Below are 57,671 nucleotides of genomic sequence, written 5' to 3'. Positions count from 1 at the left end.
TGGTCCCGTCCATGCAGTAGTAGTCGGGCGAGATGCGACCGACCGCCGGGAACGCCGCCTTGCGGCCGGCCCAGAACAAGAGCCGCTCCTCCTCGGAGGCCGACACCCGCACCGTGACGGCGCCGCAATCGCGGGCGATGCCCGACACGGTCTCGACCAGGTGGTCGCACTCGGCCCGCGGCCCGTCGAGCTCGACGATCAGGATCGCCTCGACGTCGAGCGGGTAGCCGGCGTGGACGAACTCCTCGACGGCCGCGGTGGCGAGCCGGTCCATCATCTCCATGCCGCCCGGGATGATGCCGGCCGCGATGATCTTGCCGACGCAGTCGCCGGCCGCCTCCGGGGTCTCGAAGCCGATCAGCAGGGCGCGCGCCGTCTCCGGCTTCTGCAGGATGCGCACCGTGACCTCCGTCACCACGCCCAAGAGTCCTTCGGAGCCGGTCACGACTCCCAAGAGGTCGTAGCCGCCGGCGTCGAGATGGGCGCCGCCGAGCCGCACCACCTCGCCGGTCATCAGCACCATCTCGCAGCCGAGCACGTTGTTGGTGGTCAGCCCGTATTTGAGGCAGTGCACGCCGCCCGAGTTCTCGGCGACGTTGCCGCCGATCGTGCAGGCGATCTGCGAGGACGGGTCGGGCGCGTAGTAGAAGCCGGCGTGCTCGACCGCGCGCGTGATGGCGAGGTTGGTGACGCCCGGCTCGACCACGGCGACGCGGTCGGCGAAATCGATGCGGCGCACCTTGTTGAACTTGCCCATGCCGAGCAGCACGCCGTCGCCGAGCGGCAGCGCCCCGCCCGACAGCGAGGTGCCGGCGCCGCGTGGCACCACCTTGACGCCGTTGTCGAAGCAGAAGCGCAGCACCTGCGACACCTGCTCCGTGGTGCTGGGCAGCACGACGACCAGGGGGAGCTGGCGATAGGCGGTGAGCCCGTCCGATTCGTAGGGCCGCATCTCGCGCTCGGTCGCGATCACGCCCTCGCCCGGCACGATGCGCCGCAACGCCGCGACGATGTCGTCGCGTCGCGCCAAGACGGCGGCGTCGGGCGCCGGCATCCGCACGCTCATGGACGGTTCTCCCGGGGGTCGTTGTTCTCGTTGCCTCCACTCTACAGCCAATTGACCGGCGGCGAACAGGACCGGCATGATCGCACCGGCCGCGCTTTGGCGCCGGCCGCGCAGTCTTCCGCTCTCGTGTCTGGCCCGGCACCGGACCTTACCGGCAGTCCCGGGCGACCCGTTCATTCAGGAGTAGACCTTTGGAAATTCGTTCGATCATGGCGGCGATCGCCGCGTCCGCGGCCCTCGTCGCGGCGACCACGGCGGCGCCCGCCCAGGAGGCCCCGAAGGCCTTCGCCCAGTGCAAGGCGTGCCACAAGGTGGAGGCCGGCAAGAACGGCGTCGGTCCGTCGCTGTTCGGCATCTACGGCAGCAAGCTCGGCCAGGTGGCGGGCTTCAAGTATTCCGACGCCCACCTCAAGTTCGCCCAGCAGACGGTCGACGAGGCGTTCCTGACCAAGTATCTGGCCGACCCGAAGGGCACGATCCCGGGCAACAAGATGGTGTTCGCGGGCCTGAAGAACCCCGACGACGTCAAGGCGGTGATCGCCTATCTCAAGACCGTGAAGTAAGCCGACCCGGCGGCCGCGGCCGGTGCCTCCGGGGCCGGCCGTGCCCCTCGCGTCGACCGGCACCGCCGCGGCCGGCGGCGGCGCCGCCCCCCCTGATCGCTGGTCACGGCGGGCCGTCCTGGGCTCGCGGCCCTTCGGGCTTTGACCCCCATCAACACCGACGCCGGCCCGCCTTCTAGCATCGACCCCTGCAACGAGAGGACGCCGGCCGGCCGGGACCGGTCCGCGCGTCACGGGAGTGAAGCATGATCAAGGACATCGTCGTGAACCTCGCGCTCGTCGCCGACCACGATCCGGCGGCGGCCTTCGCGATCTCGATCGCGCGCACCTTCGGGGCGCATGTCACCGGGGTGGTGTTCGTCTACGATCCGGTGATCTCGCCGAGCATCATGGACGGGGTGTCGGCCGAGTGGATCGACGCCCAGCGCGACGAGAGCCTGACGATGGCGCAGACCGCGATCGCGCGGTTCGACCGGGCGGCCGAGCTCGCCGGCGTGCAGGCCGGCCACCGCATCATCGAGGCGACGCTCGGCGGCGCCACCGACATGTTCGGCCGCATCGCCCGGCGCTTCGATCTCGCCGTGGTCGGCCAGCGCGAGCCGGACCGGATGTCGCCGGCCGACCTGTTCGCCGAGGGTGCCCTGTTCGAGTCCGGCCGGCCGGTCGTGATGGTGCCCTACATCCAGAAGGACGGCCTCGCGCTCGATCGCGTGCTGATGTGCTGGGACGGCAGCCGCACGGCGGCCCGCGCGATGGGCGACGCCCTGCCGTTCCTGGCCCGCGCCGCCCAGGTCGACGTGGTGATCGTCGCCACCGGCCGCTCGAAGAGCGACGAGATCCCCGGCGCCGATGTCGGCCACCACCTCGCCCGCCACGGCATCAAGGTCGACGTCAAGCGCATCGTCGCCGAGGACGTCGACGTGCCGAACACGATTCTGTCCTACGCGGCCGACGTCTCGGCCGATTTCATGGTGATGGGCGGCTACGGCCACTCGCGGCTGCGCGAGTTCGTGCTCGGCGGCGCGACCCGCGGCATCCTCGGCTCGATGACGGTGCCGGTGCTGATGTCGCATTGAGCGTCCGAGCGACGCGACGACGATCGCGAGCCGCGGGGATGCGAGAGATTTCAGTTTCACCTCTCCCCGGCGCGGAGAGGTCGGATCTCGCGCCATCGCGTGAGATCCGGGGGAGGGAGGCCGAGCCATCCCACGGACGCCGTAAACCCTCACCCCGACGCGCCATGCGCGTCGCCCTCTCCCTGAGCGAGAGGGTGACAGGGGCCGCGACCATCCCGTTTCAAAAACGAATGCCCGGCGCGAGGCCGGGCATGTCGTCGGCGCGGGGACTCGCGCTCAGTGCACCGTGTGACGGCGCGGCGGCAGGACGGCCTGATCGAGGGCCAGGCCGTCGAGGCGCTCGGCATAGGGGCAGAAGGCGGGCGCGCGGCTGACGGCGACGGGTGCGCGAGCCAGCCAGTCGCTGCACAGCTCGGCCGAGCGGCAGGCTTGGCAGGAGCGGATGACGCTGCCCAGCGTGCGGCCGAAGTAGCTGTCGACCTCCTCGTCGCACTCGATTCCCAGCCGTTCCATCATCTCACCGATGTTGGCGGAAAATCGGTCGAATCTGTCGAAATCACGCATCGTCGTCTCCGCGGCGTGGCATCGTTCGGCCGCCACCGTGGACATCCTGGATAATCCGGATTCGACCGTCCTTGATCTTAGGCAACCGGGTTCTTGATCTGCAGCAAACGCCGGCCGTCACCCGCCATGACCGTCTCAGAGAGGGATAATGATTCGGCTTTCGTGATTTTCAGATCAAGTCAAGTCAAGGGCTTGGCTCGGCCTGACTCTCGAAAGCCGGGAACCATTTTCAGCCTCTCAGGCGGCGTCCTCGGCCGGCCATGGCGCTTGCACGACGAGGCCGCGGGCGCGCGCGTCGACCACGCCGAGCGCCCGCAGCACCAGGAGCACCACGGCCTGGACGGCGTCACGCTGCTTCGCCGGATCCGCGTCGACCGAGGCGGCCGGGCCGATCAGCGCCTCGACGAGGGCGCCGAGAATCGCGTCGGCGGCGATCCGCACGTCCTGCTCGGGCAGCCGGCCGGTGGCGATCGCGGTCGTGATGCAGCCCTCGATCACGCCCGTGATGGCGCGCCGGCAGGCGAGCCGCTGCGCCTCGATCTCCGACTCGACCGGCTCCGCCAGCACCGCGAAGACGAGGCGGCGCTGGCGCAGCGCCCGGCCGGCGAAGCTCGTCACCGCGGCGGCGAGCCCGGAGAGCGGCCCCGGTGCAGCGCCGGCTGCCTTGGCCATCGCGGCGACCTCCTGCTCGCTGACCTGCTCCAGCAGGGCCGCGACGAGATCGGCCTTGGCCGGGAAGTAGCGGTAGACCGTGCCGGCCGCGATGCCGGCGCGCTCGGCGACCGGCACGATCTGCACGCCGGCGAGCCCCTGGGCGCTGGCGACGGCCCGGGCCGCGGCGAGAATATCGTCGCGGCGGGCGGCGAGGCGCTCGATGACCCGTTCGGTGCGGCGGTAGGGCATGGGTCGGGTCTCGGCGATGATTTTTTCGCAAACAAGATATGAGTCGAGATTCAGACCCTGCCGCGCCCGGCCCGGTCATGCAAGCAAAACCGCACCGGCGCCCCGTCTCCGAGATGCCACCGAGACGAGGGCGGGTCGGGTCCGTGCCCGCGGCTACGCGCCCTGCGCGGCCAGCGCCTTCGCGCGGATGCCCTGGAGCGTCGCGGTCGGCGTGATCGCCTCCGGGTCGATCTTCAGATGCAGGATCGCCGGCAGCCCGGACTCCTGCGCGGCCCGGAAGGCCGGGGCGAACGCCGCCGTCGTCGCGACCGTCGCGCCGAACCCGCCGAACGCCCGCGCATAGGCGGCGAAGTCGGGATTCGTCAGCGTGGTCGCCGAGACGCGGCCCGGATACTCGCGTTCCTGATGCATCCGGATCGTGCCGTAGAGGCCGTTGTCGCAGACCAGGACGATGATCGGCAGCCCGTATTGGACGGCGGTCGCGAGCTCCTGCCCGTTCATCAGGAAGTCGCCGTCGCCGTTGACCGAGACGACGGTACGGTCGGGATGGAGCCGCTTCATCGCCACGGCGGCGGGCACGGCGTAGCCCATCGAGCCCGAGATCGGCGCCACCTGTGTGGCGAAGCGGCGGAACCGGTAGAAGCGGTGAATCCAGCCCGCGTAATTGCCGGCCCCGTTGGTGACGAACGCGTCCGGCGGCAGGTTGTCCCGCAGCCACAGCATGACGTGACCGAGGTTCACCCCGCCCGGCACCGCGGTCGGTGTCTCGGACCAGGCGAGATAATCGGCGTGGGCCGCCGCCGCTGCGCCGGCCCACGGCACGCGCTCGAGCGGCGCGAGGCTCGCCGCGGCCGCCGCGAAGGCGGCCGGCGTCGCATTGATGGCGAGATGCGGGCGATAGACCTTGCCGAGCTCGTGCACGCCCGGATGGACGTGCACGAAGGTCATCTGCGGCCCCGGAATATCGATCAGCTCGTAGCCCTGCGACGGCAGCTCGCCGAGCCGCCCGCCGACCAGCAGCACCAGGTCGGCGGTCTTCACCCGGTCGAGCAGCTTCGGGTTCGGCCCGATGCCGAGATCGCCGGCGTAGCAGGGATGCAGCGCGTCGACGAGATGGGCGCGGCGAAACGTGGTGGCGACCGGCAGGTCGAAGCGCGTGGCGAAGGCGGCGATCGCCCGGCAGCCCTCCGCGGTCCATCGGCTGCCGCCGAGCAGCAGCACGGGGCGCTGCGCGCCGGCCAGCATGTCGCGCAGCCGCGCGAGATCGGCGGCGCCGGCCGCGATGTCGACGGGCACGAAGGGCGGCGCCGGCGGCGCCTCGATGCGCTCGACCAGCACGTCCTGCGGCAGCGCCACGACCACGGGGCCGGGCCGCCCCGCCGTCGCCTCGTAGAAGGCGCGCGAGACCAGCTCCGGCATGCGGGCCGGATCGGTGATCTCCACCACCCATTTCGCCATGCCGCCGAACATCGCCCGGTAGTCGACCTCCTGGAACGCCTCGCGCTCCTTCTGGTCGCGCCCGACCTGGCCGATGAACAGGATCATCGGGCTCGAATCCTGCTGGGCGATGTGCACGCCGGGCGAGGCGTTGGTGGCGCCGGGGCCGCGCGTCACGAAGCAGACGCCGGGCCGCCCCGTCGCCTTGCCGACCGCCTCGGCCATCATGGCGGCGCCGCCTTCCTGGCGGCACACCGTGACGGCGATGTCGCGATCATGGAAGGCGTCGAGCACGGCGAGATAGCTCTCGCCGGGGACACAGAACACGTGCTGCACGTCGTTGACGACGAGCTGGTCGACCAGCGCTTCGGCGGCCGTGCGCAGATTGCCTTGCGGACGCATGTGAGAACTTTCCCGGGATGGGGGCGACGGAGGCCCGGCACGCCCCGCGGGCGCGCGAGGCGATCTTCGCGGCCGGCGCGGAGCTGTCAACGGGCCGTGTAAGCCGGGTGTAAGTCGCTGCACCTAATACGTCTTTTCAATGCGGCAATCCGGTCACGCCGGTGTGGATTCGTGGCGCGATGCGCCGCCGCCCTGACGACCGAGCGGTTAATTCGTAGTAAAGACCCGACGACGGCATGCGGCACGGGAAGAACACATCGCATCGCACAGGTGCGCGGCTGCACGCCGGGGGTGTCGAACGAGAGTGCAGGACGAGATGGTTGCAACGACGAGGCGGCGCGCCGCGGGCGCGGACGAGCGACCGATCTGCCGGGGGCGGCTCGGATCGATGCTCGGTCTCACGGCGCTCGCGCTGGTGCTGACGGCGGCGAGCCCGGCGTTCGCCGACACGCTGCAGGCCGCGCTGGTGCGCGCCTATCAGACCAATCCGGTGCTCAATGCCGAGCGGGCGCGTCAGCGCGGCACCGACGAGGACGTGTCGATCGCGCTGTCCGGCTATCGGCCGCAGATCGCCGCGGCGCTGAGCCCGAGCCTGATCGCGCTGCGCGACCTCTTGCCCGGCGGCGACACCCAGCGCGCGACGCTGCGCGGCTACACGGCGCAGGTCACCATCACCCAGGTGCTGTTCAACGGCTTCCGCACCGGCAACCAAGTGCGGCAGGCCGAATCGCAGGTGCTGTCCGGCCGCGAGGCGCTGCGCGGGGTGGAGCAGTCGGTGCTGCTCGATGCCGTGACGGCCTACATGAACGTGGTCGCCAACCAGTCGCTGGTCGAGGCGCAGCGCGCCAACGTGACGTTCCTGCGCGAGACGCTCGCCACCACCCGCAAGCGGCTCGACGCCGGCGACGTGACGCCGACCGACGTCGCCCAGGCGGAGGCGCGGCTCGCCCGTGGCAATGCCGACCTCAACGCCGCCGAGGTCGCGCTGGCGATCGCCCAGGCGACCTACGAGCAGGTGATCGGCGCTCCGCCCGGCCGTCTCGCCGCGGCCGAGCCGATCGACCGGCTGCTGCCGCGCGGCCGCGACGAGGCGGTCTCCCTCGCCCGCCGCGACAACCCCGCCGTCAAGGGGGCCCAGTTCGACATCGACGTCTCGCAATACGCCATCAAGATCGCGGAAGGGGCGCTCTACCCGACCCTCATGGCGCAAGCCGGCCTGCAGCGCGACCGCAACACCGATACGACGCTCGGCTCGAAGGGGACCGACCAGGCCTTCCTGACCGGCAGCCTGAACATCCCGATCTACGACGGCGGTCAGGCGGCCGCGCAGGTGCGCCAGTCGAAGGAGGTGCTGACCCAGGCCCGCATCGTGCTCGACCGGGTGCGCACCCAGACCAACACGGCGACGATCGCGGCCTGGGTGACGCACGAGGGTGCCAAGGTGGCGCTGGCGGCGGCCGAAGCCGAGGTGCGGGCCGGCACCATCGCGCTCCAGGGCGTGCAGCGCGAGGCGCAGGCCGGCCAGCGCACCACGCTCGAGGTGCTGAACTCGCAGCAGGATCTGACCCAGGCGCGCTCCCGCCTGATCCTGGCGCAGCGCGACCGCGTCGTGGCCTCCTACACGCTCCTGTCGACCATCGGCCGGCTCGACCACAAGACGCTGGCGCTGGCGACGCCGAGCTACGAGCCGCAGGTGCATTATCAGCAGGTCCGCGACGCCTGGCACGGCCTGCGGACGCCCGACGGGAAGTGAGACGCCGTCGTTCGGGGGCGCGTCGACCCGAGTGCGCCACCCCGGAAGGGTTGCCGAAAGGATCAGGCGGATGTCACGTCGTGCCAGCGTCCTTCGATCCTGAGACTCACCGTCACCCTGAAGTGCTCGGGCAAGGCCCGGGCACCCCAGGATGACGGGTCGAGGTTCAGAACCGCCGATCTCAGGCGTCCGCCTCTCGGATCAGATAGCCGACGCCGCGCACCGTGTGGATCGTCACCCGGGCACCGAGCTCGCCGAGGTGCTTGCGCAGGCGGTGGACATAGACCTCGACCGCGTTGGCCGACAGCTCGCCGTCGGATCCGGCCAGCTCGTCCTCCAGCACGCGCTTGGTGGCGACGCGGCCCTTGCGGCGCATCAACGCTTCGAGCAGCACCAGCTCGCGTGACGAGAAGACGTGCGGCGCGTCGTCGACCTGCACCTGCCGGGTCGCCGGATCGAACGTCACGTTGCCGACCACGAGGGCGGGGCCGTGCAGTTCGCGCGGCCGCCGGGCGAGCGCCTCCAGGCGGGCGATCAGCTCCTCGAACGCGAACGGTTTGATCAGATAATCGTCGGCGCCGCAGCGCAGCGCCTCGACGCGATCGTCGATGCCGGAGCGGGCGGTGAGGACCAGCACGGCGGTCGGATCGTTACGGGCGCGCAGGCCGCGCAGCACCGACAGCCCGTCGGCGTCCGGCAGGCCGAGATCGAGAATCACGACGGCGAAGCGGTGCGTCGCGAGGATGTCCCGCGCGTCTCCGCCGGTCGGCACGTGATCGACCAGATGGCCGGACTTTCTCAGGCCACCGACCACGAGACCGGCAAGCTCCTCGTTGTCCTCGACGACCAGCACGCGCATGCGACGACGAGCCTCCCGCAGCGAACCGAGGTTCCTGTCCGCAGATGTAACGGACCGGCGCGGCTCCCGGAAGAGACCGTCGGCCACGGCGCCGCGCGAATGAAGATCCTCGTCAGGATGGCGTAAGCGGGGTGTAAGGGCACCCCCGTATGTCTCGGTCGTCCGGCCCGCAGTCGCGCCCGTCGGCGAGAGCTTGTCCCCCTGGCCGCCGCGCCGCGACTGCGGGCCTTTCTGTTTCTGCGGAAGGTCCGACATGGTTCGTTTCGAGTCTCGCATGTGGATGTCCGTCGCGGCGGGTCTCGCTGTCGCCATCGCGGCCGCGGCGGGGACGCTGATCGTGACCGAGACGTCCGGTGCACAAGCGCCCGCAGGCGCGGTGCCGATCGCGGCCACCGATGCGAAGGCGGACCCGCGTGCGTTCGCCGTGAGCGAGCGGCAGTTCGAGGATCTCGGCGTCGCCGCCGTCGAGAGCCGCACCTTCGTGTCCCGCCTGGTCACCGACGGTCGCGTCGCCATCGACGAGAGCCGTGCGACGCCGATCTACTCGCCCTATGCGGGCCGCGTGACCCGGCTGTTCGCCAAGCCGGGCGACACGGTCGCGCGCGGACAGCTTCTGTTCACGCTCGAGTCGCCCGACATGGTGCAGGGGCAGAACGACTTCATCACCGCGGCCGCGGCCTTCGACAAGGCGACGTCGCAGCACGAACTCGCCCGGACGGTCGAGAAGCGCAACGCCGATCTCTACGCCGCCAAGGCGGTGCCGCTGAAGGATTGGCAGCAGGCGCAAGCCGATCTCGTCGCCGCGGAGAGCGACCTGCGCTCCGCTCGCATCGGGCTCGAGGCCGCCACCAATAGGCTGCGGATTCTCGGGCGCAGCGACGCCGAGATCGAGGCCTTTCGGGCCACCGGCCGGATCAGCCCGGAGGTGCCGATCAATGCGCCGATCGCCGGCACGGTCGTGCAGCGCAAGGTCGGGCCGGGCCAATACGTGACGGCCGGTTCGAACGACCCGGTCTTCATGGTCGGCGATCTCTCGACCGTCTGGCTGATCGCCAATGTGCGCGAGACCGATGCCGGTCGCGTCGCGGCCGGCCAGACGGTGGAGTTCAAGGTGCTGGCGCATCCCGGTCGGCGCTTCCGCGCGACGATCGACTACGTCGCTGCGACCGTCGACCCGTCGACGCGACGGCTCGCGGTGCGCTGCGTGATCGACAATGCGGACGGTGCGCTGAAGCCGGAGATGTTCGCCAACGTGACCGTCCTGGCGGGCGACACGGCGCGCTCGACCGTGGTGCCGCGGCCGGCGCTGATCTACGAGGGCGACACGGCGCGCGTCTGGGTGGTCGGCAGCGACCGTCGGCTGGCGTTGCGCGACGTGACGCTCGGACGCGCCGACGGGGACGTCGTCGAGGTGGTGTCCGGCCTGACGCCGGGCGAAAAGGTCGTCACCCGCGGCAACCTGTTCATCGATCGCGCCGCGAAGGCGCGGGCCTCGTGACGGTGTACGCCTCCTGAAGGTCCATCGCTCTCCTGACGAAGAACATCGACAATGAACAGTGTCGTCGCGTTCGCGCTGCGCCAGCGGGTGCTGGTCGTGGTGATGTTCCTGGCCTCGATCGTCGGCGGCCTCGTCGGTTTCCGGTATCTCAACATCGAGGCCTATCCGGATCCGGTCCCGCCGATGGTCAACGTCGTCGCCCAGAGCGAGGGCATGTCGGCCGAGGAGATCGAGCGCTACATCACGATCCCGATCGAGACGCAGCTCTCGGGCATCCGCAATCTCACGACGATGCGGACCATCTCGCTCTACGGTCTCGCCGACATCAAGTTGCAGTTCAGCTTCGACTACAGCTACGAGGAGGCGCTGCAGCAGGTTCTCAATCGGCTCGCCCAGCTTCCGGCGCTGCCCAACAACGTCCAGCCGGCGATCAGCCCGGTGAGCCCGATCGGCGAGATCTATCGTTACAAGCTCGTCGGACCGCCCGGCTACAGCGTTCTCGACCTGAAGACCCTGCAGGATTGGGTGTTGGAGCGACGCTTCCGCGCCGTGCCGGGCGTCGTCGACGTGATCGGCTGGGGCGGCAAGAGCAAGACCTACGAGGTGCAGGTCGACTTCGACCGGCTCGTCGCCTACGGCGTCACGCTGCCGCAGCTCGTGCAGACGATCCAGAACAGCAACGTCAATGTCGGCGGCAACACGGTCAATATCGGTCCGCAGGCTGCCGTGGTGCGCGGCGTCGGCTCGATCCGCACGCTCGACGACCTCGGCAGCACCATGCTGGCGCAGAGCAACGGCTCGCCCGTGCTGGTCCGCGACGTCGCGGTCCCCAAGGTGAGCCACGCGCCACGCCTCGGCATCGCCGGCAAGGACGACGACGACGACATCGTCCAGGGCATCGTGCTGATGCGGCGCGGCGAGAAGAGCAGTCCGTCGATCGAGAACGTGCAGCGGGCCGTCGAGCAGATCAACAGCTCGGACATCCTGCCGCCAGGTGTGCGGATCGAGCGCATCTACGACCGCAAGGATCTGATCGATCTCACCACCCACACGGTGCTGCACAACATGGTCGCCGGCATCGTGCTGGTGTTCCTGCTGCAGTGGGTGTTTCTCGGCGACTTCCGCAGTGCCGTGATCGTCGCCGCGACGATTCCGTTCGCCCTCTCCTTCGCGATCGGGATCATGGTGCTGCGCGACGAGTCCGCCAATCTGCTCTCGGTCGGCGCGGTCGACTTCGGCCTCGTCGTCGACGCCACCGTGATCATGGTGGAGAACATCTTCCGCCGCCTCGCGCACGGCCCCGGCGAGACGAGCGGCCGACCCGGCCGGCCGACGGCGGGCTTCGACGGCAAGCTCGCCGTGCTATACGAGGCGGCGACCGGGGTGAACCGGGCGATCTTCTTCTCGGGCGCCATCATCATCGCGGCCTTCCTGCCGCTGTTCACGTTGACCGGCGTCGAGGCCCACATCTTCGGCCCGATGGCGCGCACCTACGCCTACGCGCTCGCCGGCGGCCTGATCGCGACCTTCGTGGTGGCGCCGGCGCTCGCCGCGATCCTGATGCCCGAGCACGTGCGCGAGACCGAGACGATCGTGGTGCGGGCGCTCGCCGCGATCCACCGGCCGGCGCTCGCCTTCGCCATGCGGCGGCGCGGCGTGACCCTCGCCGGCGCCGGCGCGCTCGTCGTCGCGGCGGCGTTCGTCGGCCACTCGCTCGGCCTCGAGTTCCTGCCCAAGCTGGAAGAAGGCAATCTGTGGATCCGGGCGGCGCTGCCGTCGACCATCTCGCTCGAGGAGGGCAACGGCTACGTCAACCGGATGCGCCGCCTGATCCGTTCCTCGCCCGAGATCGAGAGTGTCGTTTCGCAGCACGGACGGCCCGACGACGGCACCGACGCGACCGGCTTCTTCAACGCCGAGTTCTTCGCGCCGCTGAAGCCCGCCTCCACGTGGCGTCCGGGCCTGACCAAGGTCGACTTGACCAACGAGATCCTCGGCCGGCTGCAGGCGGAGTTTCCGGGGGTCGACTTCAACGTCTCGCAGTACCTGCAGGATAACGTCGCCGAGGCGGTGTCGGGCGTGAAGGGCGAGAACTCGATCAAGCTCTTCGGCAACGACCTCGAGGACGTCACGGCGACGGCCAAGCGGATCGAGACGGTGTTGGTCGGCGTGCGCGGCATCGCCGACCTCTCGGTGTTCACCTCGCTCGGCCAGCCGACCGTGCAGATCGACGTCGACCGCGCCCGTGCCGCCCGCTACGGGCTCACGCCCGGCGACATCAACGCCGCCGTTCATGCTGCGGTCGGCGGCCAGTCGGCCGGCGATCTCTACGAGCCGGGCAGCGACCGCCACTTCCCGATCGTGATTCGTCTCGCCCCGGAGTTTCGCCGCAGCCCCGAGGCGATCCGCCATCTGACGATCGGCGCGACGGCCCCGGGCGGCGGCATCGTGCAGATCCCGCTCGGCGACGTCGCCTCGGTGTCGCTGGTCTCGGGCGCCGCGTTCATCTATCGCGAGGGCCAGGAGCGCTACATCCCGATCAAGTTCAGCGTCCGCGGCCGCGATCTCGGCTCGACCATCGCGGAGGCGCAGGCGCGGATCGACGCCGAGGTTCGGCTGCCGCCCGGCTCGCGGCTCGAATGGGTGGGCGAGTTCGGCAACCTGCGCGCCGCTCTGGCGCGCCTCCAGATCGTCGTGCCGCTGACGATCCTGCTGATCGCCGTGCTGCTCTACGTCAACTTCGGCTCGATCGTCGACACGCTGCTCGCCGTCAGCGTCATTCCGATGGCGGTGATCGGCGGCATCGTCGCCCTCGCCCTCACCGGCACGCCGTTCAGCGTCTCGGCCGCGATGGGCTTCATCGCCCTGTTCGGCATCGCCACCATGGAGGGCGTGATCCTGCTCACCTGCGCCAACCAGGCGATCGAGCAGGGCGGCCGCGACCGGCTGGCCGCGATCCGCGAGGCCGCCGAGGTGCGCATGCGTCCGGTGATGATGACCTGCGTGGCCGCCTGCGTCGGCCTGCTGCCGGCCGCGATCTCGACCGGCATCGGTGCCCAGGTGCAGCGTCCCCTCGCCATGGTGGTGGTGGGCGGCATCCTGGTCGCGCCGATCCTGATCCTGATCGTGCTGCCGGTGCTCATCGCCGCGCTGTCGCGGCGTCGGCCCCTGTCGGCCGAGACGCCGCTCTCCGACGAGCATCCCGCCGGGGTCGGCGTCGACGGCGAGCAGCCGGCATGACCACTGCTCGCCGTCGTCGATCAGGGCCGCCGCGGCCGGCGGCCCGCTCAGTGGGCCGGCGACGGCGCCGGCGTCGCCCCCGGGGCGACCTCGCGCGGCTTCACCTCCGGCAGCACCAGGCGGGCGAGGCTCGGGATCACCAACAGGCTGCAGATCGGCGAGAACAGCATGCCGCCGACGATGACGGCGGCGAGCGGCTGCTGCACCTGGGCGCCGATGCCGGTCGAGATCGCGGCCGGCACCAGGCCGATGCAGGCCGAGAAGCCGGTCATGAAGATCTGCCGCATGCGGGTCTCGGCGGCGCCGACGATCGCCTGCTCGGTGCCCTCGCCCTGCTCGAGCGCGCGGCGGATGTAGGAGACGAGCAGGATGCCGTCCATGGCCGAGACGCCGAACAACGAGATGAAGCCGACCGCCGCCGACACGCTGGCGTTCAGTCCGGCGACGTAGAGCCCGATGATGCCGCCGGCGACCGCGAACGGGATGCCGGAGAGCGCCAAGAGGCTGTCGCGCACGCTGTTGAACAGGCTGTAGAGCAGCATCAGGATCATCAGAAGGCTGAGCGGGATGATCAGCGCGAGCCGCGCCTTCGCCTCCTGCAGGGCGCCGAACTCGCCCGACCACTCCATCCTGTAGCCGCCCGGCAGCGGCACTTTCTCGGCGATCTTCTCCTGCGCCTCCTCGACCGTGGAGCCGAGATCGCGGCCGCGGACCGAGTATTTGAGCGGCACGAAGCGCTGGCTGTTCTCGCGGTAGATGTAGGCGGCGCCGGTGACGAGCTTGACGTCGCCGAGCTCGCCGAGCGGCACGTAGGAGGTCGGCAGCTTGGGATCGGCGTTCGGCAGCGCCACCGGGATCGACCGGATGGCGTCGACATTGGCCCGATATTCGGGCGCCAGCCGCACCGTGAGGGCGAAGTTCATCTCCCCCTCGTAGACGCGCGCCACCTGCTGGCCGCCGATCGCCGCCTGCACGACGGCGTTGATGTCGGCGATCGAGAAGCCGTAGCGGGCCGCCTTGGCGCGGTCGATCCTGATGATCAGGTTGGGCTGGCCGAGCAGGCTGAAGGCGGCCGGATCGGTGACGCCCGGCACCTTGCCGATCTCCGACTTGACGCCGCGCGACAGCCGTTCGAGCTCGACCAGATCGCGACCGAAGATCTTGATCGAGTTCTCGCCCTTCACGCCCGAGACGGCCTCCTCGATATTGTCCTGGATGTACTGCGAGAAGTTGAAGTCGATGCCGACGAACTCGCGGTTGAGCCGCTCGGAGAGCGCCTTGACCAGATCCTCCTTGGTCATGCCCTTCGGCCATTCCTCGAACGGCTTGAGGGGCACGAAGAACTCGGCCAGGAACGAGCCGTCCGGATCGGTTCCGTCGTCGCCGCGGCCCTGCTCGGAGAACACGGTGCGGACCGGCGGATAGCTCCTGATCACGTCGCGGATGCGCGCCACCGTCTCGATGCCGGCCTCGAGCGTGATGGTCGGCGGCATCATGGCGCGGACCCAGAGATTGCCCTCCTCGAGCTTGGGAAGGAACTCGGTGCCGAGCCGCATGCCGGCGACGCTGCACAAGGCCAGGAACGCGACCGCCGCCGTGACGGCGATGCGATAGTGGCGGACGGCGCGCGGCAGGATCGCCATGTAGACGGTGCGCAGCCCGCGCACCAGGAGCGTCTCGACCTCGGCGACCCGCTCCGGCAGCAGGATCGAGGAGAGCACCGGCGTCACCGTGAAGGTGGCGATCACGGCGCCGAGCAGCGCATAGGCGTAGGTGCGTGCCATCGGGCCGAAGATCTGGCCCTCGACGCCCCGCATGGTGAACAGCGGGATGAAGGCCGCGATGGTGATCAGCACGGAGAACAGGATCGCCTTGTCGACCTCGACGGCGGCGACCAGCACGCGATGCAGCTTGTCGCCGAGCCGCTCGCTGGTTCCGGAGGTGGACGGCACCGCCGGATGGTGGTGGGCGAGATGCCGGTAGATGTTCTCCAGCATGATCACGGTGGCGTCGATGATGATGCCGAGATCGATGGCGCCGACCGACAGGAGGTTGGCCGATTCGCCCTGCAGCACCGTGATGATGACGGCGAGGAACAGCGCCACCGGAATCGTGCCGGCGACGATCAGGGCGCACCGCAGGTTGCCGAGGAACACCCACTGGATCAGGAAGATCAGCGCGATGCCGAACAGCATGTTGTGCAGCACCGTGTTCACGGTCACGGCGACGAGATCGCCGCGGTCGTAGAACGGCACGATCCTGACGCCGGGCGGCAGACTCCCGTCGGTGTTGATCCTCTCCACCGCCTCGCGCACCCGTTTCACCACGTCCATGGTGCGCTCGAACTTCTGCATCAGCACGATGCCGGTGACGACGTCGGTCTTGTCGTCGCGGCCAGCCATGCCGAGTCGTGGCGTGAAGCCGATCTGGACGTTGGCGACGTCCGACAGCATCACGGGTGCGCCGCCCTGCTGGGTCAGCACGATGTTGCGGATGTCGTCGAGCGAGGTGGCGACGCCGATGCCGCGCACGTTCACCTGCTGCTCGCCCATCGCGATGGTGCGGCCGCCGACGTTCGAGTTGCCGGCCGAGATGGCCTGGATGATCTGCGGCATGGTGATGCCGTGCGCCATCATCCGCACCATGTCGATCTCGGCCTGGATCTCCTTCGTCTTGCCGCCCAGCACCAGCACGTCGGAGACGCCGGGCACGATGCGCAGCCGGCGCTCCACCACCCAGTCCTGCAGGGTCTTGAGCTCCATCACGCTCATGCCGGGCGGACCGACCAGCTCGTAGCGGAAGATCTCGCTGATGGTGCCGGCCGGCGAGATCACCGGCTGCACGCCGTCCGGCAGCTCGGCGTCCTTGAGCCGGTTGAGTGCCTGCTGGCGCACGAAGTGATAGTCGCGGCCGTACTCGAACTGCAGGCGGATGAAGGAGAGTGCATAGACCGTGTTGGAGCGGATGAACTTCAGTCCCGGCGTGCTCGCCACGGCCACCTCGATCGGAATGGTGACGTAGCGCTCCATCTCCTCGGGCGACTGGCCGGGCCGCTGCGCGATGATCTCGATGATCGGCGGCGCCGGGTCCGGATAGGCCTCGATGTTGAGGTTGAGGAAGGCGACGAAGCCGATGCCGAGGAACGCCGCATAGGCGATCATCACCAGGGGCCGGCGCGAGAGACAGAACGCGATGAGTTGCCGCAACATGGGAAGGCCGAACCCGTTCAGTGCTGTGAGGACGGAGGCCGTCCTGCATTCCGATCATTGCCGCGCAGGCGGAGATCCAGAGTCCCTGGCCGTATCGTCCCCGGGGCGAAGCCGTCGCGGGGACGAGCGGAGTCGTTGTCCAGATGGGCCACCGACGCCGCTCTCGCCTATTGCTGCCACTCGTTCTCGACGAAGATGGCGCCGACCGTCACCACCCGGTCGCCGATCGCGACGCCGTCCTTGATCTCGAAGCGGCCGTCCTGCTCCATGCCGAGCGTCACGGTGCGGCGCTCGAAGATCATCGGCTCGGTCTCGATCCACACCACGTCGCGGCTGCCCTCGCGGATGACCGAGCGCACCGGCACCGAAGGCGCCATGCGCCCCGCGCCGGTCTCGATCGTGACGGCGGCGAACATCTCGGCCTTCAGGGCGCCGTCCGGATTGGGCAGCACGGCCCGGACCACCACGCGGTGGGTGACGGCGTCCGACACCGCGCCGATGACGGCGACGCGCGCCTTGAAGAGGCGCCCGGGCAGCGCCGAGATCTTCACGTCGACCCGGTCGCCGACCCGCACGGCCGCCAGGTCCGCCTCCGGCACCTGGGCCTTGAGCCACATGGTCGAGAGATCGCTGATCGCGTAGAGCGGCTCGGACAGCTCGCCGCGGACATGCTGGCCGACCGCCACCTTGCGGGCCGTCACGGTGCCGGCGATCGGCGCCTTGATGATCACGCTTCGGCTGGTGACGCGGCGGGCCGCCAGATCGGCGATCTCCTCGTCGCTGCGCCCGATGATGCGCAGCCGCTGGCGCGACGCCTCGACGGCCGTCTCGGCCGCCCGCAGGTCGCTCTCGGCGGCGACGAGCAGCGCCTGTGCCTGCTGCCAGTCCTTCAGGGCGCCGGCCTTCTGCTCGTAGAGGGCGCGGGCGCGGGTCTCGGCCGTGCGGGCGAGATCGAGCTGCGCCTTCGCCTTGGTCAGCGCGCCGACCGCGGCGACGTGGTCGTTCTGGGGCGGCAGCACGTCGACGCTGTCGAGCTCGACGAGGGGCGCGCCGGGCTCGACCCGCTCGCCGAGCTTGGCGATCAGCCGCGCCACGCGCCCGGAGAACGGCGACGAGACCACCGTGGTCGCGTCCTCGTCGTAGGAGACCTGGCCGATCGCCAGCTTGCGCACCCTGAAATCGCGCGGCTCGATCCGCTCGACGACGATCTGGTGCTCCTGATCGGGCGTCACCCGGACCCGGTTGCCCTCTTTGCTCGGCACGAAGGCCGGCGCGACGCCGGGCGCCAGAACGAGGGCACTGGCGACGGCGGCGGCGAGCAGGCAGGAGACGATCCGGGAGCCGCCGGTCGCGCGGCCCGGGATCCCCGCCTTCGCGGGGACGAGCGGAAACGAGGTCTGATCCATCGCGACTGAAAACCGCCCTAGCGTCCGCTCGCGATGCGATCGATCAGCAGGCTGCCGCCGGCGACGATGCGCTCGCCCGGCTTGAGGCCGTCGACGATCTCGACGATACGGCGGTCCGTCATGCCGGTGCCGACGCGGCGCAGCTCGATCCCCTTGTCGTCGCGCACCACCCACACCTTGGCGACGTTGCCCTCGACGACCAGCGCCTCGCGCGGCACGCCGGCCGCCAGCACGGTGCCGTTGGTGTCGATGGTGACGCTCGCCAGCATCTCCGGCTTGAGGTCGCCGTCGGTGTTGTCGACCGTGGCGCGCACCGTCAGGCGGCGGCTGCCGGCGTCGATCTCGGAGGCGACATAGTCGACGACGCCGTGGAACCGGCGGTCCGGCCAGGCCGGCACCGTGAAGGTGAGCGGCTGGCCGACCCGGATGGACGCCGCCTCGGTCTCGCGCACATGGGCGACGAGCCGCACCTTGGAGAGGTCGGCGACCACCAGGACGGGTTCGCCGGAGGCGCCGACATACTGGCCGGGGCCGATCTTGCGCTGCACCACCGTGCCGGCGAGCGGCGCCGGGATCGGCATGTCGGGGTCGATGCGGCCGCCGGCGGCGAGATCCGCGACCGTCGCCTCGGCGGCGCCGAGCCGGCGCAGCCGGTCGCGCGCGACGTCGAACGCGGTCTCGGCCGAGGCGAGGTCGCTCGTCGCGGCGGCGAGGGCCGCCTGCGCCTGCTGCACCTCCTTCAGCGGCACCGCCTTGGCGTCGAAGAGATCGCGGCTGCGCTTGTCGGTGATGCGGGCGAAATCGGCAGCGGCGCGCGCCTTGGCGAGCCCGGTGACGGCGGCGACGAAATCGTTTTGCGCCTGCACCATGTCGGTCGCCTCGACGACGAACAGGGTCTGGCCGCGGACGATCGTGTCGCCCGCCTTCACCAGGATCCGGTTCACCCGGCCCGCATAGGGCGAGACCACCGGCGTCGCGTGGTCCTCGTCGATCTGGATCTTGCCCTCGGTGATGTGCTGGCAGCGGAACGCGTGCTCGGCGACCGGCTCGACCGCCACCGTGCTCCACTCGCTGTCCTTGAGACGATAGAAGCCGCTGCGCTGGGGCTTGGCATGCGGCGCGTCAGCCGCCGCGGTGGCGGCGGTCGCGCCGGGGAGCTTGCCGCGGCCGGCCAGCGTCCAGGTCGCACCGGCGCCGGCCGCCACCACCAGCAACGCCCCGATCGCGACGATGCGCCCGCGCCAGCCGAATCGTCCCGCCATATCAGGATCCTCCGCCGATCCGGTCACGATCCGAGATGCACGGCGATGCCGCGCGGTAGCCGCACTCTGCCGAGGGTCGATGTCATGGCGGAACCGTGCTGTCGGGGGGTGAACGCTTGTCGTCGGTCTTAGGGGTTCGTTGTCGGTCTTCGTTGTCGGTCTTGGGTATCGCGTGTCTTGGTAGCGTGTCTTGGTATCGTAGGTTTTGCGTATGTCGGTATTGGGTGTCGTGCGTTCGTCGGTTCGGTGTCGGATTCGGACCGTGGCGGTCGTGCGGACGCAGCGGCCGACACCGCCCAGCCGGCACCCGGCAATCTCGCATCAGTCGCTTACATCAACCTTACAAGCGCCCCCGGACGGCGCGTCCCAGGAATGTCCGGGCCGCAGTCGCGGCGAGATGACGCGGTCGCTGCTGCGCGCCTGCCGCGATCACTCCTGTCTGCTGCAACGCGCGCGCCACGATGCAGGTCGCAACTCTGAACATACGTTCATGATTCCCGGTGCGAGCACGCAGGCGTGCGCCGCTTCCTCATGCCACTCGGGCGCCACGACGACGCGGACGTGATCAGAACGTCGAGCGCAGGCGTGTTCCGAACACCGAAGCCGGACCACGATCGCGATTATAACCGGGATTGCTGACGAACTGATAATCGAGCGTCATGCGCCAAGTCCCGAAGCCGAGCGGAAACGCATAATAGGTTTCCACGATCTTTTCGCGGCCCGGATTGGGAAGCATCCCGTCGCCCAGGATCGCGGTGAGACCGCCGGCGTTCAGATAGGCGACGTGAGACGGCGAAATCTGGTTGACGATGCCGGCGATGCCGATGGTGTCGTCGGGTCGCGACCACATCCGGCCGGACAGGACGAGCCCGCCCGCGAGGGCACGCGAGATGTCCGTGAAGGCGTTGGTCTCGACGTTCCCGCTGTTGAAGCCGGCGCGCAGGAACGCCCCGACGGTCGGCGTGATCTCCTGCTCGACGTTGACCGACAGCCCGGTCTTGCTGCGATAGCGGCGCACCGCGGCGAGGTCCGGGGTCGTGCCGGTGAGCTGGCCGTAGGCGATGGCGTCGTCGAAGGTGGCGAGCCGGGCGCGGTTGAGAAAGCCGGTGACGGCGACCTTGCCCTTGCGCCCGGCGATCTCGTGACGGCGCTCGACCTCGCCGACCAACTCGAACTGCTGGAAGGTCGGGTCGAGATCGGTGCTGTTCGGCACCTTCGGCAGGTCGAAGGCACCGGCCCGGAACGTCCAGTCGCCGCGATACCATTCGACCGTGGCGCCGTAGGTGAAGGCCCACGCATCGGCGGCGTAGTCGAACGTGCCGGTGTCGGCGAGCGCCCAGTTGAGGAAATCGGTGCGCGGATCGTGGGCGTATTTGTTGGTGTCGAACACGTCGCCGACCGAGAACTTGCCGACCGTGATCACCAGCCGGTCGCTCGTCTGCTTGCCGGAGAACTGGTTGATCCCCCCCTCGACCGTCTCGGTCTCGCCGCCGAGATCGATGGTCTGGCGCAGGAAGGCGCGGGGCAGCCGTGCATACGGATAGTCGGCGCCGGCCTTGTAGGCCTCGCCGCTCGGAAAGCCGGCGACGCCGAAGCTGCGGCTCAGCCCGAAGCCCTGGTCGATCTCGGGATTGACCCACAGCTCGGCGCCGTCCCACAGGCGCATGCCGATGTAGAAGGTGGCGTCGAAGGTCTGCCGGGCCTGGTTCGGATAGAAGCTGTTCTGGCCGGCATAGGGCGAGCGGAACGGCGATGCGTACTGATGCGTGTACGTGGTCTGGCCGTGGAAGGCGAAACGGTCGGTCTCCAGGCCCGACACGCCGGTGGCGAGCGGATCGAAGGGCGAGCGTCCTTCGCCGAGCCGGTAGTCGAGGCCCAGCCGGATGGTGTGGGCGGAGAGGTCGGCGGACAGAGCTCGGCCGCCCGGCAGCGTCACGCCGTCGGTGCCGAACCCGGTGTAGAGATACTCGGCGCGGGCCGACCAGGCCGGCGTCAGCGGAATCTCGAGCCCGCCGCCCGCCGCCCAACCAAACCGCCACAGGCGGGCCGCGACCGTCCCGTCGGCCTGCTCGTCACCGGTCGCGGCGCCCGGGTTCGGCGTCGCGGTCATCCGGTCGAAGGACCAGGCGAAGCCGGCCGTCGCGTAGGCGAGCCAGCTGTCGAAGGCGTAGCCGACCCGGCCGCGCAGCGTGCCCGCCAGGGTGACGGCCTCGCCGAACGCCGTTTGGTCGCCGCCGGGCGAGACGACGGTCCGGGCAGTGCCGATCGTGTTCGGCGTCGTGATGTCGGCCTCGACGCCGACGACCCACCGGGACGGAAGGGCCCAGTTGTAGCCGGCATGCAGGCCGAGGCTGTAGCTGCCGGTGCCTTTCGCCAGATCGTAGGGTTCGAACAGATCCACCCGTACCGGAACGACCGTGCCGGCCGCCTCGCGCGCCATGCCCTCCGCGTGCCCCGTCGTCCAGCCCCCATGAGCCCCGACGAAGGCGCCGCTCCAATAGGCGAGCGGCACCGAGCCGGACGAAGCGCCCGCGCCTGCACCCGCGCGGAGATCCGCCGCCCCGGCCGGACCGGCCACGAGCAGCGCCCCGACAGCGGCGGTCTCGATCAGGATACGGGTTCGCATTTGTCGTCCATAAACCGCATTCTTACGTTCCGCACCGTCACGACGGCGGCAGGCCATGGTTTGTCGCCGGTTGTGTCGAGCCGACAACACCGCCGGATTCCCCGGGGCGTCTCCTTCGGGGATGTCCCCATGGGGATGTCCCCCGAGAATTACGAAAAGTAGATGACAGCCACGCAACGCCGGTCGTCCGGGGGCCGCCCGGCCACCGCGCATCGGGAGCGCGCCCACCGGCCCTCGCGCCGTCAGCCGTCTGTCAGGCGTCCCGACCGAAAGTCGGGCCATGGCGCCGGAGCCTTCCGGGTGCCGACGCCCGAGCCGACATCATGACCAGAACCACGTACCTTCTCTTGTGCGGCCTCCTCGCGGGCTGCACCGCCACCCTGGCGGCGCGCATCGAGCCTGCCCGCGCCGCCGAGGCGTTGCCCATCACGGCCGTGCAGGCCGAACGGGTGGGCATCGAGACCGCCCGCATCGAGGAACGGCCGGCCACGGCGGGCCTGCGCTTCCCGGCCCGGGTGATCGTGCCACCGAATCGCAGCCGCGTCCTGAATGCCCCGCTCGGCGGCCGCATCGAGACCATGACGGCGACCCTCGACCAGGCGGTCCGTGCCGGCGCGGTGCTGGCCGAGCTGCAGAGCCCGGCACTCGCCAAGGCACAGGCCGATTTTCTCGTCGCCCACGGCAAGGAGCAGCTTCTGCGCGAGACCTTCGAGCGCGAGCAGTCGTTGTCGCCCTACGGCGCCGTGCCGCGCAAGCAGGTCGTCCAGACCGGCAGCGAGTACGCGCAGGCGCGCGCCACCACGGCCGAGCACCGGCAGGCGCTGCGCCACTACGGCATGAGCGACGCCGCGATCGACAAGCTCGTCGTCGACCAGACGCTCGACCCCCGCCTCACCGTGACGGCGCCCGTCGACGGCACCGTGATCGAGACCATGGCGGCGCCGGGCCAGACCGTCGAGGCCCTGGCCCCGCTCTATCGTCTCGCGCAACTCGACCCGCTGTGGATCGAGATCCAGGTGCCGGCCGGACGGGCCGAGAAGATCGCGGTCGGCGCCGCGGTGACGATCGAGGGATTCGAGGTCACCGGCCGGGTCGTCTCGGTCGGCACGACCGTCGATCCGACCGCGCAGACGATCGCGGTCCGGGCGGAGTGCAGCCGGGCGTGCGGTCGGTTGCGGCCCGGCCTGGTGGTCGAGGCCGTGATCGTGCCGATCGACGGAAGCGTGGCCGAGTGGCGGGTGCGCAACGGCGCCGTCGTCCGCCGTGGTCCCGATGCCTTCGTGTTCGTGCAGACCGACGACGGCTTCGTCCCGACCCCGGTGACGGTCCACGAGGAGATGCCCGACTTCGCCGTGGTGAGCGGCGCCTTCCAGGGCGGCGAGCGTGTCGTCGTGCGCGGCATGGCCGCGCTCAAGGGCGCGTGGCAGGGCCTCGGAGGGGTCGACTGATGCTCGACCGCCTCGTGGAGTTCTCGCTGGCGCACCGCCTGCTCGTGGTGCTCGCCACCGTGCTGCTGGTCGGCGCCGGCACCTGGGCGTTCACCCAGCTGCCGATCGACGCCTTTCCGGACGTCTCGCCCGTGCAGGTGAAGATCATCGCCAAGGCGCCGGGCATGACGCCCGAGGAGGTGGAGACGCGCGTCACCGCACCGCTCGAGCTCGAGCTGCTCGGCATCCCCAACAAGAAGATTCTCCGCTCCGTCACCAAATACGCGCTGGCCGACGTGACGATCGACTTCGAGGACGGCGTCGACATCTACTGGGCCCGCAACCAGGTCGCCGAGCGCCTCGCCGGCGTCGTCAAGGACATGCCGCCCGGCGTCACGGCCGGGCTCGCCCCGATCACCACGCCGCTCGGCGAGATGTTCATGTTCACGATCGAGGGCGGCACGCTGTCGCTCGCCGAGCGCCGCACCCTGCTCGACTGGACGATCCGCCCGGCGCTGCGCACCCTGCCGGGTGTCGCCGACGTCAACTCGCTCGGCGGCTACGTGCGCTCCTTCGAGGTCGTGCCCGACAATCTCGCGATGGCGGCGCGCGGCGTCTCGATCGAGATGCTGCAGAAGGCGATCGAGACCAACAACCGCAGCGGCGGGGCCGGCCGCCTCGCCGACGGCGAGGAGGTGCTGCTCGTGCGGGTCGACGGCGGCGTCAAGGCGCTCGACGACCTGCGCACCATCGTGGTGACGGTGCGGGACGGCAAGCCGGTGCGGATCGGCGACCTCGCCGAGGTGCGGATCGGCAGCATCACGCGTTACGGCGCCGTCACCCGCGACGGCGCCGACGAGGCCGTGCAGGGGCTCGTGCTCGGGCTCCGCGGCGCCAATGCCCGGGACGTCGTCGACGGCGTGAGGAAGAAGCTCGCCGAGCTCGCCCCGACGCTGCCGCCGGGCGTGAACATCCGGATCTTCTACGACCGCGGCGACCTCGTCTCGCGCGCCGTGTGGACGGTATCGCGCTCGCTGATCGAGGCGATCGCGCTCGTCGTCGTGCTGCTGGTGCTGTTCCTCGGCGACTGGCGCGCCGCCCTGGTGGTCTCGGTGACGCTGCCGCTCTCCGCGCTCGCCACCTTCGTCCTGATGCGGCAGGTCGGCATGTCGGCCAACCTGATGAGTCTCGGCGGGCTGGCGATCGCCATCGGCATGCTGATCGACGCCTCGGTCGTCGTGGTCGAGAACATCGTCGCGCATCTGGCGAACGACCGGCACCATGGCCGCGTGCCGTTCCTGCACCGCATCTTCCACGCCATGCAGGAGGTCGCCGTGCCGGTGACGTCCGGCATCGCCGTGATCGTCATCGTGTTCCTGCCGCTCCTGTCGCTCCAGGGCCTGGAGGGCAAGCTGTTCATCCCGGTGGCGCTCGCCATCGTGTTCGCGCTGACGAGCTCGCTGCTGATCGCACTGACCGCCATTCCCGTGCTCGCCTCGCTGCTGCTGAAACCCGGCGGCCACGGCGACACCTGGCTGGTGCGCCGCATCGGCGCCGCCTACGACCCGGTGCTCGCCTTCGCGCTCCGCCGCGAGAAGACCGTGCTGGCGGTCGCGGTCGTCGCCTTCGTCGCCACCGGCTTCGCCTACGCCCAGCTCGGCAAGACCTTCATGCCGGTGATGGAGGAAGGCTCGCCGATCCTCAGCGTCGAGAAGCTGCCGTCGATCGGCCTGGAGCAGAGCCTCGCGCTCGACCTCCGCATCCAGAAGACCATCATGACCGACGTGCCGGAGGTGACCGGCATCGTCGCCCGCACCGGGTCGGACGAGCTCGGCCTCGATCCGATGGGCCTCAACCAGACCGACACCTATCTGTTGTTGAAGCCGCCGGAGGACTGGCGCCGGCCCGGCGACAAGGCGTGGCTGATCGGCGAGCTGCGCAAGGCACTCGCCCAGTTGCCCGGCATCGGTTTCAGCTTCACCCAGCCGATCGAGATGCGGGTGCAGGAAATGATCATCGGAGCGCGCGGCGACGTCGTCGTGAAGATCTTCGGTCCCGAGATCGACACCCTCAACCGTCTCGCCGAGGAGATCACCGGCGTGCTGCGCGGCATCGCGGGAAGCGAAGACGTGCGCACCACGCTCAACACCGGCAGTCAGTATCTGGGCGCCCGCATCGATCGGCTGCGGGCCGGACGGCTCGGCCTCGACGTCGACGGCCTGACCGAGGCGCTGCGCACCCAGATCGAGGGCAAGACGCTCGGCGTCGTCGTCGAGGACGGCCGGCGCACCCCGGTGCTGTTGCGCGGCACCGACTCGCTGCGCGAGCAGCCCGCCCGCTTCGCCGATCTCAGCCTCGTCCTCGACGACGGCAAGGCGGTGCCGCTCACCAGTGTGGCGAAGCTCGAGCGGGTCGACGGACCCGTGAAGATCGACCGCGAGAACGGCCGCCGCCTCGCGCTGGTGCAGAGCAATGTCGGCGGCCGCGATCTCGTCGGCTTCGTCGACGAGGCGAAGCGGACCGTCGCCGACAAGGTGCCGCTGCCGGACGGCTACACGCTCGTCTGGGGCGGACAGTTCGAGAACCAGCAGCGGGCCGCCGCTCGGCTCGCCGTCGTGGTGCCGCTCGCCCTGGTGTTGATCTTCCTGTTGCTGTTCGTCACCTTCGTGTCGGTGCGCCAGGCGCTGCTCGTGTTCGTCAACATTCCGTTCGCGCTGATCGGCGGCGTGTTCAGCCTGCTCGGCTCGGGCGAGTACCTGTCGGTGCCGGCGTCCATCGGCTTCATCGCGCTGCTCGGCATCGCGGTTCTCAACGGGCTCGTGCTGGTGTCGTGCTTCAATCAGCTCCGCGACGAAGGATTGCCCGTGGAGGATATCGTCGTCACCGGCGCGCGCCGCCGGCTGCGGCCGATCCTGCTGACCGCCAGCATCACGGCCTTCGGGCTGGTGCCGCTCCTGTTCGCCCAGGGGCCGGGCTCCGACGTGCAGCGGCCTCTCGCCGTCGTGGTGATCGGCGGCCTGGTCAGCTCGACCGCGCTGACGCTTCTGATCCTGCCGATCCTCTACCGCCGCTTCGGCCTACCGAAGGTGTCGCCGGCATGACCCCGACGGCCCTCGTCCTCCGGTCCCTCGTCCTCCAGATCCCGGCCGCGCTCGAGGAGACCGTGATCGACGTGATGCTCGACAACGAGGTCGCGGCACGCGCCGGCTTCGTGTCCCGCGACGTGCGGTTCCACGGTGACGCCGCGATCTATAACAGTGTCATCGAGCAGATTCGCGGCCATACGAAGGTGGTGGAGATCACCGTGACGCTCCCCGAGGCGGCCATCCGCGAGGTCTTGGCGACGCTCGCGGCGGAGCTGCCGGGACGCGGGCTCACGTGGAAGATCGTGCCGATCGTCGAGACCGGCACGATCTGATCAGAAATGCGCGGTCAGGCGCAGCAGAACCTGGTTCTTCTCGTAATTGGTGAGATCGAGCGATCGCGGATCGCCGACCGCCTTGCCGGCGACCTGGTGGTTCCAGGTGCCCGACAGGCCGATCACCTTCGACAGCATCATGTGGAAGGTCGGACCGATATAAAGCGCCTCGCCCCTGAAGTCGGAGAGGCCGAGCGTCCCGTAGGAGCGCAGATACCGGGTTTCGACGCCGATCAGGGTGAGCGGCCGGAACTGGTACGACAGCGCGCCGTGGATCGCCCATTCGGAATCGCGCGCCCAGTCGCGGGTGCCGAGCTCGCGCGAGGTGCCGCCCGACCAGCCGACATTGACGGCGCCGAACAGCTTGTCCTTGAGGATCTCCTTGTCCATCAGGAGCGACAGCACCGTGCCCCAGGCCTCGGTGCGGCGCCCCGAGGTCGGATCGACGCCGGCCCAGCCGGGCTCGAAGTTGACCGTCAGGCCGAACGGATCCCTGTGCCGGTCGAGCACCTTGTAGCGCATCTCGACCGAGGCTTCGTGGAGGTTCGCCTCGCTCAGAGTGTCGAGACCCTCGACGCCGCGGATGCGGTGCGAGCCGAACGTGAAGCCCGGCGCCACCCGGAAGTTGTCCGTCACCGTGTACTTGAAGTGGGTGTGCGTCGCGGTCGAGAAGTAGGTGCCGTAGCGCTTCGCGATGCCCGAGAAGGTCTCGAGCTCCATCTCGAATTCACCCTTCTCGCCGATGTCCGAGCCCATCGTGATGCCGAAGATGTGCTCGGTATCCAGGCCGTCGTCGTGAGACGGCTCGGAGGCGCCGGCCGGACCGCCGAGCACCACGCTCGCTCCGAACAGGGCGGCCGCGAGCAGGCTGCGCCGAGGCGACGAGAAACGCGCGACAGCGCGACGATCCGATGTCATGACAAACCCCCTTTTGGCCGCCCCCGCGGCCACAATGGCCGCACCGTGCAGTTGCAAGTCGTTCGCGTCAAGTAAGTTCGACAACGAATTCAATATGTTAGAATGATTCGAAAGTGCGATTTTCGCTCTCTGGCAGCGCTTTGCGAGACGCTGTTGCCGGACCGCAACGCCGCTGGAATGTTCGGTCGCGACGCATCAGCCCGCTTCGGCTGCGCGTGCCTGGCGCGCCAGAACGCCGTGGCGCGGCGCGATCAGGAAGGCGAGGCCGAACAGGGCGGCTTGCGTGAGCACGATGCAGGCGCCGGGAGCGCCGTCGATGTGGAAGCTCGCCAGCGTGCCGACCACGGCCGAGGTGACGGCGCTCGCGGCGGCGATCGCCAGCATGCGGCCGAACCGGTCGGTGAGCAGATAGGCGGTGGCGCCCGGCGCGATCAGCATGGCGATCACCAGGATGATGCCGACCGCCTTGAGGGCCGCCACGATGGTGAGCGCGAGCAGCACCAAGAGGCCGTAGTGCAGCACACGCACCGGCAGGCCGATGGTGCGGGCATGGCCCGGATCGAAGCAGTAGAGGAGGAGATCGCGGCGGAACGCCAGCACGACGAGGAGCGTGCCGCCGGCGACCACGGCGGTCTCGATCACGTCGCGGGCCGTCACGCCGAGCACGTTGCCGAACAGGATGTGGTCGAGATGCTGGTCGGTGTCGACCCAGGTGAACAGAACCAGGCCGAGGCCGAACATGCCGGAGAACACGATGCCCATCACGGTGTCCTCCTTCACCCGGCTGTTCTCCTTGAGATAGCCCGTGAGGAGCGCGCAGGAGAGCCCGGCCGCGAAGGCGCCGAGCGCCAGCGGCAGGCCGGCCACATGGGCGAGCACGATGCCGGGCAGCACGGCGTGCGAGACCGCGTCGCCCATCAGTGACCAGCCCTTGAGCACCAGGAAGCACGACAGCACCGCGCAGACCGCGCCGACCAGCACGGCGACGAGAAGTGCGCGCTGCATGAACGGATAGGCGAGCGGGCCGGCGATCCAGTCGACGATCAGGCTCACGACACGGCCCCCAGGGTCGCGGCGCGGCGGCGGCGCGCGGCGAGCACGCCGTGCTTCGGCGCGAACACGAAGGCGGCGAGGAAGACGAGCGTCTGCAACGTGACGATCACGCCGCCCGTCGCCCCGTCGAGGAAGTAGCTGAGATAGGCGCCGATCGCGCTGGTCGTCACGCCGAGCGCGACGCTGATCGCGATCAGCCGGCCGAACCGGTCGGTGAGCAGATAGGCGGTGGCGCCCGGCGTCACCACCATGGCGATCACCAGGCAGGCGCCGACCGCCTGGAGGGCCGCCACCGTGCAGGCGCTGAGCAGGGTGAAGAAGACGATCTTCAGGGCGCCGACCCGCAGGCCGATGGAACGGGCGTGCGCCTCGTCGAAGAACGTCACCATCATGTCCTTCCAGACGACGGCCATCACCAGAAGCGACACGGCCGCGATGATCACGATCTGCACCACGTCCTCGTCGGCGATGGCGAGGACGTTGCCGAGCACGATGGTCTGGATGCTCACCGCGGTCGGCCGCAGCGAGGCGATCAGCAGGCCGAGCGCGAACAGCGTGGTGAAGACGAGGCCGATGACGGCGTCCTCGCGCAGTCGCGACTTCTGCCGCACGACGACCATGGCGAGCGAGGCGAGGAGGCCGGCCGCGAAGGCCCCGGCCGCGAAGGGTGCGCCGAAAATCGCCGCGATCGCGACGCCCGGAACGATCGAATGCCCGAGCGCGTCACCCATCAGCGACCAGCCCTTGAGCATCAGATAGCTGGAGAGGACCGCGCAGGTGCCGCCGACGAGCGCGCTGACCCAGATGGCCTTGCGCATGTAGTCGTACCCGAACGGGACGAGCAGCTCGGCGACGAGCGTGTCCATGTCAGCTCCGCCCGGTCGTGTCGTCGGGCGCGCGGTCGGCGCCGTCGCGGCCATCGTCGCCATAGAAGACGAGCGGCCGCTCGTCGTCGGTCAGCACCGTGAGACTGCGGCGGTCGGCGTCCTGGTGCAGGGCGGCACCGCCGAGGCTGAAGTTGCGCAGCGCGCCCCCGAAGGTGCGCTCGAGGTTCGCGCGGGTGAACACCGTCGCGGTCGGTCCGGCCGCGACGACGGTGCGGTCGAGCAGCACGACCTGATCACAATAGTCCGGCACGCTGCCGAGATCGTGGGTGGACACCAGCATCACCTGGCCGGCGGCGCGCAGCTCGCGCAGCAGTGCGACGATCGCCGCCTCGGTGGTCACGTCGACGCCCGTGAACGGCTCGTCGAGCAGGACGATGCGGCCCTCCTGGGCGAGCGCGCGAGCGAGGAACACGCGCTTCTTCTGCCCGCCCGAGAGCTCGCCGATCTGGCGCTTGCGGAACGCCGTCATGCCGACCCGCTCCAGCGCCGCGTCGACCTTGCGGCGGTCCTCGCGCGAGGCGATGCGGAACAGGTTCATGTGGCCGTAACGGCCCATCGTCACCACGTCCTCGACCAGGACGGGGAAGTTCCAGTCGACGTCCTCGCTCTGCGGCACGTAGGCGACGATGTTGCGCTTCAGCGCCGCCGCGACCGGCAGGCCGGCGAGCCGCACCTGCCCGGCGGACGGCCGCACGAAGCCCATGATCGCCTTGAACAGCGTCGACTTGCCCGATCCGTTGACGCCGACCAACGCGCAGATGGTGCCGGGATCGAGCGCGAAGGAGGCGTCGCGCACCGCCGTCAGACCGTTCGGGTAGGTGACGGACACGCGGTCGACCCGGATACCGTCGTGGCCCGCAGCCGTGGTCGGCATCTCGGAAGCCGCCAGGATCGTGCGCGCGGGCGTCATCGGGGCGTGCATGTGAGAACCCCGATCATTGCCCGAAGCCCTTCGCGATGGTCTCGACCGTGACCTTCAGCAGATCCAGATAGGTCGGCACCGGGCCGCCGGCGGCGCTGAGCGAGTCGACATAGAGAACGCCGCCGTAGCGGGCGCCGGTCTCGCGCGCGACCTGCCTGGCCGGCTTGTCCGAGATGGTGCTCTCCGAGAAGACCACCGGGATCTTGCTCTCGCGCACCAGGTCGATGACCTTGCGGACCTGGCGTGGCGTGCCCTGCTCGTCGGCGTTGATGGGCCACAGATAGGCCTCGCGCAGGCGATAGTCGCGCGCCAGATACGAGAACGCCCCCTCGCTGGTGACCAGCCAGCGCTGCGGCTCGGGAATCGCGGCGAGCCGCGCCCGTAGCGGCGCGTCGAGCGCCTTGATCTGCTCCGCATACGCCGCGGCGTTGCGGGCATAGGCCTCGGCGTTCGCCGGGTCGCGCGCGGTGAGCGCCTTGCGGATGTTCTCCACATAGACGAGCCCGTTGGTCGGTGACATCCAGGCGTGCGGATTGGGCTTGCCCGTGTACGGCCCCTCGCGGATGCCGAGCGGCGTGATGCCCTCGGTGACGACGACGCTCGGCACCTCGCGCAGGTTGTCGAGGAACTTCTCGAACCAGCGTTCGAGGTTGAAGCCGTTCCACAGGACGAGGTCGGCGCCCTGTGCCCGCACGATGTCCTGCGGGGTCGGCTGGTAGTCGTGGATCTCGGCGCCCGGCTTGGTGATCGATTCGACCACGGCGCGATCGCCCGCGACGTTCTTGGCGATGTCGGCGATCACCGTGAAGGTGGTGACGACCTTGAGGGGCGCACCGGGCGGCCGGGCCGGGGCGGCGCCTTGCGCGACGGCCGGTCCGGACCGGAGCACTCCGGCGGTCGGAACCAAGAGCGAGAGAACGAGCAGCACGGTGACGGGCAGCCCCAGGCGCCCGCGACACCACACCAGCCGGCGGCCGGTCGTCATCCTGCTTCTCCTCCCGCGGCGGACGCCGCTCGTTCGCAATTGCGAATTATTTGCAAAATAGAATGGGCGCGACGCGCGACCCTGTCAATCATTGTTGCGAACGGTTTGCAGGAGGCGGCAGCGGCGGGTTGTCGCGGACGAACGCGCCGGAGGCTGGCGTTCCGTTGCCCGGCCAGGTACCGGCGCAGTGCTCGATCCGCGTCCAGGCGCCCCGCGCCTGAGCACGTCATGCGCGGGGCTCGACCCGCGCATCCATCGAAGTCTCCGAAAAGCACTCTCTCGCAGAGAAAGGTGAATCTCCGGGTCGGGCCCGGCGATGACACCGGAGGGAGCCCAGACCGGCCGGGATCGTCACTCCCGCACGCAGATCACCCGAACCACGGCGACTTTCGGATCGCCGGCCGGCGAGGTCGCGGGCGTCACGCCGTCCTGCGCGAGCAGCCGCCGGACCGCGTCGGCCGGGATCAGCCCGGCGCCGCCGGCGCCCGGACCCGCTACCTGGGTGGGGGCGACCCGGACCACGCCGGCGAGGCGGCCGCCGGCGTCGATTGCCGCGGCCCCGCCGAAGCCCGGGGGCGGCGCGGTCGCGAGGGCGCCGCCCGGCCCGGTGCGGGCCGTCAGCGTCGAGACGACGCCGGCGCCGTCCTGGCGGTCCGGATCGGCGACGCCGACCAGCGTGACATCGGCGGCCGGCGTGCCGACCGCGCCGACCGTGCCGGCCGGGGCCAGCGGTAGCGCGGCGAGGTTCTGGGCACCGTAGAGGCGCAGCAGCGCGAGGCCGTCGGCGGTCGCCCGCAGCTCGGCATAGCCGCGCCCGGCGACCTGGACGCTGCGGCATTGCTCCAGCGCGCGCGCCTCGGTGACGAGGTCGCCGGTCGGGCTCACCACGACGGCGCTGGCATACTCCACCCGCCGGCGCGGCGCCGGCACGCCGGCCGTGCTCTCCGGGAACGGCACGAAGGCGCTCGACATCGCCACCGCCACCGGATCCAGCGTCCCCTCCAGGCTCTGGTCGTAGAAGAGCGCCATGCCGCGCACCTCGGTGCCGCGGCCGTGCGCCCTCACATAGAACTTCTTCAGTCCCTGGAACCCGGAGACCACGAAGAAGTCGCCCTTCATCACCGCGTAGTCGGGCTTGCGGGTCTTCGGCTCCTTCTTCTGCTGCTCGAAGGCGCGCGAGAGCGACACGTCCGGCCCGACGATGCGGAAGGTGTCGACCTGCACCTCGCCCTTGCCGGACTGCCAATGGGTGCCGTTGCCGCCCGCGGCCGGGCTCGCCTGGGGGGCGAGGCCGGCCGGCAGGCCGAGCCGCACGCCGCTCGCCCGGTCGTCGCGCATCGTCCAGCCGACATGCGCCTGCGCGGCCTGGGCGGCCGCGGCGAGGCGGCTGCGCTCGGCCGGATCGAGCGTGCCGGTCTCCTTGAAGCCGTAGCGCTTCTGGAAGGCCTTCACGGCCGCGAAGGCACGCTCGCCGAACTCCGGGCCGATCACCCCGTTGTAGTCGCCGGTCCAGATCAGGTCCGATTGCACGGCCATGCGCTCCGCCTCGGCGACGCCCGCCCAGGCCGGCACCGTGACGGGCTTCGGAGCGGGTTTCGGGGTCGCCGCCGCCGGGGCCGCGGGCTTGCGGGCCGGCGGAGCCGCCGGGCCGGGGGCTTGCGCTGCCGCCGGCGCGGTGCCGGCGGTCGTGCCGGCGAGCAGGGCGGCGACAAGGAGCGGCGCGACACGGTTCATTCCGGCCTCCCGAACGTGGTAGAGCGCGACGACCCTAGCCAAACCGGGCGAGGCGAGAAAGGTGCCACGATGCTGACCCCCGACGAGCTGGAGCGCTACGCCCGCCACATCGTGCTGCACGAGGTCGGCGGCCCCGGCCAGGCGGCCCTGAAGGCCGCGCGGGTGCTGGTGGTGGGGGCCGGCGGCCTCGGCGCGCCGCTGCTCCTCTATCTCGCCGCCGCCGGCGTCGGCACGCTCGGCATCGTTGACGACGACGTGGTGTCGCTCTCCAACCTGCAGCGCCAGGTGATCCATGCGACGCCCGATCTCGGCCGGCCGAAGGTCGACAGCGCCGCCGAGGTGATCGGCCGGCTCAACCCGCATGTCACGGTCGAGCGGCACCCGACCCGGATCGGGCCGACGAACGCGCTCGATCTGATCGACCGCTACGATCTGGTCGTCGACGGCTCGGACAATTTCACCACCCGCTATCTGGTCTCCGATGCGTGCTGCCTGGCGAAGCGGCCGCTGGTCACCGGGGCGGTCGGCATCTTCGACGGCACCATCACGACGCTGCGGCCGCACGAGCGCGGCCCCGACGGCACGCCGAACCCGACCTATCGGTGCCTGTTTCCGGAGCCGCCGCCGCCCGGCACCGTGCCGGCCTGCGCCGAGGCCGGCATTTTGGGCGCCTTCACGGGCGTGATCGGCTCGCTGATGGCCGTGGAGGTCGCACGCGAGATTGTCGGCTTCGGCGAGGGCCTGGTCGGCCGGCTCTTGATGGTCGACGGCCGCGGCCTGCGCTTCGAGACGTTGCGCTACGCCTGGGATCCCGACAACCCGCTGACCGGCGAGACGCCGACCATCACGGACCTGTCGGCCTACGAGGTGAGGTGAGTGGACGGGGTCAACGAACTGACAAAGGCCCCGCAACTCCGTCGTTCCGGGGCGGCGCGAAGCTAAGAATCCGGAACCGATAGCCCCTGTCTGTCGTAAGCCATGGGCACCGGATTTACGGAATCCGGGCGCGCGAACCCGACGGTCCGCGCCCCGGAACGACGACGCTCCTCACACCGTCCGGGTCTCGCCGCCGTCGAGATCGACGATCGCCCCGACGAGATGACCGAAGCGAGGCGAGGCCATCACGGCAACCAGATCGGCGACCTCCTCGGGCCGGCCGAAGCGGGCGATACGATGCGTGGCGAGCATCCGTTCACGGGCCTCGCTCTCCGACACGCCGGCCGCTTCCATCACGCGCCGCAGGCGTGCGAGAAACCGCTCCGTCTCGACGATGCCGGGATTGATCGTGTTGACGCGCACGCCGTCGGCGATGCCGCGATCGGCCAAGACCTTGGTGAGCAGGCCGAGGGCCGCGTTGACGCTGCCGCCGATCGCGAACGCGGCGTCGCCGGTGCGCCCGCCCGTGCCGGCGATCGTGATCACGGACCCGCCCGCCGCCTGCAACAGCGGCCACGCCGCCCGTGTCATCCGCATCGTGCCGAAGAACTTCGCCGCGAAGCCGTCGGCCCAGTCCGCGTCGGTCAGCGTGAGAAAGTCGCCGCGCTTGGTGGCGCCGGCGCTGTTGACGAGCACGTCCAGCCGGCCGAGCGCCCCGCTGGTCTTGGCGACGATCTCGGTCCCGGCATCCGGGTCGCGAAGATCCGCCGTCCAGGCGACGCACTCGCGGCCGAGCGCGTCGATGTCACGGCGCACCGCGTCGAGCGCGTCGGCGGAGCGCGCGACGAGCGCCACGTCCATGCCCTCGGCGGCGAGCCGCAACGCGACGGCGCGGCCGATGCCGCGACTCGCACCGGTGACGATTGCAACTTTTCCGACGAGTCCGAGGTCCATTCGCCGTCACTTTCACGTTATCACGCAGGAGAACGCGACGCCTTAGGACGGCCGCGATCGCGCATCAACACATTGTTCGAGGAAAGTGTGCACCGCAGCGCGACCGGGCGCGGTATGTCTCGGTTCGGTCGGGCGCGTTCGAGGAGATTTCACGAGTGCCAGGTCTGCAGACGACCATCGCGGCGCTGGAGCGTCAGCGAAAGCAATGGGAAGCGTTCCTGCGCATGATGCCGGGCGCCGTCTCGTCGCGCGAGCGGCCGGACGTGCCGAGCCGGCTCACGGCCGTGCCCGAGTTCGGGCCCGATCCGGGCGGCCTTCGGATGTACAAATACGTGCCGAAGAAGCCGAACATGAGTCTCGTCGTCGTGCTGCACGGCTGCACCCAGACGGCGGCGAGCTACGATCTCGGTGCCGGCTGGTCGACGCTCGCCGACCGCTACGGCTTTCTCCTCGTGTTTCCCGAGCAAACCGAGGCGAACAACCCGAAGACCTGCTTCAATTGGTTCCGCGAGCACGACGCCACGCGCGGCGAAGGCGAGGCCGCGTCGATCCGGCAGATGATCCGCAAGATGACCGAGGATCACGCCGTCGACCCGAAGCGGATCTTCGTGACGGGCCTGTCGGCGGGCGGCGCCATGACGGCCGTGATGCTCGCGACCTATCCGGAGGTGTTCGCCGCCGGCGCCATCGTGGCCGGGCTGCCCTACAAGAGCGCCACCGGCATGCGCCAGGCGCTGGAGAGCATGTTCCGGGTGAAGGTGCGGGAGCCGAAGGAATGGGGCGATCTGGTGCGCGCCGCCTCGCCGCATCGCGGCCCGTGGCCGCGCGTCTCGGTCTGGCACGGCGGCGCCGACACGGTCGTCAAGCCGAAGAACGCCGAGGAGCTGCTCAAGCAATGGACCGACGTGCACGGCCTGTCGACGCGGCCGAACCGCACCGAGACGGTCGACGGCTATCCGCGCCACGTTTGGACCGACGCCAAGGGCCGCGACGTCATCGAAAGCTACATCATCCCGCTGATGGCGCACGGAGCGCCGGTCGCGACCGGCGACGACGACACGAGCTACGGCGTGCCGGGGGAGTATCTGATCGAGGTCGGCATCTCGTCGTCGTATCACATCGCTCGCTTCTTCGGGCTGACGCAGACGCGACGCACGATCGTCGATCCGTTCGCCGGCGAGCGCCCGGCGCCGCGGGTCGAGTCTCCGAAGGTGGCGCCGACGGCGGCTACGACCGCGCCGCCGCATCGCGAGCGCGGCGCGGACCCGCAACCGGCGCAGCCGACGGCGCCCGGGGCGCCGAGGCGCCGGCCGGGTGTCCAGAAGTTCGTCGAGGACACGATCCGGCGTGCCCTCGACGCCGCCGGGCTGAAAAAGCGCCGCTGACGCCCGCGGGCGCGATCGCGGCCGCGATCGCGGGATCCGCGACCGGATCCCGCGATCGACGGAATCACTTGATGTTGCCCTTCGCCCGGTCGAACCAGTCCTCCATGTCGGCGAACAGCATCGCGCCGTTCGGCATCTTGCGGTCCTCGACGACGTAGAGCTTGCCGCCGTTGCGATAGACGATCGCCCCGGCCGGCAGTTCGCGGCCGTGCTTCATGATCATGTCGTGCCCCTTGGCGTTGGCCGTCAGCACGCTCTGGCTGCCGGTCGGCGACACGTAGACGGCCTGGCGGTCCGCCATCGCGGACTGGGCGACGGCCGCGGCCGAGACCAGCACGGCGGCGATCGTCGCGGACGAGACGAGACGAAACTTGCGCATCGGAATCTCCTGACCAATCGTGAAACGCCGGCCGGTATCGGTGCCGACCGGCGTATGCGGGCTCAGCGGATGTAGCCCTTGGCCTGGTCGATGCCGGTCTCGACCGTGCCCATGCCGGTCTCGACGTAGCGGCTGCCCTTGTCGTGGAGCGGGGCGGCCTGCGCGATGCTCTGCACCGACACCAGGGTGGCGATGGCGACGAGGGCGATCTTGATCGGGGTCATCGGGGTCTCCTGCGGTTCTCGGGGGCGGCCCGCCTCGGGGCCGGTGACGCGACTATCGCGGTGGAGACGGCCGGACTGAACTATCGATGTGCTATCGGATCGATAGCGCCCCGCTATGGCCGCGCCGCAGGGTCTGGGCGCTGCGCGAAGGCGCGTCGCCGTGGACGGCGACGTGCGGGCCGGTGGGTGCCGTGTGCGCGCCGTGTCAGTCGCCGACCGGCTCGGGCGCTTCGGCGCCGTGAGCCGCGACCGTCTCGGTCACCGACATGGCTGGTGCGCCGTGCCAGGTGACGCGCATCGCTTCGCGCACGAAGGCTCCGACCGCCGGCGCGTAGGGCCGCCCCCGCACCGTGCAGAGGTTGACGGTGCGGAGGAACTCCGGGTCGATCAGCGGCCGGGCGACGACGTCCGGGTCGGTCACCGACAGCTCCGGCATGAAGCCGAAGCCGAGCCCGGAGCGGACCATCGCCAGCATCCAGTCGTCGCGCTCGCTGGAATAGACGGTGCGGCAGGTGACGTTCTGCTCGCGGAAGAACTGGCCCGCGTAGCCGTTGAACTCGCAGTTCGCGCGGTTGACGTAGCTCAGCCCGTCGAGGTCGCGCACCCGCACGGCGTTGCGGCGCGCCAGCGCGTGGTCGGGCGGGATCACGATCATCATCCGCTCGCGATAGAGCGGCATCACGTGCAGGCGCGCGTCCGGCTCCTGGCCGGGCAGGCAGTAGATCGCGACGTCGAGCTCGCCGTCGAGCAGCATGCCGTCGAGGACGCGCGCGCTGCGGTCGCAGATCTCCAGCGCGACGCCGGGATGGCGGGTCTTCATCGCGCCGATCAGCTCGACCAGCTGGGTCGGCGCGATCGTGCACATCACGCCGAGCCGCAGCGTCGCGGTCGCCAGCGTCGCCGCGTCCCGGGCGACGCGCTTGGCCGCCTGCGATTCGGCATAGACCTGGGCGAGATGCGGGTGGACCATGCGGCCGAGCTCGGACAGATGCGTGTTGCCGCGCTCACGATGGAAGAGCGCCCCGCCCAGCTCCTCCTCCAGCAGCTTGACGGCGCGCGTCAGCGACGGCTGGGCGACGTTGCAGGCCTCGGCGGCGCGGGTGAAGTTGCGATGCTGCGCGACCGCCAGGAAGTATCGGATCTGGTGCATCTCCATGCCGGGCCTCGTCCGCTCGCGCGTCGCGCGGCGGAGGCGCCGCGGTGACGTGTCGGGGTGATAGATGGACCGGCCGCGCCCTCGCGGAAAACAAAACTCGCCGTGATCGGGGTGTTCGCACGCATGCGCGCCGCGCCGGCGGCCGCATGGGGGCCGGGCGTTCGAGGGCGGGACGCCGGCCGTATCGACGCGGTCGGGATCGACGCGGTCGGGCGGTGCCGGCCGGCACGGCGCCGGCGTGGCGATGCCGGTGTCGGGACATATCACCGGGACGGTCACGTCCAGGATCACTTGATATTTCACATGACCGGCTTGCGGCCGACGCGGGACCGCCGAGCGCCGATGCCGCAGTGCAGCGGGCCGGACCGCGTGGCGCGGCGGCATCCGACGGTGCGGGTCGGCGACCGGAAAGCCCTGTCGCGCTGCGGCTTCCGGCATCGGCACGAGACCACGCCGACGGCGGCGATGCGCCCGCCGTGCCGGCGCGCCCCTCGTCGAGCGCAAAGCCGATGTGAGATCTCGGGCGGTTTTTCCGCATTGCGGCACGACGGTGCGGCCCGAACCCTTTGACAATAGTCAGAGCGAGGGGGGAACCCGGGGAGTAGAACGCTTCCAGTCAAGGCGGGAGGGCGCGCCTGAGCACGGCTCGGCGCGTGACCCGGACAAAAGCCAGGGACGGAACGTCGAAAACCGAAGGTTCGAGCGACCACGGTCGCCCCGGCTCCCATGCGAGCGACGGACGCCTGCTCGGCGCGAGATCACGTACCAGACGGACGCAACAGATGAACGCGAAATACTCGGGCATTCCGACTGTCATCAACGGAAACGGTGCCGTCGCCCAGGTGATGGGGCACGTCTGCGGCGGCGTCATCGGCTATCCGATCACGCCGTCCACCGAGATTTCCGAGATCTACGAGGCCTTCCGCTCCGCCGGCGGCTGCAACGTCTGGGGCAAGCATCCGTTCTTCTTCGAGCCGGAGGGCGAGCATTCGGCCCAGTCCGGCGCGCTCGGCGCCGCGCTCACCGGCGGCAAGTTCGTCTCCAACGCCTCGTCCAGCCAGGGCATCCTGTACGGGCTCGAGTCGCACTACGTGACGGTCGGCAAGAAGGTCGGCGGCTTCGTCCTGCAGGTCGCCGCCCGCGTGGTGTCGAAGCACTCGCTCAACGTGATGGCCGGCCACGACGACGTCTACGCGCTCCTGCAGTCCGGCTACACGATCCTGTTCGGCTCCAACCCGCAGGAGGCGGCCGACCTCGCGGTGATCTCCTACAAGGTGTCGGCCACCTCGCTGATCCCGGTCGCCAACGCCATGGACGGCTTCGCCACCTCGCACATGATGAGCGAGGCGCTGATGCCGGAGCCGGAGCTGATCCGCGAGTTCCTCGGCGATCCGGCCGGCCGCATCAAGTGCCCGACCGTGGCGCAGGAGATCCTGTTCGGTGCCAAGGGCCGCGTCCACCAGCTCGAGCTGTGGCTCCTCAAGCACGAGGCCGACTTCGTGCCCGGCGATCTCGCCAAGCTGCGCACCTGGCTGAAGACCGAGGCCGATGGGGTCGAGACCGACAACGCCGCGGCGCTGATCGGCGACACGCTGGCACTGGTGCCGGAGGAGCTGCGCGGCGCCTGGACCCGCCAGTGGATCAACGCCTACGAGAAGGGCACCCGCCAGCTCGTTCCGGCGCTGGTCGACGTGCACAATCCGGGCCTCACCGGCGGCGTGCAGAACCAGCCCGACTTCCAGGCCGGTTCGGTCGATCACCGCACCCATTTCGTGCGTGACGTGCCGCGCTTCGTGCGCGAGGCGATGGCCGAGTACGCGGCGCTGACCGGCCGCGAGTACAAGCCGGTGATGACTTACATGTGCGACGACGCCGAGCACGTGATGGTCGGCCTCGGCTCCGTCACCGACGACGTCGAAGCGGTCGTCGCGCATCTGCGCAGCCAGGGCAAGAAGGTCGGCGTCGTGTCGATCAAGCTCCTGCAGCCGTTCCCGGAGGCCGAGCTGGTCGCCGCCCTGAAGGGCAAGACGGCCGTCACGGTGCTGGAGCGCTCCGACGTCACGGCGCTGACGAGCTTCGTCACCCAGGCGCTGTTCAAGGGCATCGAGAACGCCACCAACGGCACCCGCCATCCGGGTGTCCCGGCGCTCGACCGGTTGCCCAAGATGACGACCGCGATCTTCGGCCTCGGCGCCCACGACCTGCAGCCGCGCCACCTGATCGCCGCGTTCAAGAACATGGAGACCAGGAACGCGCCGTTCGTCTATCTCGGGTCGCAGTTCTTCGCCAAGGATCCGAGCCCGCGGCTCGCCGCCCTGCAGGAGAGGCTGAAGGAGGCCTATCCCGAGACCGAGCTGATGGCGCTCGAGACCGAGGCGAACCCGAACCTGCTGCCGCCCACGGCCTTCCGGGTGCGCTTCCACTCGGTCGGCGGCTACGGCACGATCGCGACCGGCAAGCTCCTCACCGACATCCTGGCCGGCGTGCTCGACATGCACTCCAAGGCCTCGCCGAAATACGGCTCCGAGAAGAGCGGCGCGCCGACGAACTATTACATCACGCTCTCACCCGAGCCGGTGAAGATCACCAACGCCGAGATCGAGGACGTCGAGATCGTCGTCTCGCCGGACCACAAGGTGTTCAGCCACACCAATCCGCTGCGCGGCCTGGTCGAGGGCGGCACCTTCGTGCTGCAGTCGAACCTCTCGCCGCTCGAGGTGTGGAAGGGCTTGCCGAAGCGCGCCCGCAAGACCATCCGCGACAAGAAGATCAAGATGTTCGTGGTCGACGGCTTCGCGGTCGCCAAGCGTCACGCGCCGACGCCCGAGCTCGAGACCCGCATGATGGGCATCGCCTTCATCGGCGCGGTGTGCGGCCATGTCGACCGCATCGTCGCCGACGCGTCGATGGACGTGATCCTCAAGAAGGTGCAGCAGCAGCTCGCCAAGAAGTTCGGCTCCAAGGGCGCCGCCGTCGTCGACGGCAACATGGCGGTGATCAAGGAGGGCCTCGAGGCCACGCAGGCGCTCGACTACACCCGTCCGGAATTCGTCGAGGCCGAGACCGAGGCGGGCGTGCAGCAGCTGCGCACGGTCGCCATCTCGGCGGCGATGTGCAAGGCGGCCGGCGCCGCGCCGGCCGAGGGCATCTTCGACCGCGCCTATTACGAGGAGATGGTCGCCGCGCCGTTCCGCGACGGCACCATCGCCGAGGCGCCGGTGCTGCCCGGCACCGGCATGTTCATGCCGGCCGGCTCGGCCGCCTGGAAGGACAAGGGCCTGTTCCGTCGCGACGTGCCGGAGTTCGAGCCGGCGCTGTGCACGGGCTGCATGGAATGCACGCTGGTCTGCCCGGACGCCGCGATCCCCAACACGGTGCACGACATCCACGACCTGCTGCTCACCGGCCTCAAGCACCTCGATCTCGTCGAGGCACAGCGCGAGGCGGTGCGCGATCGCGTCCATGCGCTCGCCGACGCGGTGCGCGAGGCCTATCGGAGCAGCAAGGACGCGAAGGCGTTCGGCGACGTGGTCGCGGCGGCCGTCGCCGCGCTCGACATCGACAATCCGACGCTCAAGCGCAATCTCGGCAAGCTCGCCGAGGTGCTGGCCGAGTTCCCGGTGGCGCGCACGCGGCCGTTCTTCGACTCCATGGAGAAGGAGAAGCCCGGCACGGGCGGCCTCTACTCGGTGGCGATCGATCCGTGGAAGTGCTCGGGCTGCCTCGAGTGCATCGACGTCTGCGGCCCGGGCGCCCTCAAGGCGCGCGAGCAGGACGCCGCGCTCCTCGACAGCCTGCAGGCCCGCTTCGAGTTCCTCAGCCAGACGCCGAACACGCCGGCCCGCTTCACCGACCAGGCGCTGACGGCCGACGGCGACACCAAGCGGCTGATGCTCGACCGCGCCAACTACTACGCCACCACGGGCGGTCACGGCGCCTGCCGCGGCTGCGGCGAGGTGACGGCGATCCGCCTCGTCACCTCGACCAACAACGCGATCCAGACCAAGCGCCGCAAGGATCATCTGCGCGAGCTGGAGAGCGTGATCGACAAGCTCAAGGCGAAGCTTCCGTCCGTGCAGGACGACAAGGTGCGGCGCGAGCGCATCGCCGGCGTGATCGCGACGCTGGAGAAGCGCCAGTACCTGCTGGAGAGCGGCCCGACCGGCAACGGTCCGGCGTCCGCCGTGATCGCCAACGCGACCGGCTGCTCGAGCGTCTACGCTTCGACCTTCCCGTTCAACCCCTACAACGACCCGTGGGTGAACAGCCTGTTCCAGGACACGCCGGCGGTCGCCAAGGGCCTGTTCGAAGGTCTCACGGCTTCGGCCGTCGACGACGTGAAGGCGATGCGGATCGCCAAGCTCGAGCTCGACGACGCCTACGATCCGGGCATGCACGACAAGTTCTTCCGCACCTTCGGGTGGCCGCAGTTCACGCCGGAGGAGCTGGCGCTCATGCCGACCGTGATCAGCATGGGCGGTGACGGCGCCACCTACGACATCGGCTTCGGCGCGCTGTCGCGGCTGCTGGCCACCAACACGCCCGTGAAGGTCGTGGTGCTCAACACCGGCGTCTACTCCAACACGGGCGGCCAGGCTTCGACCGCGAGCCTGACGGGCCAGGACTCGGATCTGTCGCGCTTCGGCTCGGCGCATGCCGGCAAGCAGGAGGACCGCAAGGAGCTCGGCCTGATCGCCGCGTTCCATCCGAACGTCTTCGTGGTGCAGACCTCGACGGCGCTCCAGCAGCACTTCCTGCAGAACGTGACGCGCTACCTCAACCACACCTCGTCGCCGGCCGTGCTCGACGTCTACACGCCGTGCCAGGCCGAGCACGGCATCGCCGACGCGGCGGCCAGCCGCCGCGCCCGCCTCGCCGTCGAGAGCCGCATGAACCCGGTGTTCGTGCACGATCCGGGCGCCGACCGCAGCCGCAAGGGCTGGTTCTCGCTCGACGGCAACCCCGACATCGACAAGGACTGGACGACGACCACGATCGAATACGTCGAGGACGGCGTCACCAAGCTGAAGGACGTGGTGCTGACGCCCGCCTACTTCGCCCAGGAGGAGACCCGCTTCAAGAAACAGTTCCGTCCGCTGAAGAACGAGGCCGACGCGATCCCGGTCGAGGACTACGTCGCGCTCGATCCGGCGGCGCGCGCCGGCAAAGTGCCGTTCGTGTGGTCGACCGACGCCGACAAGCGGCTGGTGAAGCTCGAGGTCTCCAACACCATCGTGCACCTCGTCGAGGAGCGGCGGCGCTACTGGCGGACCCTGCAGTACCTCGCCGGCCGGCCGATCGAGCGGCTGGACGCCGACCATCGGGTCGAGCTCGAGGCGCTGAAGTCGCGCTACGAGCAGGCCGTGCAGACGCAGGAGTCGACCCTCGACACCATCGCCCGCGCGATGAGCGAGCTCGCCGCCGCCTCGAACGCTCCGTCGCCCGCGGCGCTGGCCGGTGCGCTGGCGCCATTCGGCATGGCACCCGGCGCGGCCGCGGCCGCTCCGGCGGCCACCGCCAAGACCAACGGCTCGGCCCTGCCGCACATCCGCGACGAGGACGTCGCCGCCTGCACCAACTGCAAGACCTGCTACCAGCAGGTTCCCGAGCTGTTCGAGCGGATCAGGATCATGGTGGACGGCGTGCCGAAGGAGGTCGCCCACACCATCCCGGGCGCGCTCGAGACCGTGACGGTCACGCCGGACCTCAAGGCTCGGCTCGCCAAGGCGGCGGCCGGCTGCGACGCGGAGATCGTGCGATGAGCACCGCCAATCCCCAGGAGCAGCTGCTGCGCTACGCCCGGACCACGCAGGCGCTGGAGCAGACGCGCAATCAGCTGGAGGAGCTCGAATCCTCCGAAGCCGTCGAGCTGTTCCAGAAGCAGCTCGAGCTTCTCAAGAAGCGTCTCCTCGGCGATCCCAAGTCGCTGCGCGGCACCTTCGTGTCCGACGGCGTGCAGGCGATCGCCTGGGAGTTCCAGCAGGAGGAGCTGAGCCCCGCCTTCACGCGGACGTTCTGGAACCTGCTCCTGCGTAACGACGAGATGAGCGTGCTCCTGCAGCGCTTCATCTGGTCGATGCCGATGCGCTTCAAGCGCAAGTTCGTCAAGGCGCTCGACGATCACCTGTCCGACAAGTACCCGATGTTCAAGGGCCTGTCGGTCAAGTGGCCGTTCGACTCCTTCATCCCGCCCTACATCCGTCCGCCGGAGGAGCGCGTCGGCGACTTCGCGCTCGTCAACACCGGCTATCTCGGCTACATGGCGCTCGGCTACACCGAGCGCGAGGTCGAGATGTTCGTGTGGCTCGAGGTGCTGCGCGACAAGCAGTGCACCGACAAGCCTTGCGAGCTCGGCGTCGTCATCCACGGCAAGAAGGAGCCGAAGGGCGGCTGCCCGGTCAAGATCCACATCCCCGAGATGCTGGAGCTGCTCGGCAACGGCAAGTTCCGCCAGGCCCTGGAGCTGATCGAGAGCTGCAACCCGCTGCCCAACGTGACGGGCCGCGTGTGTCCGCAGGAGCTGCAGTGCCAGGGCGTCTGCAAGCAGACGCGCCGGCCGATCGAGATCGGCCAGCTCGAGTGGTTCCTGCCCGAGCGCGAGAAGCTGGTCGGCCCCAAGCCGGCCGAGCGTTTCGCCGGCGTGACGAGCCCGTGGGCGCGGGCCGAGAAGCCGCCGATCGCGGTGGTCGGCTCCGGCCCGTCCGGCCTGATCAACGCCTATCTGCTGGCGGCCGAGGGCTTCCCGGTCACGGTGTTCGAGGCGTTCCACGATCTCGGCGGCGTGCTGCGCTACGGCATCCCGGAGTTCCGCCTGCCCAACACGTTGATCGACGACGTCGTCGAGAAGATCAACCTGCTCGGCGGCCGCTTCGTGAAGAACTTCGTGGTCGGCAAGACCGCGACGCTCGACGACCTGAAAGACGCGGGCTTCTGGAAGATCTTCGTCGGCACCGGCGCCGGCCTGCCGACCTTCATGAACGTGCCGGGCGAGCACTATCTCGGCGTCATGTCGGCCAACGAGTTCCTCACCCGCGTCAACCTGATGCGGGCGCTGGACGAGAAGTACGAGACGCCGCTGCCCGAGACCAAGGGCAAGGAGGTCTTCGTCATCGGCGGCGGCAACACCGCCATGGACGCGGCCCGCACGGCCCGCCGGCTCGGGGCCAACGTGACGATCGTCTATCGCCGCACCAAGTCGGAGATGCCGGCCCGCGTCGAGGAGCTGCACCACGCCCTCGAGGAAGGCATCGAACTGAAGGTGCTGCGCGCCCCGATCGAGTTCATCGGCGACGAGAAGACCCACTTCGTCAGCCACGCCGTGCTCGCCGTCAACGAGCTCGGCCCGCCCGACAAGTCGGGCCGCCGCGCGCCGGTCGCCACCGGCGAGACCGAGCGGGTGCCGGTCGATCTCGTGATCATGGCGCTCGGCAACACGGCGAACCCGATCATGAAGGACGCCGAGCCCGACCTGAAGACCTCGAAATGGGGCACCATCGAGGTCGGCGAGGGCACTCAGCGCACTTCGATCAAGGACGTCTACTCGGGCGGCGACGCGGCCCGCGGCGGCTCCACGGCCATCCGGGCGGCCGGCGACGGCCAGGCGGCGGCGCGCGAGATCGTCGGCGAGATTCCGTTCACGCCGGCCGAGATCAAGGAGCGGGTGGCGAAGGCCGCGCGCTACACCGAACTCGGCCAGGTGAAGCAGACCATCGTCGAGAAGATCCCGCTCGCCGGCGGCATCGTCGAGTTCAAGGTGCGCGCCCCGATGGTGGCGCAATCGGCCAGGGCCGGCCAGTTCGTCCGGGTGCTCGGCTGGGACGACGGCGAGCTGATCCCGCTGACGCTCGCCGACTGGGACGCCGAGGCCGGCACCATCGACCTGGTGATCCAGGGCATGGGCACCTCGACGCTCCTGATGAACCAGATGACGATCGGCGACGCCTTCGCCGGCATCGCCGGCCCGCTCGGTCGCCCCAGCGAGCTGCATCATTACGGTCCCGACCAGACCGTGGTGTTCACGGCCGGCGGTGTCGGCCTGCCGCCCGTCTACCCGATCGCCCGCGCGCATCTGGAGATGGGCAACCACGTCACCCTGATCGCCGGCTTCCGCTCCAAGGAGTTCCTGTTCTGGACCGGCGACGACGAGCGGATGGGCAAGCTGAAGGCCAAGTACGGCGACCAGCTCGACCTGATCTACGCGACCAACGACGGCACCTACGGCATCAAGGGCTTCGTCACGACGCCGCTCGAGGAGATGCTGAAGAACGACAAGACGTCGAAGGGCCGCAAGATCGCCGAGGTGATCACCATCGGCCCGCCGATCATGATGCGGGTGGTCTCCGATCTCACCAAGCCCTACGGGGTCAAGACGGTGGCGAGCCTCAACTCGATCATGGTCGATGCCACCGGCATGTGCGGCGCCTGCATGGTGCCGATCACGGTGGACGGCAAGATGGTCCGCAAGCACGCCTGTATCGACGGGCCGGAGCTCGATGCCCATCTCATCGACTGGGACAAGTTCCTGCCCCGGTTCAACACCTTCAAGGCGCAGGAGCAGGCCAGCAAGGTGGCGCACGGCCTCGCCTGAGCGAGCCGCGGCGCGGAGCGCGCGGACGCGACCCGTATTGCGACGCAGCAAGCGGCCGACCTGCGGGCGGCGGACGAGACCAGGGAGCGGGGGCGAGCCCCGCTCCCTTTTTCGTTCCGACGGCCGCCCGGGCCCGGCGAGGCCCGCGGGCGCGACGGCGTGCCGCGGGGTGGCCGCTCCGTATGGCGTCCGCTCCGTGCGGCGTCCGCTCTATATGACAAGTGCGAGCCCTGCATCGTTTGCATTCGAAGTGCGATGAGCCATGCGCGCGCGGGAGCGATGCCGCCCCGCGGCCTTGCGCCGCCGAGCGGGCGCCCCGACAATGACCTCCCGCAACGAGCCTTCCGAACGAGACCCCATGAACCCCGCGAGCCACACCGCGAGCTACACCGCGAGCGCGAAGCGCCTGACCAATGCGGGCGCCCGAAAAATCCTGGAGACCGCCCTGGAGAAGGCCCGCGCGGCCGGCATCCAGGTGGCCGTGGCGATCGTCGACGGCGGCGGCAATCTGCTGCTGCTGGAGCGCATGGACACGGCGCGCTTCCATCTGGTGCATTCCTCGACCACCAAGGCGCGGTGCTGCGCCTCCAACAAGCGCCCGACGACGTCCAAGGGCGCCGTCGCGCAGCCGCTCGACGTCGCCCACGCGCTCGGCCTCGCGCTCGCCGCCGGCCCGGAGAACTGGACCGCCATGGAGGGCGGCTGCCCGATCATCGTCGACGGCGAATGCGTCGGCGGCGTCGGCGTCTCGGGCGGCAGCTGGGACATGGACGCGCAGATCGCCGAGGAGGCGGTGCGCTCGATCGGCGCGTCGGTGTCGATCGACGGGAAGTGAGTCACATCCGAGGTCGCGCCGCCCACCAGCCTCGTCTTGGCCGGGCTCGCCTCGGCCATCCATCCACCTCGCGACATGCGCGTTGTCGCCGATGGATGCGCGGGTCGAGCCCGCGCATGACGGTCGAGAGCATCGCGCTCTGCGTCAACTACAACTATCGGGTCATTCCCCATGAGCAACACCTCACCCGTACGCGTCGGCTGCATCGGCATGGGCTGGTGGTCCGACGTGCTGGCCGATGCCATCGCGCGCTCCGGCAAGATCGAGATCGTGAGCTGCTACACCCGCACGGCCGACAAGCGCGACGCCTTCGCCAAGAAGTACGGCTGCAAGGCGGTGGCGAGCTACGAGGAGATGCTGGCCGATCCGTCGATCGAGGGCATCGTCAACACGACGCCCAACAACGTGCATCTGGAGACGACCGCGCAGGCCGCCGCCGCCGGCAAGCACGTCTTCCTCGACAAGCCGATCGCCAACAACGTCGCGACCGGCCGCGCCATCGCCGAAGTGGCGAAGAAACACGGAATCATCCTGCAGCTCGGCTACCAGCGCCGGCGCGAAAACCAGTTCCGCTGGATCAAGCAGCAGATCGACGCCGGCGTGTTCGGCAGGCTCGTCAACGCCGAATCGAACATCAGCCGCGACCGGCTGGGCAAGTTCGATGCGCATCACTGGCGCCACACCGCCGAAGGCATGCCGGGTGGCGTGATGCTGCAGATCGGCATCCACTACATCGACGTGCTGAGCTACCTGATGGGGCCGGTCGTCGCGGTGTCGGGGCGCGCGAGCCAGCTCGTTCTGCCCGGCGACAATCCGGACGTCGCCTCGATGATCCTCGAGCACGAGAACGGCGCGCTCTCCACGGTCAACGCCTGCTATGCCTCGGCCGGCGAGTACTATCTGATGAACATCTACGGCAAGGAGGCGACCGCCTATTACGACCTGCACGGGGGCTTGCGCTTGCAGAAGCGCCACTCCGACAAGGTCGAGGCGATCCCGTTCGAGAAGAACGACGCGATCCGCGACGAGCTGGAGGAGTTCGCCGCGATCGTGCGCAGCGGTGGAAAGCCGGAGACCGACGGTGTCCACGGTTACCGATCGCTCGCCGTGGTGCGGGCCGGCACCGTCTCGGCCCGCGAAGGCCGCCGCGTCACGGTCGCCGAGATGCTGGAGAAGGATTGAGGCGACGCGTCCGGTCGAGGCGCTTCTTCACCTCTCCCCGCGTGCGGGGAGAGGGAGCGCCGCCGTTGTGCCGTGATCCCTGCCGCCCCTCAACCCCGCATCTTCACCACCACCTTGATGGCATCCTCGATCCGGTCGCGGGCGTAGCGGAAGGCGGTCGGCACCTCCTCCAGCGGAAACGTGTGGGTGTGGATCAGCTTCGGCTCGAGCCGCTTCTGCGCCACGAGCGCGGCGCAGCGGTGCGTCGCGCTGCGGCCCTCGCCGCGGATGCCGAACACCGAGATGTGCTGGCGGATCAGCTTGGCGAGATCGACCGACGCCTTCTCCTCCGGGAAGCCGACCAGGCACACCTTGCCGCCGCGCTTGAGCATGTCGGTCGCGACGTTCAGGCTGTTCGGATCGCCCGACGCCTCGACCACGTAGTTGACGCCGCGCCCGCCCGTGATGCGACGCACCGCCTCGACCGGATCCTCGTTGCGGATGTTGACGACGTGATCGGCGCCCATGCGCTTGCCGAGCGCGAGGCGCGCTTCGCGCGTGCCGGTGAGGATCACCGGATCGGCGCCGAGCGCCTTCGCGACCGCCGTCACCATCAGGCCGATCGCACCCGGCCCGAGCACCACGACGCTCTCGCCGGCGATCAGCCCGCCGAGCGTGTCCAACGCATACATGGCGGTGCCGGCCGTGACGATCAGGGTCGCCTCCTCGTCGCCGACGCCGTCCGGCACGTGGATCAGGGTCGACACGTGATTGACCTGATATTCGCAGAAGCCGCCGTCGGTGGTGAAGCCGTTGGCGCGGTGGCCTTTGTCGTGGCCCTTGTAGTTCATGCCGTAGTTCAGGCAGGCCGTGTACATGCCGGCGCGGCACCGCTCGCAGCGGCCGCAGCCGTAGTGCACTTCGACGACGACGCGGTCGCCGATCGCGAACTCGTCGACCCCGGGGCCGAGCTTCACCACGGTCCCCATGTACTCGTGGCCGGGGGTGAAGTTCTTGTTGAACGGCTTGCCGCCCTCGATCAGCGCGGGCGGCCCCTTGGTGATGATCGAGATGTCGCCGGCACAGAACGCGATCGCATCGATGCGCACCAGCACCTCGGCATGACCCGGCTGCGGCACCGGCTTGTCGGTGAGGCGGAGCTGGCCCGGATCGTCCAGCACCCAGGCCTTCATGGTCGACGGGACGGGGAAGTCGTTCGGAGCGGTCGAGCTTGCGGTCGCGGTCATCGCAGTGTCCTTCTCGGTCCGGCGCGGCGGGCGCGCTCGCAGGCGATCATTTCTCCACGGGGAATCCGACGATGCTGCCCCATTCGGTCCAGGAGCCGTCGTAGATCTTGACGTTGCGGTAGCCCAAGAGCTTCTCCAACGCGACCCAGACCAGGGTGGCGCGATGGCTCATCCGGCAGTAGACGACGACGTCCTCGTGAGCACCCGGATCGACACCGGCGACGGCGAGTGCGCGGCGCATCTCGTCTTGGGTCTTGAACGCGTTGTCGTCGTTCAGGAAGCAGCGGAAGTAGAGATGTCGTGCGCCGGGGATTCGACCGTAGCGCATGGCGCCGTGATCGAACGCGGTGGCGTACTCGGCGAGCCGGACGCCGAGATATTCCTCGGCCGACCGGACGTCGAGGAGCAGCCGCTCCGGCCGTCCGAGCTTCGCGCGCACGTCGTCGCGGCCGAGACGCATCGAGCGGTCCGGGGCGGGTGTCGGATAGGGAACCGGCGCGGCGTGTGGCACGGTCTGCGAGCGCGGGCGGTTCTCCTGCATCCACTTGCGGCGGCCGCCGTCGAGCACCTTGAGGTTCTTGTGGCCGGCCATCGTGAAGGCCCAGTAGGCGTAGGTGCCGTACTGCACCGGTTCGCCATAGAGCACGACCGTGGTCTCTGGGCCGATGCCGAGCCGGCCGAACATCGCGGCGAGCGCCTCCGGCGTGATCAGCTCACGATCGGTCGGGTGCCAGCAGGCGTCCTTCCAGAACAGGAAGATCGCGCCCGGAATGTGGGCGTCGCAATAGGGTCGCGGCTCGGCCTCGCCCGAGATCTCGATGATCCGCAGATCAGGATCGGTCAGGTGGCTCTCCAGCCAGTCGTTCGAGACGAGTGGTGAGTTCATCGTGTCCTCGATCGATTCGGAGCGCCCCGGAGTGCCGTTCGCGGAGCCGGGTGCGGACATGGGCCGGCCGCAGGGGCGGGCCCGGGATGCGTGGCCGAGGCTCGCACCGTCACGTCGCCTTGGCCTTGGCCTGCCCGGCGGTCTCCCGGCGGCTGCGGACCATGGTGATCGCCTGGCCGACGAGGATCAGCAGCGCGAGAACCCAGAACAGCAGCGCCGTGTAGGATTCCACGAAGATGGCCGGCGACCCCTCCGACATGATCATGGCGGTGCGCGCCTCGCGTTCCAGCGTGGGCCCGAGCACCAGGCCGAGCAGGATCGGGGTCGCCGGGATGCCGCCCTTGATCAGCCAGTAGGCGACGAATCCGACCAGGGCCATCACGCCGACGTCCAGCAGCGAGTTGCGGATCGCGAAGGAGCCGATCACGCACATCACCAGGATGCCGACAGCCATGAGGTGCGGCGGCACCCGCAACGCCTTGACGAACAGACGCACGCCGAACAGCTGGATCAGCGCGGTGACGACATAGGCGAAGACGAACAGGAGATAGATCGACGTGATCACGTCGGGCTTCTCCATGAACAGCAGCGGGCCCGGTTGGATGCCGTGGATCAGCAGGCCGCCGAGGATGATGGCGGTCGCCGGATCGCCCGGGATGCCGAGACCGATGAGCGGGATCATGGCGCCGCCCGTGACGGCGTGGTTGGAGGCCTCCGGCGCGACCACGCCCGATACCTCGCCCTTGCCGAACGTCTCGGGATGTCTCGACCAGCGCTTCGCCTGGTCGTAGGCCAGGAACGCGGCGATCGGTCCGCCGGTGCCCGGGATGGCGCCGACGACGGTGCCGATCGCGGCGGAGCGGACGAAGTTCCACCGCTGTGACAGCAGGAGCCGCCAGGACGGCAACTCGGTGCGCACATTGCCCGCTTCGATCGCGATCTCCTTGCCGCGCCAATAGGTCGCGAACACGGCGACGACGTGCGGCACGGCGAACAGGCCGATCATCGCGACCAGGAGGTCGACGCCCTGCAGCATCGCCGTGGTGCCGAAGGTGAAGCGCGGCACGCCGTCGATCGGATCCTGGCCGATGTTCATCAGCATCAGGCCGATGACCCCGCCGATCAGCCCCTTGACCAGGGAGCCGCCGGCGAGCCCGCAGATGGTGGAGAGGCCGAACACCACCAGCGCCGTGATCTCGGCCGGACCGAACGAGATGGCGACGCGCGCGAGCGCGTCGACCGAGATCAGCATGACGAGCAGGCTGAGGATGCCGCCGACGCAGCCCGCGATGGTGGCGATGCCGATGGCGATCGAGGCCTGTCCCTTCTTCGCCATCACCTCGCCGTCCAGCACCGTGGCGGCGGCCGAGGGCGTGCCGGGCACGCCGATCAGGATGGCCGAGACGGCACCGCCCGTCATGCCGCCGATATAGGTGCCGAGCAGCAACGCGATGGCGGCCGTGTGGCCCATCGTGAAGGTGATGGGCAGAACCATGGCCAGCGCCATCGAGTAGGTGAGGCCCGGAATGGCGCCGAAGATCAACCCGACCAGCGCCCCGAAGAAGGTGCCGAGCAGCGCCTGCCAGCTCAGCGAGGCGGCGAGCGCGGTCATGAAGATGTCCATGGGGCGAGCCTCAGAACAGGTTGATCAGCTCGCCGACCGGCAGATAGACGGCCAGGAGCTTGCCGAGGATCAGCCAGATCGCCAATGCGAAGCCGAGCGGATAGCCGATCAGCAGCCAGGGCGAACGCTTGCCGAGCACGAGGTAGAGGAACGCCGCGAGCACGACGACGGTGCCGATCAGGAAGCCGGTGAGCTTGAGCAGCAGGATGTAGACGGCCAGGAACCCGAAGGTGGCGGCGATACCGCGCCGATCGAGCGCGTCGAGGCCGGGACCGGCCTTCCGGGTCGGCGCGGCCGAGGTCCGCACGACCGCGCCGACCAGAAGAATGCCGGCGAGCACGGCGAGCGCAATGCCGGAGGCGAGCGGGAACGTCCTGGCGCTCGACGGGCTGCCGGGCGCGTCGGGGATCGTCGTCAGGACGAGGCCGATCCACACGAGTGCGACGACGAGCAGAAGGGTTCCGGTCACGAGATCGCGCCCGCGGTCGGCCGTCATCGGAGGCTCCGTTACGCTGTCGGGTTCGAGAGAGCGAGAATGAAGATCGCGCGATGGGAGCGATCGGCGCGGCCGGAGCGACGTGCGGGCGAGCGCCGAGCACCCGGCTCGCGGGTCGGCTACTTGTCCTTCTTGTTGATGCCGAGCTCGGTCATCAGAGCGCCGATCTCCTTGTCGTTTTCGGCCACCATGGCGCCGAACTCCTTGGCCGACTTGTAGAGCGGCGAGAAGCCGAGATTGTCGCCGGCTTTCTTGAAGTCGGGCGAGTCGACCGCCTGCTTGATCGAGGCCTCGAGCCTGGCGATCACGGCCGGCGGCGTGTCCTTGGGCGCGTGGATGCCACGCCAGATGGTGAGATCGAGGCCCTTGGCGCCGGCGGAATCGCAGGTGACGGTGTCGACCGGGAGTTCGACCTTCTCCTTGCTGGTCATGCACAGCACGTTGATGGTGCCGGCCTTCACGTGCGGGGCGAATTGGCTGGCCCACTGCAGCGCGGCGTCGATGCGGCCGCCCAGCAGCTCGGCCGGTGCGCGGCCTTCGCCGTATGGAATGTAGACGACCTGCAGGCCGAGGCGGTTGAACAGCGCCGCCGAGGCGAGATGCGTGAAGGTGCCGAGGCCGGAGACGCCGACGCGCAGCTTCTTGCCGGTCGCCTTCGCGGCGTCCTGCATCGCCTTCAGATCCTTCCAGCCGGAGTCCGAGCGCACGGCGAGAACCGGAACCTCCATTCCGATCTGCGCAACAGGGGCGAGCGCCGCGTAGTTGAACGGGAGATTGCCCTGATAATAGACGGTCGAGATCGAGTTCGACGAGAACACGATGCTGTAGCCGTCGGGCGCCGCGCTGTGCAGGAACGTGTAGCCGATCGCGCCGCCGCCGCCGGGCCGGCTGACCGTGATGACCGGCTGGCCGATGTTCTTCGACATCAGATCGGCGAGCACCTGGCTGATCGTCTGCGCCGGGCCGCCGAACAATGTCGTCATCTCGATCGTCTTTTCGGGGAATTCGGCGCGGGCGGGCGAGGCGAGCGAGAGCACCAGAGCGGTGGTCGCCGCCGAGGTGAGCAGCGTGGTGGCAGTGGTCCGTGTCAGTCTCATCTGATCCTCCGGCCGGGGGGAGAGTCTCGTCGGGCACTGTCGCGACCGGAATGCTGCACGATTTGCAATATTCAGAAAAGCAGCGGTCTCGCTCCCCCTGCTCCGCGTGGCGCGCATGCGCACGTGAGCGGGCGGCCCGAGCGGCAGATCCCGTTTCAGCTCGCCGCAGCCGAAGCTGCGGTGCCGAAGAGCACACGCGGAAGAGTGGTTGCGATGGATCGCGCGTAGCCACGCGAGACCGGGGCGTCGGCTCGCGCGAGGGCGTCGAAGCGCCGAGCACCGACGAGCGTGGCGTCTCGGGCCGCGGAACGACACGCGTGCTCGCGTTGCAGCAAGGTGAGTGTTGATGATGCGGTGCGGGTGGCGGATGCGCGGCGAGTGCGACGTGTCGCCGCCGCGGAGCCCGCCGCGGCGGGGCGGGCTTCGGAGCCTGGGACGACGCGGTCTCGTGTCCGCCGTCGCACCGGTCACATCGACCGATCGACCGATCCGGCCCGACATGACCTACAAGGGTGAGGACGGAGCACGACCGGCGAGCCGCGCTCCCGCCCTCACTGCGGCTTGAAGTTCACGCTCTCGAGCAGCGCGGCGAGGCGCGGCACCTCGCGGGCGATGTAGCTGCGGGTCTCGTCGATGGTCTCGATCACCGGCTCGAGCAGCGTCGCCTCGAGGCGCTTGAGCACCTCGGGATCGGCCATCGCCTCGCGCATGATCGCGTTGACCTGCTCGAGAATGGGTAGCGGCGTGCCCTTGGGTGCCCAGATGCCGTACCAGGACTGCCACTGGTAGCCCGGCATGCCGGTCTCGGCGATGGTCGGGATCTCGGGCGCCAGCTTCGAGCGCTCGGGCGAGGCGATGCCGAGCGCCTTCACCTTGCCGTCGCGGGCCGAGGGCAGCAGCGCGAAGGAGGAGTCGATCAAGAGCTGGACATGGCCGCCCATCACGTCGGTCAGCGCCGGGGCGGTGCCGCGATAGGGTGAGATCGTGATGTCGAGGCCGGCCCGCCGCAGGAAGTCGATGGCCGCGAGATGGCTTGGCGCCCCCAGCGCCGCGACCGCGAAGGTCCACTTGTCGGGCTGCGCCTTGGCCGCGGCGATCACCTCGGCGACCGACTTCTCCGGGCGGTTCGGCGCCATCACCATCACGAGCGGCGCCTTGGCGGTGCGGGCCACCACCTCGAAATCCTTCTGCGGATCGAACGAGACGCCGCTCACCACCAGGTTCAGGACGATGTGATTGAACGCCGAGGCGAGCAGCGTGTAGCCGTCGGGCGGTGCGTGCAGCACCGCCGTGGTGCCGATCACGGCGCTGCCGCCGGGCCGGTTCTCCACCACCACGGTGGCGCCGAGCTTGTCCTGGATGCGCTGACCGGCGATCCGGCCCATGGCGTCGTTGGCGGCACCGGCCGGGAACGGCACGACGATCTTCACCGGCCGTTCCTTCGGCCACGCCGCCTGTGCGTGCACGGCCGGAGCCGGGAATGTGGCGACGGCGAGCCCCGCCGCGCTGCCGACGAGCAGGGTTCGGCGGGTCGTGCCGATCGTGGTCTGGTCGATCGTCGTCTTGTCGGCCATCGTGCTCTCCCGGACTGTCGCCGTTTTCGATCGGCGCTCCTGTCCGCGATAGCACTCCCGGCCGAAGGGCTCCAGCGAGCGCCGCGCGATACGCAGTCGACCCGAGCCGTGACGGGTTATCACGGATCAGCGATGCGGACGGAGTTTCGTCCTCCGAGCGCGTTCCGCTGTGCGTCACGCAGGGCCTCGCGCGGGTGCCCTCTCAGGCGACGAGGCGCTGGTGCAGCGCGTCCGGCCACTGGCTCGTCAGATAGCGGAACATCCAGTTGCCGCGCCGCTTCAGGCGCTGATACGCGGCCTTGAGGTCGAGCACCATGGTGATGCGGCGGCTCGTGCAGGCGAGCTCGCCGACCTCGTGGGTGGCGACCGGATGGAAGCCCATCACGCGGGTGTGGAAGCCGTAGGGGCTGTGCGGGTCGTCCTCGAAGACGTCCGTGAGGTAATGCGTGTAGCCGCGTGACACCGTCTCGGCGGCCGCCGCCCGCATCAGCGCGGCGGCGACGACGAGGCGGCGGCGGAAGCGCGGCACCACGGCGAAGCGGCCGATCTCGGCGATGCGGCTGCCGCGGATCATGTCCTCGATCTTCAGCGTCGGGTCGAGCGGCGCGAAACCGTAGGAGGCGTAAGCCTCGACGGGCGGATCGTAGACGACCCGCACCACGCCGGCCGGGCGCACCCGGACGCCGATCGGGCGCGACCGCACGTCGACCACGAACCACGAGACGTCGTCGCGGGCGAGATCCTCGGGCGGGAACTGGGTCGCCGGATCGACGACCCAGCGCTTCTCGCGTTGGTAGGTCGCCTGCAGCACGGCGAGCACGCGCTGGCGGCCCTCCTCGTCGATCACCCGTGTGGCGGTCACGCGCTCGTCGAGTCTCATGGCGAACCTCCGAACGAGGGGGGGAGAAGGGCAGGTGCGGGAGTGGGTGGGGGCGCGACGATCCCGCGGCCGCTCGGCGCGTCGGGCGACCATTGCTTGCCGGAGAGGCGGGCGATCTCGCCCATCACGGTGGCGTGCCAGGCGCGCAGCGCGGCGGGCGAGGGGTGATCGAGGCGCTCGCGCGGCAGCAGCGGCGGCCCGATGCGGACCTCCATGGCGTCGCGGTCGCCGATCGGGCGGCCGGGCGTCGCGTGCGGAAAGCGGATGCCCACCGGCACGATCGGCACGCCGGTCTCGAGCGAGAGGAGGGCGGCGCTGCGCCGGCCGGGCAGCAGGCGCTCGGGATCACGATTGACCGTGCCCTCGACGAAGATGCCGACCGAGCGGCCACGCAGCAGGCACGCGCGCGCCTCGTCCAGCACGGTGCCGTGCGACCGGTAGAGCGGGCGCAGCAGGTCGAGCACGCGCGGGCGCGCCGGCTTCGCCGTCACGGTCAGGGCGCCGGACCGGCGATAAAGCAGGCCGATCCCCGGGATGAGCCGAAAATTCCAGTCGGCCATGAAATGGATCAGCCGGCCGCCCCGGTGCAGGGTCAGCACGGCCGGTACGAGCAGCGCCTCGGTGCGGGTCGAGTGGTTGAGGGCCAGGATGAACGGGTCGTAGCCGGCGCGCACGTTCTGCAGGCCGCTCACGGCCAGCACGCGGCCGCGGGCGGCGAGCGCCATGGCGCGCACCAGGCAACGGTCGGCGAAGCCGTCCTGATAAGGAAGCGGCCATCGCATCAGCTCGCCGAGCGTCACGAACGCCCAGTCGGGTGGATCGGCGTAGAGCGACATCGTCGAATGCGAATGCATGCGGCGAGGCGGTCGCCGCCCGGCGCGGCGACCCGGCTCGTCCGGTGATTCACACAGTGATGATCGATTCCTGTTGCGCCCGGATGAGAGGGGCGTGACGGCCGCGTGACAACGTGGGCGGGAAGAAAAGCGATCGTGAGTCTTTAAGGACGATGCGCGGCCTGATCCACAGCCTGCTCCCTCCCCCACAAGGGCTACGGCATGCACACATTTCGGGTGGGCAAGAGCTTGTCTCGGAGGATCCAGCC

Annotated in this window: 41 protein-coding genes (1 of these 41 running past the window's edge); 14 read left to right on the top strand and 27 right to left on the bottom strand. The window is 69.7% G+C overall.

Features of this window, described 5'->3' with window-relative positions; all coding sequences use genetic code 11:
* Positions 1 to 1,066 carry the 5' portion of an FAD-linked oxidase C-terminal domain-containing protein gene (locus ACFSOX_RS13675; RefSeq protein WP_378478370.1) on the bottom strand. The gene continues 428 nt to the left of window position 1, outside the view, so 1,066 of the gene's 1,494 nt are visible here — the first part of the coding sequence; the start codon lies at positions 1,064 to 1,066; the stop codon falls past the left edge of the window.
* A gap of 191 nt (positions 1,067 to 1,257) precedes the next feature.
* Between ACFSOX_RS13675 and ACFSOX_RS13670 the strand changes: the two genes are divergently transcribed.
* Both ACFSOX_RS13670 and ACFSOX_RS13665 read left to right on the top strand, forming a co-directional pair.
* Positions 1,258 to 1,629 (top strand): c-type cytochrome, encoded by a 372-nt coding sequence (locus ACFSOX_RS13670; RefSeq protein WP_378478369.1) that lies wholly within the window; start codon positions 1,258 to 1,260, stop codon positions 1,627 to 1,629.
* A 245-nt stretch (positions 1,630 to 1,874) separates the two neighbouring features.
* Positions 1,875 to 2,705, top strand: a complete 831-nt coding sequence (locus tag ACFSOX_RS13665) for a universal stress protein (protein WP_378478368.1) — start codon at positions 1,875 to 1,877, stop codon at positions 2,703 to 2,705.
* A 276-nt stretch (positions 2,706 to 2,981) separates the two neighbouring features.
* Here the strand turns inward: ACFSOX_RS13665 and ACFSOX_RS13660 are convergent, their stop codons facing one another.
* The 3 genes from ACFSOX_RS13660 to ACFSOX_RS13650 form a co-directional block, all read right to left on the bottom strand.
* Positions 2,982 to 3,269 (bottom strand): DUF6455 family protein, encoded by a 288-nt coding sequence (locus tag ACFSOX_RS13660; RefSeq protein WP_378478367.1) that lies wholly within the window; start codon positions 3,267 to 3,269, stop codon positions 2,982 to 2,984.
* 237 nt (positions 3,270 to 3,506) lie between these two features.
* On the bottom strand, positions 3,507 to 4,172 hold the full coding sequence (locus tag ACFSOX_RS13655) for a TetR/AcrR family transcriptional regulator (protein WP_378478366.1): 666 nt from the start codon (positions 4,170 to 4,172) through the stop codon (positions 3,507 to 3,509).
* A gap of 153 nt (positions 4,173 to 4,325) precedes the next feature.
* The gene (locus ACFSOX_RS13650; RefSeq protein ID WP_378478365.1) at positions 4,326 to 6,011 is read right to left on the bottom strand and encodes a thiamine pyrophosphate-binding protein; all 1,686 of its coding nucleotides are present in this window, start codon (positions 6,009 to 6,011) and stop codon (positions 4,326 to 4,328) included.
* Positions 6,012 to 6,399: 388 nt separating this feature from the next.
* On the opposite strand from ACFSOX_RS13650, the gene ACFSOX_RS13645 reads away from it, so the two are divergent.
* Positions 6,400 to 7,764, top strand: a complete 1,365-nt coding sequence (locus ACFSOX_RS13645) for a TolC family outer membrane protein (protein WP_378478364.1) — start codon at positions 6,400 to 6,402, stop codon at positions 7,762 to 7,764.
* 181 nt (positions 7,765 to 7,945) lie between these two features.
* Here the strand turns inward: ACFSOX_RS13645 and ACFSOX_RS13640 are convergent, their stop codons facing one another.
* Positions 7,946 to 8,623, bottom strand: a complete 678-nt coding sequence (locus ACFSOX_RS13640; RefSeq protein ID WP_378478363.1) for a response regulator transcription factor — start codon at positions 8,621 to 8,623, stop codon at positions 7,946 to 7,948.
* Between the two features lie 274 nt (positions 8,624 to 8,897).
* Here ACFSOX_RS13640 and ACFSOX_RS13635 point away from each other — a divergent pair, with 274 nt between their 5' ends.
* Both ACFSOX_RS13635 and ACFSOX_RS13630 read left to right on the top strand, forming a co-directional pair.
* On the top strand, positions 8,898 to 10,121 hold the full coding sequence (locus tag ACFSOX_RS13635) for an efflux RND transporter periplasmic adaptor subunit (RefSeq protein ID WP_378478362.1): 1,224 nt from the start codon (positions 8,898 to 8,900) through the stop codon (positions 10,119 to 10,121).
* A 51-nt stretch (positions 10,122 to 10,172) separates the two neighbouring features.
* Positions 10,173 to 13,361: an efflux RND transporter permease subunit gene (locus ACFSOX_RS13630; protein WP_378478361.1), complete on the top strand. Its 3,189-nt coding sequence runs from the start codon at positions 10,173 to 10,175 to the stop codon at positions 13,359 to 13,361.
* Between the two features lie 47 nt (positions 13,362 to 13,408).
* On the opposite strand, the gene ACFSOX_RS13625 is transcribed toward ACFSOX_RS13630, so the two are convergent.
* The 4 genes from ACFSOX_RS13625 to ACFSOX_RS13610 form a co-directional block, all read right to left on the bottom strand.
* Positions 13,409 to 16,570 (bottom strand): efflux RND transporter permease subunit, encoded by a 3,162-nt coding sequence (locus ACFSOX_RS13625; protein ID WP_378478360.1) that lies wholly within the window; start codon positions 16,568 to 16,570, stop codon positions 13,409 to 13,411.
* 167 nt (positions 16,571 to 16,737) lie between these two features.
* Positions 16,738 to 17,976 (bottom strand): efflux RND transporter periplasmic adaptor subunit, encoded by a 1,239-nt coding sequence (locus ACFSOX_RS13620; protein WP_378478359.1) that lies wholly within the window; start codon positions 17,974 to 17,976, stop codon positions 16,738 to 16,740.
* Between the two features lie 17 nt (positions 17,977 to 17,993).
* A complete protein-coding gene (locus tag ACFSOX_RS13615) occupies positions 17,994 to 19,238 on the bottom strand; it encodes an efflux RND transporter periplasmic adaptor subunit (RefSeq protein ID WP_378478358.1) in 1,245 nt (414 codons plus the stop codon).
* 565 nt (positions 19,239 to 19,803) lie between these two features.
* Positions 19,804 to 21,864 (bottom strand): carbohydrate porin, encoded by a 2,061-nt coding sequence (locus tag ACFSOX_RS13610; RefSeq protein ID WP_378478357.1) that lies wholly within the window; start codon positions 21,862 to 21,864, stop codon positions 19,804 to 19,806.
* A gap of 323 nt (positions 21,865 to 22,187) precedes the next feature.
* Between ACFSOX_RS13610 and ACFSOX_RS13605 the strand changes: the two genes are divergently transcribed.
* Genes ACFSOX_RS13605 through ACFSOX_RS13595 form a run of 3 tightly spaced genes read left to right on the top strand, consistent with a single transcriptional unit; the run spans position 22,188 to position 26,709 of the window.
* Positions 22,188 to 23,312 (top strand): efflux RND transporter periplasmic adaptor subunit, encoded by a 1,125-nt coding sequence (locus ACFSOX_RS13605; RefSeq protein ID WP_378478356.1) that lies wholly within the window; start codon positions 22,188 to 22,190, stop codon positions 23,310 to 23,312.
* Positions 23,312 to 26,392 (top strand): efflux RND transporter permease subunit, encoded by a 3,081-nt coding sequence (locus tag ACFSOX_RS13600; protein ID WP_378478355.1) that lies wholly within the window; start codon positions 23,312 to 23,314, stop codon positions 26,390 to 26,392. The genes ACFSOX_RS13605 and ACFSOX_RS13600 overlap by 1 nt, the downstream gene beginning before the upstream one ends.
* The gene (locus ACFSOX_RS13595) at positions 26,389 to 26,709 is read left to right on the top strand and encodes a DUF3240 family protein (RefSeq protein WP_378478354.1); all 321 of its coding nucleotides are present in this window, start codon (positions 26,389 to 26,391) and stop codon (positions 26,707 to 26,709) included. Before ACFSOX_RS13600 ends, ACFSOX_RS13595 begins: the two co-directional genes overlap by 4 nt.
* Here the strand turns inward: ACFSOX_RS13595 and ACFSOX_RS13590 are convergent, their stop codons facing one another.
* From ACFSOX_RS13590 to ACFSOX_RS13565, 6 genes are all read right to left on the bottom strand, one after another.
* Positions 26,710 to 27,627 carry a hypothetical protein gene (locus tag ACFSOX_RS13590; protein WP_378478353.1) on the bottom strand — a complete coding sequence of 306 codons (918 nt, stop codon included), beginning with the start codon at positions 27,625 to 27,627 and terminating at the stop codon, positions 26,710 to 26,712.
* A gap of 195 nt (positions 27,628 to 27,822) precedes the next feature.
* Positions 27,823 to 28,680: a metal ABC transporter permease gene (locus ACFSOX_RS13585; RefSeq protein WP_378478352.1), complete on the bottom strand. Its 858-nt coding sequence runs from the start codon at positions 28,678 to 28,680 to the stop codon at positions 27,823 to 27,825.
* Entirely contained in the window at positions 28,677 to 29,546 is an 870-nt protein-coding gene (locus ACFSOX_RS13580; RefSeq protein WP_378478351.1) for a metal ABC transporter permease, read from the bottom strand. The genes ACFSOX_RS13585 and ACFSOX_RS13580 overlap by 4 nt, the downstream gene beginning before the upstream one ends.
* Before the next feature lies 1 nt (position 29,547).
* The gene (locus ACFSOX_RS13575; protein WP_378478435.1) at positions 29,548 to 30,441 is read right to left on the bottom strand and encodes a manganese/iron ABC transporter ATP-binding protein; all 894 of its coding nucleotides are present in this window, start codon (positions 30,439 to 30,441) and stop codon (positions 29,548 to 29,550) included.
* A gap of 61 nt (positions 30,442 to 30,502) precedes the next feature.
* On the bottom strand, positions 30,503 to 31,474 hold the full coding sequence (locus tag ACFSOX_RS13570; protein ID WP_378478350.1) for a metal ABC transporter substrate-binding protein: 972 nt from the start codon (positions 31,472 to 31,474) through the stop codon (positions 30,503 to 30,505).
* A gap of 351 nt (positions 31,475 to 31,825) precedes the next feature.
* Positions 31,826 to 33,208, bottom strand: a complete 1,383-nt coding sequence (locus ACFSOX_RS13565) for a peptidoglycan-binding domain-containing protein (RefSeq protein WP_378478349.1) — start codon at positions 33,206 to 33,208, stop codon at positions 31,826 to 31,828.
* Between the two features lie 69 nt (positions 33,209 to 33,277).
* On the opposite strand from ACFSOX_RS13565, the gene ACFSOX_RS13560 reads away from it, so the two are divergent.
* A complete protein-coding gene (locus ACFSOX_RS13560; protein ID WP_378478348.1) occupies positions 33,278 to 34,084 on the top strand; it encodes a HesA/MoeB/ThiF family protein in 807 nt (268 codons plus the stop codon).
* A gap of 171 nt (positions 34,085 to 34,255) precedes the next feature.
* Here ACFSOX_RS13560 and ACFSOX_RS13555 read toward each other — a convergent pair whose 3' ends face one another.
* On the bottom strand, positions 34,256 to 35,038 hold the full coding sequence (locus ACFSOX_RS13555; protein ID WP_378478347.1) for an SDR family oxidoreductase: 783 nt from the start codon (positions 35,036 to 35,038) through the stop codon (positions 34,256 to 34,258).
* A 155-nt stretch (positions 35,039 to 35,193) separates the two neighbouring features.
* Here ACFSOX_RS13555 and ACFSOX_RS13550 point away from each other — a divergent pair, with 155 nt between their 5' ends.
* Positions 35,194 to 36,423, top strand: a complete 1,230-nt coding sequence (locus ACFSOX_RS13550; protein ID WP_378478346.1) for an extracellular catalytic domain type 1 short-chain-length polyhydroxyalkanoate depolymerase — start codon at positions 35,194 to 35,196, stop codon at positions 36,421 to 36,423.
* Positions 36,424 to 36,487: 64 nt separating this feature from the next.
* Here the strand turns inward: ACFSOX_RS13550 and ACFSOX_RS13545 are convergent, their stop codons facing one another.
* The 3 genes from ACFSOX_RS13545 to ACFSOX_RS13535 all read right to left on the bottom strand — a co-directional run bounded on the left by ACFSOX_RS13545 (position 36,488) and on the right by ACFSOX_RS13535 (position 38,182).
* Complete coding sequence (locus ACFSOX_RS13545; RefSeq protein WP_378478345.1) at positions 36,488 to 36,802, bottom strand: hypothetical protein; 315 nt, start codon at positions 36,800 to 36,802, stop codon at positions 36,488 to 36,490.
* 62 nt (positions 36,803 to 36,864) lie between these two features.
* Positions 36,865 to 37,026, bottom strand: a complete 162-nt coding sequence (locus ACFSOX_RS13540; RefSeq protein ID WP_378478344.1) for a hypothetical protein — start codon at positions 37,024 to 37,026, stop codon at positions 36,865 to 36,867.
* Positions 37,027 to 37,231: 205 nt separating this feature from the next.
* On the bottom strand, positions 37,232 to 38,182 hold the full coding sequence (locus ACFSOX_RS13535; protein WP_378478343.1) for a LysR family transcriptional regulator: 951 nt from the start codon (positions 38,180 to 38,182) through the stop codon (positions 37,232 to 37,234).
* Positions 38,183 to 38,964: 782 nt separating this feature from the next.
* Here ACFSOX_RS13535 and ACFSOX_RS13530 point away from each other — a divergent pair.
* The 4 genes from ACFSOX_RS13530 (at position 38,965) to ACFSOX_RS13515 (ending at position 48,786) form a co-directional block, all read left to right on the top strand.
* Complete coding sequence (locus ACFSOX_RS13530) at positions 38,965 to 43,944, top strand: 2-oxoacid:acceptor oxidoreductase family protein (protein WP_378478342.1); 4,980 nt, start codon at positions 38,965 to 38,967, stop codon at positions 43,942 to 43,944.
* Positions 43,941 to 46,769, top strand: a complete 2,829-nt coding sequence (locus tag ACFSOX_RS13525) for a sulfide/dihydroorotate dehydrogenase-like FAD/NAD-binding protein (RefSeq protein WP_378478341.1) — start codon at positions 43,941 to 43,943, stop codon at positions 46,767 to 46,769. Before ACFSOX_RS13530 ends, ACFSOX_RS13525 begins: the two co-directional genes overlap by 4 nt.
* Before the next feature lie 358 nt (positions 46,770 to 47,127).
* On the top strand, positions 47,128 to 47,604 hold the full coding sequence (locus ACFSOX_RS13520) for a GlcG/HbpS family heme-binding protein (RefSeq protein WP_378478340.1): 477 nt from the start codon (positions 47,128 to 47,130) through the stop codon (positions 47,602 to 47,604).
* A 171-nt stretch (positions 47,605 to 47,775) separates the two neighbouring features.
* On the top strand, positions 47,776 to 48,786 hold the full coding sequence (locus tag ACFSOX_RS13515; protein ID WP_378478339.1) for a Gfo/Idh/MocA family protein: 1,011 nt from the start codon (positions 47,776 to 47,778) through the stop codon (positions 48,784 to 48,786).
* Between the two features lie 89 nt (positions 48,787 to 48,875).
* On the opposite strand, the gene ACFSOX_RS13510 is transcribed toward ACFSOX_RS13515, so the two are convergent.
* From ACFSOX_RS13510 to ACFSOX_RS13475, 8 genes are all read right to left on the bottom strand, one after another.
* Positions 48,876 to 50,012: a zinc-dependent alcohol dehydrogenase gene (locus ACFSOX_RS13510; protein ID WP_378478338.1), complete on the bottom strand. Its 1,137-nt coding sequence runs from the start codon at positions 50,010 to 50,012 to the stop codon at positions 48,876 to 48,878.
* Between the two features lie 46 nt (positions 50,013 to 50,058).
* Complete coding sequence (locus tag ACFSOX_RS13505) at positions 50,059 to 50,898, bottom strand: sulfurtransferase (RefSeq protein ID WP_378478337.1); 840 nt, start codon at positions 50,896 to 50,898, stop codon at positions 50,059 to 50,061.
* Between the two features lie 109 nt (positions 50,899 to 51,007).
* Positions 51,008 to 52,522, bottom strand: coding sequence for a tripartite tricarboxylate transporter permease (locus ACFSOX_RS13500; RefSeq protein ID WP_378478336.1), 1,515 nt, complete (start codon positions 52,520 to 52,522; stop codon positions 51,008 to 51,010).
* Positions 52,523 to 52,532: 10 nt separating this feature from the next.
* Positions 52,533 to 53,018, bottom strand: coding sequence for a tripartite tricarboxylate transporter TctB family protein (locus tag ACFSOX_RS13495; protein ID WP_378478335.1), 486 nt, complete (start codon positions 53,016 to 53,018; stop codon positions 52,533 to 52,535).
* 119 nt (positions 53,019 to 53,137) lie between these two features.
* Complete coding sequence (locus ACFSOX_RS13490; protein WP_378478334.1) at positions 53,138 to 54,115, bottom strand: Bug family tripartite tricarboxylate transporter substrate binding protein; 978 nt, start codon at positions 54,113 to 54,115, stop codon at positions 53,138 to 53,140.
* Positions 54,116 to 54,666: 551 nt separating this feature from the next.
* Positions 54,667 to 55,689, bottom strand: a complete 1,023-nt coding sequence (locus ACFSOX_RS13485; protein WP_378478333.1) for a Bug family tripartite tricarboxylate transporter substrate binding protein — start codon at positions 55,687 to 55,689, stop codon at positions 54,667 to 54,669.
* Between the two features lie 202 nt (positions 55,690 to 55,891).
* A complete protein-coding gene (locus ACFSOX_RS13480; RefSeq protein ID WP_378478332.1) occupies positions 55,892 to 56,569 on the bottom strand; it encodes a GNAT family N-acetyltransferase in 678 nt (225 codons plus the stop codon).
* Positions 56,566 to 57,423, bottom strand: coding sequence for a lysophospholipid acyltransferase family protein (locus ACFSOX_RS13475; RefSeq protein WP_378478331.1), 858 nt, complete (start codon positions 57,421 to 57,423; stop codon positions 56,566 to 56,568). The genes ACFSOX_RS13480 and ACFSOX_RS13475 overlap by 4 nt, the downstream gene beginning before the upstream one ends.
* Between the last annotated feature and the right edge of the window lie 248 nt (positions 57,424 to 57,671).

It is taken from the genome of Rhodoplanes azumiensis, assembly GCF_042682915.1.
Lineage (GTDB): Bacteria > Pseudomonadota > Alphaproteobacteria > Rhizobiales > Xanthobacteraceae > Rhodoplanes > Rhodoplanes azumiensis.
The sequence above is the reverse complement of the archived record's forward strand: the minus strand, read 5'-3'. Positions and strand labels throughout refer to the sequence as shown.

Coding starts and splice junctions, on each gene's coding strand:
- ACFSOX_RS13570 (WP_378478350.1), bottom strand. CDS start 31,474: ATGACGACCGGCCGCCGGCTGGTGTGGTGTCGCGGGCGCCTGGGGCTG.
- ACFSOX_RS13655 (WP_378478366.1), bottom strand. CDS start 4,172: ATGCCCTACCGCCGCACCGAACGGGTCATCGAGCGCCTCGCCGCCCGC.
- ACFSOX_RS13540 (WP_378478344.1), bottom strand. CDS start 37,026: ATGACCCCGATCAAGATCGCCCTCGTCGCCATCGCCACCCTGGTGTCG.
- ACFSOX_RS13595 (WP_378478354.1), top strand. CDS start 26,389: ATGACCCCGACGGCCCTCGTCCTCCGGTCCCTCGTCCTCCAGATCCCG.
- ACFSOX_RS13500 (WP_378478336.1), bottom strand. CDS start 52,522: ATGGACATCTTCATGACCGCGCTCGCCGCCTCGCTGAGCTGGCAGGCG.
- ACFSOX_RS13645 (WP_378478364.1), top strand. CDS start 6,400: ATGCTCGGTCTCACGGCGCTCGCGCTGGTGCTGACGGCGGCGAGCCCG.
- ACFSOX_RS13605 (WP_378478356.1), top strand. CDS start 22,188: ATGACCAGAACCACGTACCTTCTCTTGTGCGGCCTCCTCGCGGGCTGC.
- ACFSOX_RS13530 (WP_378478342.1), top strand. CDS start 38,965: ATGAACGCGAAATACTCGGGCATTCCGACTGTCATCAACGGAAACGGT.
- ACFSOX_RS13560 (WP_378478348.1), top strand. CDS start 33,278: ATGCTGACCCCCGACGAGCTGGAGCGCTACGCCCGCCACATCGTGCTG.
- ACFSOX_RS13565 (WP_378478349.1), bottom strand. CDS start 33,208: ATGAACCGTGTCGCGCCGCTCCTTGTCGCCGCCCTGCTCGCCGGCACG.
- ACFSOX_RS13635 (WP_378478362.1), top strand. CDS start 8,898: ATGTGGATGTCCGTCGCGGCGGGTCTCGCTGTCGCCATCGCGGCCGCG.
- ACFSOX_RS13620 (WP_378478359.1), bottom strand. CDS start 17,976: ATGGATCAGACCTCGTTTCCGCTCGTCCCCGCGAAGGCGGGGATCCCG.
- ACFSOX_RS13650 (WP_378478365.1), bottom strand. CDS start 6,011: ATGCGTCCGCAAGGCAATCTGCGCACGGCCGCCGAAGCGCTGGTCGAC.
- ACFSOX_RS13580 (WP_378478351.1), bottom strand. CDS start 29,546: ATGGACACGCTCGTCGCCGAGCTGCTCGTCCCGTTCGGGTACGACTAC.
- ACFSOX_RS13610 (WP_378478357.1), bottom strand. CDS start 21,864: ATGCGAACCCGTATCCTGATCGAGACCGCCGCTGTCGGGGCGCTGCTC.
- ACFSOX_RS13665 (WP_378478368.1), top strand. CDS start 1,875: ATGATCAAGGACATCGTCGTGAACCTCGCGCTCGTCGCCGACCACGAT.
- ACFSOX_RS13490 (WP_378478334.1), bottom strand. CDS start 54,115: ATGAGACTGACACGGACCACTGCCACCACGCTGCTCACCTCGGCGGCG.
- ACFSOX_RS13575 (WP_378478435.1), bottom strand. CDS start 30,441: ATGCCGACCACGGCTGCGGGCCACGACGGTATCCGGGTCGACCGCGTG.
- ACFSOX_RS13630 (WP_378478361.1), top strand. CDS start 10,173: ATGAACAGTGTCGTCGCGTTCGCGCTGCGCCAGCGGGTGCTGGTCGTG.
- ACFSOX_RS13555 (WP_378478347.1), bottom strand. CDS start 35,038: ATGGACCTCGGACTCGTCGGAAAAGTTGCAATCGTCACCGGTGCGAGT.
- ACFSOX_RS13485 (WP_378478333.1), bottom strand. CDS start 55,689: ATGGCCGACAAGACGACGATCGACCAGACCACGATCGGCACGACCCGC.
- ACFSOX_RS13660 (WP_378478367.1), bottom strand. CDS start 3,269: ATGCGTGATTTCGACAGATTCGACCGATTTTCCGCCAACATCGGTGAG.
- ACFSOX_RS13520 (WP_378478340.1), top strand. CDS start 47,128: ATGAACCCCGCGAGCCACACCGCGAGCTACACCGCGAGCGCGAAGCGC.
- ACFSOX_RS13545 (WP_378478345.1), bottom strand. CDS start 36,802: ATGCGCAAGTTTCGTCTCGTCTCGTCCGCGACGATCGCCGCCGTGCTG.
- ACFSOX_RS13475 (WP_378478331.1), bottom strand. CDS start 57,423: ATGCATTCGCATTCGACGATGTCGCTCTACGCCGATCCACCCGACTGG.
- ACFSOX_RS13505 (WP_378478337.1), bottom strand. CDS start 50,898: ATGAACTCACCACTCGTCTCGAACGACTGGCTGGAGAGCCACCTGACC.
- ACFSOX_RS13640 (WP_378478363.1), bottom strand. CDS start 8,623: ATGCGCGTGCTGGTCGTCGAGGACAACGAGGAGCTTGCCGGTCTCGTG.
- ACFSOX_RS13615 (WP_378478358.1), bottom strand. CDS start 19,238: ATGGCGGGACGATTCGGCTGGCGCGGGCGCATCGTCGCGATCGGGGCG.
- ACFSOX_RS13515 (WP_378478339.1), top strand. CDS start 47,776: ATGAGCAACACCTCACCCGTACGCGTCGGCTGCATCGGCATGGGCTGG.
- ACFSOX_RS13625 (WP_378478360.1), bottom strand. CDS start 16,570: ATGTTGCGGCAACTCATCGCGTTCTGTCTCTCGCGCCGGCCCCTGGTG.
- ACFSOX_RS13510 (WP_378478338.1), bottom strand. CDS start 50,012: ATGACCGCGACCGCAAGCTCGACCGCTCCGAACGACTTCCCCGTCCCG.
- ACFSOX_RS13600 (WP_378478355.1), top strand. CDS start 23,312: ATGCTCGACCGCCTCGTGGAGTTCTCGCTGGCGCACCGCCTGCTCGTG.
- ACFSOX_RS13525 (WP_378478341.1), top strand. CDS start 43,941: ATGAGCACCGCCAATCCCCAGGAGCAGCTGCTGCGCTACGCCCGGACC.
- ACFSOX_RS13535 (WP_378478343.1), bottom strand. CDS start 38,182: ATGGAGATGCACCAGATCCGATACTTCCTGGCGGTCGCGCAGCATCGC.
- ACFSOX_RS13590 (WP_378478353.1), bottom strand. CDS start 27,627: ATGACATCGGATCGTCGCGCTGTCGCGCGTTTCTCGTCGCCTCGGCGC.
- ACFSOX_RS13480 (WP_378478332.1), bottom strand. CDS start 56,569: ATGAGACTCGACGAGCGCGTGACCGCCACACGGGTGATCGACGAGGAG.
- ACFSOX_RS13495 (WP_378478335.1), bottom strand. CDS start 53,018: ATGACGGCCGACCGCGGGCGCGATCTCGTGACCGGAACCCTTCTGCTC.